Annotated in this window: 60 protein-coding genes (2 of these 60 running past the window's edge); 53 read left to right on the top strand and 7 right to left on the bottom strand. The window is 41.5% G+C overall.

The genetic code is table 11. The features are described from left to right. From MKZ26_RS05275 to mtnN, 14 genes are all read left to right on the top strand, one after another. Positions 1-725: the 3' portion of a cysteine desulfurase family protein gene (locus MKZ26_RS05275; protein ID WP_340764898.1), read on the top strand. 418 nt of this gene lie to the left of the window's left edge; only the last 725 of its 1,143 coding nucleotides appear in the window; its start codon lies off the left edge, out of view; its stop codon occupies positions 723-725. 23 nt (positions 726-748) lie between these two features. Then, positions 749-1,870, top strand: coding sequence for a tRNA 2-thiouridine(34) synthase MnmA (mnmA, locus tag MKZ26_RS05270; RefSeq protein WP_067208253.1), 1,122 nt, complete (start codon positions 749-751; stop codon positions 1,868-1,870). 13 nt (positions 1,871-1,883) lie between these two features. Beyond that, a complete protein-coding gene (locus MKZ26_RS05265) occupies positions 1,884-2,549 on the top strand; it encodes a tetratricopeptide repeat protein (RefSeq protein WP_067208256.1) in 666 nt (221 codons plus the stop codon). A gap of 15 nt (positions 2,550-2,564) precedes the next feature. Then, the gene (gene recD2 / locus MKZ26_RS05260) at positions 2,565-5,015 is read left to right on the top strand and encodes an SF1B family DNA helicase RecD2 (RefSeq protein ID WP_340764896.1); all 2,451 of its coding nucleotides are present in this window, start codon (positions 2,565-2,567) and stop codon (positions 5,013-5,015) included. 548 nt (positions 5,016-5,563) lie between these two features. Beyond that, positions 5,564-8,197: an alanine--tRNA ligase gene (gene alaS, locus MKZ26_RS05255; protein WP_340764894.1), complete on the top strand. Its 2,634-nt coding sequence runs from the start codon at positions 5,564-5,566 to the stop codon at positions 8,195-8,197. An 82-nt stretch (positions 8,198-8,279) separates the two neighbouring features. Beyond that, positions 8,280-8,552 (top strand): IreB family regulatory phosphoprotein, encoded by a 273-nt coding sequence (locus MKZ26_RS05250; protein ID WP_067208264.1) that lies wholly within the window; start codon positions 8,280-8,282, stop codon positions 8,550-8,552. Then, positions 8,549-8,968 carry a Holliday junction resolvase RuvX gene (gene ruvX / locus MKZ26_RS05245; RefSeq protein WP_340764892.1) on the top strand — a complete coding sequence of 140 codons (420 nt, stop codon included), beginning with the start codon at positions 8,549-8,551 and terminating at the stop codon, positions 8,966-8,968. Before MKZ26_RS05250 ends, ruvX begins: the two co-directional genes overlap by 4 nt. Before the next feature lie 10 nt (positions 8,969-8,978). Further along, the gene (locus MKZ26_RS05240; protein WP_340764890.1) at positions 8,979-9,281 is read left to right on the top strand and encodes a DUF1292 domain-containing protein; all 303 of its coding nucleotides are present in this window, start codon (positions 8,979-8,981) and stop codon (positions 9,279-9,281) included. A gap of 495 nt (positions 9,282-9,776) precedes the next feature. Next, complete coding sequence (gene mltG, locus MKZ26_RS05235; protein WP_340741937.1) at positions 9,777-10,901, top strand: endolytic transglycosylase MltG; 1,125 nt, start codon at positions 9,777-9,779, stop codon at positions 10,899-10,901. 25 nt (positions 10,902-10,926) lie between these two features. Further along, a complete protein-coding gene (locus tag MKZ26_RS05230) occupies positions 10,927-11,562 on the top strand; it encodes an O-methyltransferase (RefSeq protein ID WP_082786540.1) in 636 nt (211 codons plus the stop codon). 62 nt (positions 11,563-11,624) lie between these two features. Continuing rightward, positions 11,625-12,263, top strand: a complete 639-nt coding sequence (gene udk, locus MKZ26_RS05225) for a uridine kinase (protein ID WP_067208274.1) — start codon at positions 11,625-11,627, stop codon at positions 12,261-12,263. A gap of 106 nt (positions 12,264-12,369) precedes the next feature. Further along, positions 12,370-12,846: a transcription elongation factor GreA gene (gene greA, locus MKZ26_RS05220; protein WP_067208276.1), complete on the top strand. Its 477-nt coding sequence runs from the start codon at positions 12,370-12,372 to the stop codon at positions 12,844-12,846. Positions 12,847-13,108: 262 nt separating this feature from the next. Further along, positions 13,109-13,804: a YrrS family protein gene (locus MKZ26_RS05215; protein WP_340764888.1), complete on the top strand. Its 696-nt coding sequence runs from the start codon at positions 13,109-13,111 to the stop codon at positions 13,802-13,804. A 24-nt stretch (positions 13,805-13,828) separates the two neighbouring features. Beyond that, positions 13,829-14,521: a 5'-methylthioadenosine/S-adenosylhomocysteine nucleosidase gene (gene mtnN, locus MKZ26_RS05210; RefSeq protein WP_340764884.1), complete on the top strand. Its 693-nt coding sequence runs from the start codon at positions 13,829-13,831 to the stop codon at positions 14,519-14,521. A gap of 316 nt (positions 14,522-14,837) precedes the next feature. Here mtnN and sigK read toward each other — a convergent pair whose 3' ends face one another. After that, positions 14,838-15,545, bottom strand: coding sequence for an RNA polymerase sporulation sigma factor SigK (sigK, locus tag MKZ26_RS05205; RefSeq protein ID WP_067208284.1), 708 nt, complete (start codon positions 15,543-15,545; stop codon positions 14,838-14,840). A gap of 481 nt (positions 15,546-16,026) precedes the next feature. On the opposite strand from sigK, the gene MKZ26_RS05200 reads away from it, so the two are divergent. From MKZ26_RS05200 to MKZ26_RS05150, 11 genes are all read left to right on the top strand, one after another. Further along, positions 16,027-16,545 (top strand): YqeG family HAD IIIA-type phosphatase, encoded by a 519-nt coding sequence (locus MKZ26_RS05200; RefSeq protein WP_340767608.1) that lies wholly within the window; start codon positions 16,027-16,029, stop codon positions 16,543-16,545. 2 nt (positions 16,546-16,547) lie between these two features. Next, positions 16,548-17,648, top strand: coding sequence for a ribosome biogenesis GTPase YqeH (gene yqeH / locus MKZ26_RS05195; RefSeq protein ID WP_340764882.1), 1,101 nt, complete (start codon positions 16,548-16,550; stop codon positions 17,646-17,648). Between the two features lie 13 nt (positions 17,649-17,661). Continuing rightward, a complete protein-coding gene (aroE, locus tag MKZ26_RS05190) occupies positions 17,662-18,489 on the top strand; it encodes a shikimate dehydrogenase (protein WP_340764880.1) in 828 nt (275 codons plus the stop codon). Between the two features lie 6 nt (positions 18,490-18,495). Then, positions 18,496-18,786, top strand: coding sequence for a ribosome assembly RNA-binding protein YhbY (gene yhbY / locus MKZ26_RS05185; RefSeq protein ID WP_067208293.1), 291 nt, complete (start codon positions 18,496-18,498; stop codon positions 18,784-18,786). Between the two features lie 15 nt (positions 18,787-18,801). After that, positions 18,802-19,395, top strand: a complete 594-nt coding sequence (locus tag MKZ26_RS05180) for a nicotinate-nucleotide adenylyltransferase (RefSeq protein WP_340764878.1) — start codon at positions 18,802-18,804, stop codon at positions 19,393-19,395. Further along, the gene (gene yqeK, locus MKZ26_RS05175; protein ID WP_340764876.1) at positions 19,361-19,924 is read left to right on the top strand and encodes a bis(5'-nucleosyl)-tetraphosphatase (symmetrical) YqeK; all 564 of its coding nucleotides are present in this window, start codon (positions 19,361-19,363) and stop codon (positions 19,922-19,924) included. The genes MKZ26_RS05180 and yqeK overlap by 35 nt, the downstream gene beginning before the upstream one ends. 4 nt (positions 19,925-19,928) lie before the next feature. Continuing rightward, the gene (gene rsfS / locus MKZ26_RS05170; protein WP_186668673.1) at positions 19,929-20,276 is read left to right on the top strand and encodes a ribosome silencing factor; all 348 of its coding nucleotides are present in this window, start codon (positions 19,929-19,931) and stop codon (positions 20,274-20,276) included. Continuing rightward, positions 20,273-21,013 (top strand): class I SAM-dependent DNA methyltransferase, encoded by a 741-nt coding sequence (locus MKZ26_RS05165; RefSeq protein WP_340764872.1) that lies wholly within the window; start codon positions 20,273-20,275, stop codon positions 21,011-21,013. Before rsfS ends, MKZ26_RS05165 begins: the two co-directional genes overlap by 4 nt. Before the next feature lie 238 nt (positions 21,014-21,251). Next, complete coding sequence (locus tag MKZ26_RS05160; protein ID WP_340764871.1) at positions 21,252-21,923, top strand: helix-hairpin-helix domain-containing protein; 672 nt, start codon at positions 21,252-21,254, stop codon at positions 21,921-21,923. A gap of 150 nt (positions 21,924-22,073) precedes the next feature. Continuing rightward, positions 22,074-22,637: a ComE operon protein 2 gene (locus MKZ26_RS05155; protein WP_340764869.1), complete on the top strand. Its 564-nt coding sequence runs from the start codon at positions 22,074-22,076 to the stop codon at positions 22,635-22,637. Continuing rightward, positions 22,634-24,925, top strand: a complete 2,292-nt coding sequence (locus MKZ26_RS05150) for a DNA internalization-related competence protein ComEC/Rec2 (RefSeq protein WP_340764866.1) — start codon at positions 22,634-22,636, stop codon at positions 24,923-24,925. Before MKZ26_RS05155 ends, MKZ26_RS05150 begins: the two co-directional genes overlap by 4 nt. 54 nt (positions 24,926-24,979) lie before the next feature. Here the strand turns inward: MKZ26_RS05150 and MKZ26_RS05145 are convergent, their stop codons facing one another. After that, positions 24,980-25,114: a YqzM family protein gene (locus MKZ26_RS05145; protein WP_082786541.1), complete on the bottom strand. Its 135-nt coding sequence runs from the start codon at positions 25,112-25,114 to the stop codon at positions 24,980-24,982. Positions 25,115-25,487: 373 nt separating this feature from the next. Here MKZ26_RS05145 and holA point away from each other — a divergent pair, with 373 nt between their 5' ends. After that, complete coding sequence (gene holA, locus MKZ26_RS05140) at positions 25,488-26,504, top strand: DNA polymerase III subunit delta (protein WP_067208314.1); 1,017 nt, start codon at positions 25,488-25,490, stop codon at positions 26,502-26,504. A gap of 61 nt (positions 26,505-26,565) precedes the next feature. On the opposite strand, the gene rpsT is transcribed toward holA, so the two are convergent. Beyond that, positions 26,566-26,817 (bottom strand): 30S ribosomal protein S20, encoded by a 252-nt coding sequence (gene rpsT / locus MKZ26_RS05135; RefSeq protein ID WP_067208317.1) that lies wholly within the window; start codon positions 26,815-26,817, stop codon positions 26,566-26,568. 348 nt (positions 26,818-27,165) lie between these two features. Here rpsT and gpr point away from each other — a divergent pair, with 348 nt between their 5' ends. From gpr to lepA, 3 genes are read left to right on the top strand one after another with little or no spacing between them, the layout of a single operon-like run. Next, positions 27,166-28,209 carry a GPR endopeptidase gene (gpr, locus tag MKZ26_RS05130; RefSeq protein ID WP_067208319.1) on the top strand — a complete coding sequence of 348 codons (1,044 nt, stop codon included), beginning with the start codon at positions 27,166-27,168 and terminating at the stop codon, positions 28,207-28,209. A 43-nt stretch (positions 28,210-28,252) separates the two neighbouring features. Then, a complete protein-coding gene (gene spoIIP / locus MKZ26_RS05125) occupies positions 28,253-29,095 on the top strand; it encodes a stage II sporulation protein P (RefSeq protein WP_187047496.1) in 843 nt (280 codons plus the stop codon). Positions 29,096-29,150: 55 nt separating this feature from the next. Next, the gene (gene lepA / locus MKZ26_RS05120; protein ID WP_067208324.1) at positions 29,151-30,974 is read left to right on the top strand and encodes a translation elongation factor 4; all 1,824 of its coding nucleotides are present in this window, start codon (positions 29,151-29,153) and stop codon (positions 30,972-30,974) included. Between the two features lie 82 nt (positions 30,975-31,056). Here the strand turns inward: lepA and MKZ26_RS05115 are convergent, their stop codons facing one another. Beyond that, positions 31,057-31,338: a hypothetical protein gene (locus MKZ26_RS05115; protein ID WP_340764862.1), complete on the bottom strand. Its 282-nt coding sequence runs from the start codon at positions 31,336-31,338 to the stop codon at positions 31,057-31,059. 465 nt (positions 31,339-31,803) lie between these two features. Next, positions 31,804-31,947 carry a YjcZ family sporulation protein gene (locus MKZ26_RS05110; protein ID WP_340764860.1) on the bottom strand — a complete coding sequence of 48 codons (144 nt, stop codon included), beginning with the start codon at positions 31,945-31,947 and terminating at the stop codon, positions 31,804-31,806. Between the two features lie 448 nt (positions 31,948-32,395). Here MKZ26_RS05110 and MKZ26_RS05105 point away from each other — a divergent pair, with 448 nt between their 5' ends. The 6 genes from MKZ26_RS05105 to MKZ26_RS05085 all read left to right on the top strand — a co-directional run bounded on the left by MKZ26_RS05105 (position 32,396) and on the right by MKZ26_RS05085 (position 38,804). Beyond that, entirely contained in the window at positions 32,396-32,524 is a 129-nt protein-coding gene (locus MKZ26_RS05105; RefSeq protein ID WP_340764859.1) for a hypothetical protein, read from the top strand. A 281-nt stretch (positions 32,525-32,805) separates the two neighbouring features. Then, a complete protein-coding gene (locus MKZ26_RS22315) occupies positions 32,806-33,117 on the top strand; it encodes a peptidoglycan recognition protein family protein (RefSeq protein WP_445683453.1) in 312 nt (103 codons plus the stop codon). A 456-nt stretch (positions 33,118-33,573) separates the two neighbouring features. After that, positions 33,574-34,023, top strand: a complete 450-nt coding sequence (locus MKZ26_RS05100) for a DinB family protein (RefSeq protein WP_340764857.1) — start codon at positions 33,574-33,576, stop codon at positions 34,021-34,023. Positions 34,024-34,312: 289 nt separating this feature from the next. Next, positions 34,313-34,822 carry a GNAT family N-acetyltransferase gene (locus MKZ26_RS05095; protein WP_340764855.1) on the top strand — a complete coding sequence of 170 codons (510 nt, stop codon included), beginning with the start codon at positions 34,313-34,315 and terminating at the stop codon, positions 34,820-34,822. 254 nt (positions 34,823-35,076) lie between these two features. Continuing rightward, complete coding sequence (locus MKZ26_RS05090; protein ID WP_340764853.1) at positions 35,077-35,616, top strand: DJ-1/PfpI family protein; 540 nt, start codon at positions 35,077-35,079, stop codon at positions 35,614-35,616. A gap of 1,415 nt (positions 35,617-37,031) precedes the next feature. Continuing rightward, positions 37,032-38,804: a hypothetical protein gene (locus tag MKZ26_RS05085; RefSeq protein WP_340764851.1), complete on the top strand. Its 1,773-nt coding sequence runs from the start codon at positions 37,032-37,034 to the stop codon at positions 38,802-38,804. Positions 38,805-39,446: 642 nt separating this feature from the next. Here MKZ26_RS05085 and MKZ26_RS05080 read toward each other — a convergent pair. Then, on the bottom strand, positions 39,447-39,674 hold the full coding sequence (locus MKZ26_RS05080; RefSeq protein ID WP_340764849.1) for a hypothetical protein: 228 nt from the start codon (positions 39,672-39,674) through the stop codon (positions 39,447-39,449). Positions 39,675-39,841: 167 nt separating this feature from the next. Here MKZ26_RS05080 and MKZ26_RS05075 point away from each other — a divergent pair, with 167 nt between their 5' ends. After that, positions 39,842-40,306: a GNAT family N-acetyltransferase gene (locus MKZ26_RS05075; RefSeq protein WP_340764847.1), complete on the top strand. Its 465-nt coding sequence runs from the start codon at positions 39,842-39,844 to the stop codon at positions 40,304-40,306. Between the two features lie 594 nt (positions 40,307-40,900). On the opposite strand, the gene norA is transcribed toward MKZ26_RS05075, so the two are convergent. Continuing rightward, the gene (gene norA / locus MKZ26_RS05070; protein WP_338652656.1) at positions 40,901-42,064 is read right to left on the bottom strand and encodes a multidrug efflux MFS transporter NorA; all 1,164 of its coding nucleotides are present in this window, start codon (positions 42,062-42,064) and stop codon (positions 40,901-40,903) included. A 327-nt stretch (positions 42,065-42,391) separates the two neighbouring features. Between norA and hemW the strand changes: the two genes are divergently transcribed. From hemW to MKZ26_RS04985, 17 genes are all read left to right on the top strand, one after another. Further along, the gene (gene hemW, locus MKZ26_RS05065; protein WP_340764844.1) at positions 42,392-43,525 is read left to right on the top strand and encodes a radical SAM family heme chaperone HemW; all 1,134 of its coding nucleotides are present in this window, start codon (positions 42,392-42,394) and stop codon (positions 43,523-43,525) included. Between the two features lie 95 nt (positions 43,526-43,620). Beyond that, the gene (gene hrcA / locus MKZ26_RS05060) at positions 43,621-44,670 is read left to right on the top strand and encodes a heat-inducible transcriptional repressor HrcA (protein ID WP_067208344.1); all 1,050 of its coding nucleotides are present in this window, start codon (positions 43,621-43,623) and stop codon (positions 44,668-44,670) included. Further along, positions 44,670-45,245, top strand: coding sequence for a nucleotide exchange factor GrpE (gene grpE, locus MKZ26_RS05055; RefSeq protein ID WP_340764842.1), 576 nt, complete (start codon positions 44,670-44,672; stop codon positions 45,243-45,245). The genes hrcA and grpE overlap by 1 nt, the downstream gene beginning before the upstream one ends. 33 nt (positions 45,246-45,278) lie before the next feature. Beyond that, complete coding sequence (gene dnaK, locus MKZ26_RS05050; protein ID WP_067208349.1) at positions 45,279-47,105, top strand: molecular chaperone DnaK; 1,827 nt, start codon at positions 45,279-45,281, stop codon at positions 47,103-47,105. A 232-nt stretch (positions 47,106-47,337) separates the two neighbouring features. Next, on the top strand, positions 47,338-48,465 hold the full coding sequence (dnaJ, locus tag MKZ26_RS05045) for a molecular chaperone DnaJ (protein ID WP_187047503.1): 1,128 nt from the start codon (positions 47,338-47,340) through the stop codon (positions 48,463-48,465). 15 nt (positions 48,466-48,480) lie between these two features. After that, positions 48,481-49,425 carry a 50S ribosomal protein L11 methyltransferase gene (prmA, locus tag MKZ26_RS05040; RefSeq protein ID WP_187047504.1) on the top strand — a complete coding sequence of 315 codons (945 nt, stop codon included), beginning with the start codon at positions 48,481-48,483 and terminating at the stop codon, positions 49,423-49,425. Between the two features lie 4 nt (positions 49,426-49,429). Continuing rightward, a complete protein-coding gene (locus tag MKZ26_RS05035) occupies positions 49,430-50,170 on the top strand; it encodes a 16S rRNA (uracil(1498)-N(3))-methyltransferase (protein ID WP_340764840.1) in 741 nt (246 codons plus the stop codon). A 15-nt stretch (positions 50,171-50,185) separates the two neighbouring features. Next, a complete protein-coding gene (gene mtaB, locus MKZ26_RS05030; RefSeq protein ID WP_340764838.1) occupies positions 50,186-51,526 on the top strand; it encodes a tRNA (N(6)-L-threonylcarbamoyladenosine(37)-C(2))-methylthiotransferase MtaB in 1,341 nt (446 codons plus the stop codon). 115 nt (positions 51,527-51,641) lie between these two features. Next, on the top strand, positions 51,642-52,313 hold the full coding sequence (gene deoC, locus MKZ26_RS05025; protein WP_067208365.1) for a deoxyribose-phosphate aldolase: 672 nt from the start codon (positions 51,642-51,644) through the stop codon (positions 52,311-52,313). A gap of 105 nt (positions 52,314-52,418) precedes the next feature. Then, positions 52,419-52,592, top strand: a complete 174-nt coding sequence (gene rpsU / locus MKZ26_RS05020) for a 30S ribosomal protein S21 (protein ID WP_067208368.1) — start codon at positions 52,419-52,421, stop codon at positions 52,590-52,592. A gap of 187 nt (positions 52,593-52,779) precedes the next feature. Next, positions 52,780-54,111, top strand: coding sequence for an NfeD family protein (locus MKZ26_RS05015; protein WP_340764835.1), 1,332 nt, complete (start codon positions 52,780-52,782; stop codon positions 54,109-54,111). Positions 54,112-54,143: 32 nt separating this feature from the next. Further along, complete coding sequence (gene floA / locus MKZ26_RS05010; protein ID WP_156476156.1) at positions 54,144-55,124, top strand: flotillin-like protein FloA; 981 nt, start codon at positions 54,144-54,146, stop codon at positions 55,122-55,124. 37 nt (positions 55,125-55,161) lie between these two features. Then, positions 55,162-55,659 carry a hypothetical protein gene (locus tag MKZ26_RS05005; protein WP_340764833.1) on the top strand — a complete coding sequence of 166 codons (498 nt, stop codon included), beginning with the start codon at positions 55,162-55,164 and terminating at the stop codon, positions 55,657-55,659. 50 nt (positions 55,660-55,709) lie between these two features. Next, positions 55,710-55,967, top strand: a complete 258-nt coding sequence (locus tag MKZ26_RS05000) for a hypothetical protein (RefSeq protein WP_067208378.1) — start codon at positions 55,710-55,712, stop codon at positions 55,965-55,967. Continuing rightward, complete coding sequence (locus MKZ26_RS04995; RefSeq protein ID WP_340764831.1) at positions 55,960-56,712, top strand: sporulation protein YqfD; 753 nt, start codon at positions 55,960-55,962, stop codon at positions 56,710-56,712. The genes MKZ26_RS05000 and MKZ26_RS04995 overlap by 8 nt, the downstream gene beginning before the upstream one ends. Positions 56,713-56,737: 25 nt before the next feature. Next, positions 56,738-57,058 carry a hypothetical protein gene (locus MKZ26_RS04990; RefSeq protein WP_340764829.1) on the top strand — a complete coding sequence of 107 codons (321 nt, stop codon included), beginning with the start codon at positions 56,738-56,740 and terminating at the stop codon, positions 57,056-57,058. A gap of 4 nt (positions 57,059-57,062) precedes the next feature. Then, positions 57,063-57,671, top strand: the 5' portion of a protein-coding gene (locus MKZ26_RS04985; RefSeq protein ID WP_370569999.1) for a PhoH family protein. It continues 336 nt past the right edge of the window; 609 of the gene's 945 nt are visible here — the first part of the coding sequence; the start codon lies at positions 57,063-57,065; its stop codon lies off the right edge, out of view.

Genomic DNA, 57,671 nt, shown 5'->3' with positions numbered 1-57,671 from the left:
AAACGGTTCTTATCTCGATTATGTATGGCAATAATGAAGTGGGTACCATTCAGCCGATTCGTGAAATAGGGGCATTGCTGAAGGAACACCAAGCCGTTTTCCATACGGACGCTGTTCAAGCTTATGGAATCGTTCCACTTCATATGGATGAACTCGGCGTTGATTTGTTATCAGTTTCAGCTCATAAATTGAACGGTCCAAAAGGAATCGGTTTCCTTTATCAGCGTAAAGGACTTGATACAACACCAGTTCTTTTCGGGGGCGAACAGGAACGCAAACGACGCGCAGGAACCGAAAATATTCCAGCGATTGTTGCTTTTTCTGAAGCAGTATTAATTGCACAACAGGCGATGGAACAAAATACTGTGAATTATTCTAACTACGCAACCATTATGACTGACGTATTTAACCAACAAGATGTCACTTACGAAATGAATGTAAAAAGTGCGGAAAAACTGCCGCATATAATGAATGTCAGCTTCCCTGGGACAGATATTGAATCACTCCTAGTGAATCTCGATATGGCGGGTATTGCCGTGTCTAGCGGATCTGCATGCACTGCGGGTTCACTTGATCCGTCGCATGTCTTGACTGCTATGTTTGGTAAAGGGTCTTCCAAATTACGAAATTCGGTCCGATTTAGTTTTGGTCTCGGTCTAACTGAGGAAACGATTAAGGAAGCAGCGCAACTAACGGCTGAAATCGTCAAACGGTCTGTGAAATGAAAATATAAAGGATGAAAAATAGAATGAAAACAACTAAATCACCAGCAGAAACACGCGTTGTTGTCGGTATGTCGGGCGGCGTAGATTCGTCTGTTGCAGCACTATTGCTGAAAGAGCAAGGCTATGAAGTTATTGGTATTTTCATGAAAAACTGGGACGACACAGACGAATTCGGTGTCTGTACTGCAACGGAAGACTATGAAGATGTTATCAGTGTTTGTAATGATATCGGAATACCCTATTACGCGGTCAATTTCGAAAAACAATATTGGGATAAAGTATTTACGTATTTCCTTGAGGAATATAAAGCGGGTCGTACACCGAACCCCGATGTCATGTGTAATAAAGAAATCAAGTTCAAAGCGTTTCTTGAGCATGCAATGAGTCTAGGTGCAGACTATTTAGCAACGGGTCATTATGCACAAGTCGTAGAAGTAGAAGGCGGCGTATCAATGTTGCGCGGGAAAGATGCAAATAAAGATCAAACGTATTTCTTGAATCAATTGACACAAGATCAACTACAAAAAGTGATGTTCCCAATTGGCAATATGGAAAAAAGCGCTGTGCGCGAAAAAGCGGTTGAAGCTGGGCTTTCGACAGCGGCGAAAAAGGATTCTACGGGCATTTGTTTCATCGGAGAGCGAAATTTCAAGGAATTCCTTGGTCAATATCTTCCTGCTCAACCAGGAGATATGACGACGATGGAAGGCGAAACTGTAGGCCGTCATGATGGGCTTATGTACTATACGATTGGTCAACGTCACGGTCTTGGTATTGGCGGAGCTGGAGAACCATGGTTCGTTATTGGCAAAGACTTGAAGAAAAATATCCTTCTCGTTGGTCAAAACTTTGATAACGATGCACTTTATTCCGATAGTTTGACAGCAATTGACGTCAGTTTTTCGACTGTACGTGAACTTCCGAAAAAATTCAGTTGTACAGCGAAATTCCGCTACCGTCAACCGGATACAAACGTCACAGTTGAACTAACTGAAGACGGAAGTGCAATCGTCCACTTTGCACAACCAGTGCGTGCAATTACACCTGGACAGGCCGTCGTTTTCTATGATGGAGACGAATGTCTCGGCGGGGGAACAATCGATACAGTTATCAAAAACGGTAAACAACTTGATTATGTTGGATAAGGGGAAGTTAACTATGGAATACAATGAAATTGGAATCGCCGCACTACAAAATGGCGAATATGAAAAAGCAGTCGAATCATTTATGCAAGGGGTCGAAAAGGACCCGGAAAATGCAGTCGGTTATATCAATTTAGGGAATGTTTTCGCTTCACTTGGAGATGCTGAAAGAGCAGAACCATTTTTCCAAAAAGCGATTACACTTGATGCTGAAGCAGGCACAGCGTTTTATGGTCTTGCCAATCTTTATTACAATAAAGATCGTTTTGAAGAAGCAGCAAAATTATATGAAAAAGCAGTCCGCAAAGGTGTCGAAGAGGCGGACGCTTATTTCATGCTCGGGAAAAGTCTCGAACGTTCGAGTAATGAGAAATTAGCGTTGCCTTATTTACAGCGAGCGACAGAACTGGCACCGGAGGATCTTGAAATTCGGTTATCTTATGGGATTGTTCTTGCCAATTTGGAGCTATTTAAAGAAGCCGGGAATGAATTCCGTTTTATCATCGAACAGGACGAAGCAAGTGCCGATGCTCATTATAACCTCGGTTTCTTATATGCAGTGTCAACAGAAGAGAAACAAGATGCGCTTAATCATCTTGAAAAAGCATTCACAATCGATCCAGAACATGTTCAAGCACGCTATATATATGACATGATCAAGTTGGGTGAAGAAGGAAAATAAGAAGGGGTGGCGGTGATGGAAGGGAACAACATGGCGGGAAATACGGATGAAGTTTTTTTGATTGGACGACCAGTCGTGACAATCTTCCATAACCCCGACAGCCTTTTTACGATCGCGAAATTAAAAGTTCGTGAAACGAATAGTGGGAATGAAGATAAAGAAATCATCGTTAAAGGCAGTTTTCCACAACTGAATCCAGAAGATGACTATAAATTTACAGGTAAACTAGTTAATCATCCGACATACGGTGCGCAGTTTGATGTGCATACCTTTGCGAAAGAGATGCCGGCAACAGAAACGGGACTGGTCCATTATCTGTCAGGTGATTTGTTTCCGGGCATCGGGATGAAGACAGCTCAAACAATTGTTAAAAAGTTAGGCAAAGATGCTATTAAAAAAATCCTTGACGATCCGTCTGTTCTTGGTACTATTCCGAAACTAGCGGATGACAAGAAAGAGACATTGATTTCCGTTTTGGAGCAGAATATGGGGCTTGAGCGGACAATTATCCAATTGAACGAATGGGGATTCGGACCGCAAATCGCTATGCGCATTTATCAGAAGTATCGTGAAGAATCGGTTTCATTGCTGTCTGAAAATCCCTATCGGCTTATTGAAGAAATTGAAGGGATAGGTTTCCAACGTGCGGATGAACTCGGCAAAAACCTAGGCATTACAGGAAACCACCCTTCAAGAATCAAGGCAGCCATCCTTCATTCGATGAACCAAGCAGTGCAATCAGCGGGACATGTATACGTTGAAGCGGAAGCCATTTTGCCAGACGTCAAACGCCTGCTTGAAATGAGTCAGCGCATTGATATTCCATTTTCAGATATTTCCCAGGCAATTATTGTGCTTGTTGAGGAAGGCAAGCTATCTGCTGAAGAACGTAGATTATACATACCGTCCCTCTACTTTTCAGAAATCGGTATCGCTGCGAAGCTTGAGCGCATTATGGAAAATGACACAGCGGATCAATTTCCTGTGTCTGAAATAAGAAAAGCGGTCGGGGAAGTCGAAGAGCGGCTAGGTGTTAATTATGCAGAAACACAAGTTGCAGCGATTGAAACAGCCCTTCATTCGCCATTAATGATATTAACGGGCGGTCCTGGAACCGGGAAAACGACTGTTATTCGTGGTTTTGTCGAAGTGTATGCAGAACTTCACGGATTGTCGCTCGACCCGAAAGAGTATGCCAAAAAGAAAGAACCATTTCCGATTGTATTAGCGGCGCCTACTGGGCGTGCAGCTAAGCGAATGTCGGAATCGACTGGATTACCTGCGATGACAATTCACCGTTTGCTTGGATTCAACGGGCAGGAAAAGGATGAAGAGACTGAGCGGGAAGTTGAAGGGCGTCTCATTATCATTGATGAAATGTCGATGGTCGATACATGGCTTGCCCATCAGTTATTAAAGGCACTTGCCAATGATGTACAACTATTATTCGTTGGTGACCAAGACCAGCTGCCGCCTGTAGGACCCGGTCAAGTACTTCGGGATATGCTAGACTCTGGGAAAGTTCCTATCATTGAGTTGACTGAAGTATTTCGGCAAAGTGAAGGTTCGTCGATTATCGAAATGGCTCATATGATTAAACGGTCAGAATGGACAGATGACATTACAAAGAAAACATCGGATCGTTCATTTATCAAAGCGGGTAGCGATCGAATTCTCGAAGTCGTCGAACAAGTCGTAAAAAATGCCATTACCAAAGGTCACCCCATTAAAGATATCCAAGTTCTTGCGCCGATGTATAGAGGACCGGCGGGTATTGATGGTTTAAACAAAATGATTCAGGAAATGGTCAATCCACCAGGACCCAAACGCAAAGAAGTGGTTTTTGGCGAAGCGATTTACCGAATTGGTGATAAAGTGCTTCAGCTTGTCAACCAACCCGAGAGTAATGTTTTTAACGGAGATATGGGTGAAGTCATTTCGATTATCAAAGCCAAAGAAACAATCGATAAAAAAGAACTACTCGTTGTTTCGTATGATGGAATTGAAGTTACCTATGAACGCAATGATCTTAACCAGCTGACACTTGCTTATTGCTGTTCAATCCATAAATCCCAGGGCAGCGAATTCCCAATCGTCATTATGCCAATCGTCCGCGGTCATCGTAAAATGTTGCGACGTAATTTACTGTATACCGGCATCACTCGTGCGAAAAACTTCCTTATCCTCTGTGGTGAGCCTGAAGAGTTCAGGGCAGGTATAGCACGAACTGACGAATTGGAAAGGCAGACGACATTAAAAGAACGGTTAAACGGCGATGTCATTGAACTGGTAGCTATGGAGTCTCCTGATCCTGAGCGTGGAAAGGTTTCTAATGAGGCGCATGTGATTTCAGAGGATTCCCAACCTGTCATTTTCTCACTTACGATGGAAACTTTCCTATCAATCGATCCGCTGATTGGCATGAAAGGGGTAACGCCTTATGAATTTCTTGAAGTTTCAGATTGACAACAAGGCGGAACTTTTCTATAATCCAATTACAAATGTTATTCATATGTAATACGTTGACGGAGAAAGTAGACAAGTTTACTCGTCCAGAAAGGAGCCCCTTGGCTGAAAGGGTTCTCGAGCGAAAATGTTGAAAAGCTACTCCCGAGTGCAGCTCATCCCTGCCGTCCGCCGCGTTAAGGCAACCAGAGATGCCGGATTCAATTCTTCCGGTAATTAGGGTGGTACCGCGAGACTAACATCTTCGTCCCTTGCATTAGGGGCGGGGATTTTTTTGTGCCCGCAGGACGCGGGTATGCAGCCTTTACGACAGGACGTCGCGCACTTAGGCTGCATTCCTTCGGCGGTTTGCAATTATATCCCAACGTCGCGCTTGGAAATTAGGAGTTGCCGTTACGTTTCGAAAGTTGCCATTAGAAATCAAAAGTTGTGATTAGAACTTCGGAGTTGACATTAGAACCTCCAAGTTGACATTACGATTCGAAAGTTGCAATAAGAGGCCCACACCCGATATCCACATGTTTTCAATTTAAAAGGAGGATTCATTCATGAAAAAACTAACAACGTCACAAATACGTAACATGTTTTTGGACTACTTCAAGGAACAGGGGCACAGTGTTGAACCATCTGCACCGCTTGTACCAATCGATGATGCATCACTTCTTTGGATTAACAGCGGCGTTGCAACAATGAAAAAGTATTTCGATGGTCGTGTTGTTCCAACTAATCCGCGTATCGTCAATGCACAAAAGTCAATCCGTACAAACGATATTGAAAACGTCGGGAAAACAGCTCGCCATCATACATTTTTTGAAATGCTTGGGAACTTCTCAATAGGTGATTATTTCAAGGAAGGAGCAATTGTTCAGGCATGGGAATTTTTAACGGATGAAAAATGGATCGGTTTTGACCCTGAGCTGCTATCCATCACAATCCATCCAGAAGACGAAGAGGCATATGGAATCTGGCGTGACAAAGTAGGGATTGCAGAAGATCGTATCATCCGTCTTGAAGGAAACTTCTGGGACATCGGGGAAGGCCCGAGTGGTCCGAACTCAGAAATCTTCTACGACCGCGGACCGGCATACGGCGACGATTTCTCTGATCCTGAATTATATCCAGGCGGAGAAAATGAACGGTATCTAGAAATTTGGAACCTTGTATTCTCGGAATTTAACCATAATCCGGATAATACATACACTCCACTTCCGAAAAAGAACATTGATACAGGAATGGGACTCGAACGGATGGCATCAGTTATCCAAAACGTTCCGACAAACTTTGATACAGATCTATTCATGCCTATCATGAATGCTATTGAAAACTTTACCGAAGAGAGATACGGTACAGATGAACAAAAAGATACTGCATTTAAAGTGATTGCAGACCATATCCGTACAGTGGCTTTTGCAATCGGTGATGGAGCACTTCCGTCCAATGAAGGTCGCGGTTATGTGCTTAGAAGATTGCTACGCAGAGCTGTTCGTTTTGCGAAACAGCTGGGCATCAACAAGCCGTTTATGTTTGAACTTGTACCAGTTGTAGGAGAAATCATGCAAGACTTCTATCCTGAAGTGACTGACAAGAAAGAGTTCATCATGAAAGTTATCAAAAATGAAGAGGAACGATTCCATGAAACATTAACGGATGGAATGACAATCCTTTCTGGCGTGATCGAAACTGCAAAATCATCGGGAACTTCTATCGTTCCAGGAGCTATCGCATTCCGTCTCTATGACACATATGGCTTCCCATTCGAGTTGACAGAAGAATTTGCTGAAGAAGCAGGGGTTACGGTTGACCGGGCTGGGTTCGATTCGGAAATGGACAGCCAACGTAAGCGTGCGCGTGCAGCTCGTCAAGACGTCGATTCAATGCATGTTCAGTCGGGTGTACTTGGTGAAATTCATGATTCAAGCGAATTCATTGGGTACAATCAACTGCATTGTGATGCAACAGTTGTCGCGCTCTTACTCGAAGGAACATTAGTTGACACTGCATCAGAAGGTGATGAAATTCAATTCATCTTGGATCGTACTCCGTTCTACGCGGAAAGTGGCGGACAAGTAGCGGACAAAGGAATAATTAGCAGCGCAACATTTGTTGCGGATATTAAAGATGTACAAAAAGCTCCAAACGGTCAAAACTTGCATACGGCAATCATTCGTTCGGGTGAAATGCATAAAGGTGCCGCCGTTCAAGCAGAAGTAAATCAAGCAGCTAGAAAACTAACGGTTCGAAATCACACGGCAACGCATCTTCTTCACAAAGCATTGAAAGAAGTACTTGGAGAACACGTTAACCAGGCAGGTTCCTACGTCGGTCCTGACCGTTTGCGTTTTGACTTCTCGCATTTTGGTCAAGTGACGAAAGAAGAACTTGAGAAAATTGAGCAGATTGTCAATCAAAAAATCTGGGAAGACATCGCTGTCGATATTGCAGAAAGACCGATTGACGAAGCCAAAAAACTTGGTGCAATGGCACTCTTCGGTGAAAAGTATGGCAAAGTGGTTCGCGTTGTTTCAGTTGGGAATTACTCATTGGAACTTTGCGGTGGATGTCACGTCGCTTCAACGTCTGTCATCGGTTTGTTCAAACTTGTATCTGAAAGTGGAATCGGCGCAGGCACACGACGCATTGAAGCACTTACGGGGCAGCAAGCCTACCGTTCATTCAAAGATGAAGAGGAAGTGCTCGTTAACGCTGCAAGCCTTTTAAAATCGAATCCAAAAGACGTTGTGACGAAGATCGCATCAGTGTTAGCTGACATGAAAGAACTTCAACGTGAAAATGAATCACTATCTGCTAAACTCGGAAACAGTCAATTGGCGGACATTATGGCATCTGCTCAGCAAATCAATGACGTGACAGTGATCTCTGCACGTGTTGATGTGAAAGATAATAATGGACTTCGTCAGATGATGGACGAAATGAAACAGAAGTTATCAAAAGGAGTCATTGTCCTAGGTGCAGCGGCAGACGGTAAAGTGATGCTGGTTTCAGGCGTGACAGAAGATTTGAAATCAGGGAACTATCATGCTGGGAAAATCGTCAATCATGTAGCTACACAGTGCGATGGAAAAGGTGGCGGTCGCCCGGATATGGCAATGGCAGGTGCGAAAGATGTGTCTAAACTTGATGATGCCCTTCAATCCGTGTATGATTATGTCAAATCTGTTTAACTGGTGAATCAAATCGGGTATAATTAGAAATGTAATTATATCCGATTCATAAAACGGATGATCTGAAAGCGGGGTGTCGATTATGGAGTCATACGATAAGACGATGAAATTTAACTTTCCTGAAGAGTCAATGGAGCAAGAAGTGAAGCAGGTTATGCTTCATGTGCACAAGGCACTTGACGAAAAGGGCTACAGTCCAATTAATCAGATTGTAGGTTATCTTCTTTCGGGCGATCCAGCTTATATACCACGTCATGACGATGCACGTAACTTAATCCGAAAGTTGGAACGGGATGAGATCCTAGAAGAACTTGTGAAGTTTTACGTTCGTGAAAACGGAGGGAAAACAGAGTGAGGACAATGGGGTTGGATGTTGGAACCAAAACGGTTGGCATCGCGATCAGTGATGCGCTTGGGTGGACTGCCCAAGGCATTGAAACAGTTAAGGTCGATGAAGGTGCTGGCCAGTTTGGCATGGAAAGAATCCGGGAACTCGTGAAAGAATACGAAGTGAGCGGATTTGTGGTAGGATTCCCTAAGAACATGAATAATACAGTCGGACCAAGAGCGGTAGCATCTCAAGATTATGCTGAGCTTTTGAAACAAACATTCGGCTTTCCTGTTGCATTATGGGACGAGCGATTGACGACGATGGCAGCGGAACGCGTGCTAATCGATGCAGATGTTAGTCGTAAGAAAAGAAAGACTGTTATCGATAAGATGGCAGCAATCATGATACTCCAAGGGTATCTTGATTCAAAAAATAGATGAGGTGATCGTAATGGAACACGGACAAGAAACAATGACGATTGTAGATGAAAACGGCGAGGAACACGTATGTGAAGTAATCTTTACATTTGATTCAGAGGAATTCGGTAAATCATACGTTCTTTATCATGTACTTGGTGAAGAAGATACGGATGACGACGAAGAAGTCGAAATCCATGCATCTGCATTTGTACCTTCTGAAGACAATGAAGATGGCGAATTGATGCCTATCGAAGACGACGCAGAGTGGGAAATGATTGAAGAAATGTTGAACACGTTCCTTGCAGAAGAGGACGAAGAAGACGAAGAAGAGTAAACTATATGTGCACGGACGGGACGGTGCGGTACAGGCCGTTCCGTTTTTTCATTGAGAGATGAGAAAGAGTAGGTCAGAACCTTGAGCAATGTCTTGACTCGAGCGCCTAGCCCCTCGAGTCGCTTCAGTCCTTAAGGCCCTCCGACATACAGGACGTACTAGTGTCGACGTTGCCACAGAACATCGCGAATTTAGTCGGTCTGCGCTTTTTCTTAGTGTCTAGGCTTCAGGCGCCAGCCGCTCGGGTCATAAGCAATCCAGCTATGTGGCAAAGAGCGCCACGTCGTGCCTGCAGGAAGCAGGTATGCAGTCGTTGCGACAGGACGTCGCGATCTTAGACTGCCTTCCCTGGATCGACTTATGCCCGTCGCGGGCCTACAGGATGTAGGTCATGCAGCTGTTGCCATAGGAAGTGGCGCATTTAAGCTGTGTTCCCTATAGGTAGGCGCCTTACGCTTTTCTTATTATGCTTCGAGCGAAAGAGGTGGATTACGCATGGATGATGGTTCGAAAAAAGATATCATGTTCGAGCGAATGCGTGAAAAGAAGAAAGAAGTGAAAATCGTTAGAAGGATTGTGCTAGTAATCGTACTTGTTCTAGTTCTTATTGGCTTAATTGGTGGCCGTTACGTCTATAAATACATAACAGGGGCCCTTCAACCCATGGACCCAGATTCCGAAAAAGTCATTGAAGTAGAAATTCCTATCGGGTCTGGTGTAGACACTATTGCAGCGAAACTTGAAGAAAATGGGATTGTTAAAGATGCTCGTCTGTTCAAATATTACGTGAAGTTCAATAACAATTCTCAGTTTCAAGCAGGGACGTATGGCTTAACGAAATCGATGACGCTTGACGAAATCATCGAAAGTTTAAAAACAGGAAAAGTTTATAGAGAACCAGTCTTTACAATGACTGTTCCAGAAGGATTGACATTGAAACAAATTGCTAAAATTGTCGAAAAAAGTACAGGGATTTCAGAGAAAGAATTCCTTGCTTATGTAAATGACGAAGCAACCGTCAATATGTTGATGGGGAAATATTCGAAAATCTTGACAGAAGATATTAAAGCAGAAAACGTTAAATATCCGTTGGAAGGTTATTTATTCCCAGCAACTTATCCGTTTTTTGAAGAAAAACCATCTCTTGAAACAATAGTCAATTCGATGATTCAGGGGACTGCGCTAAATGTAACGCCTTATCTCGATTATCTGCAAAGCAATGATAAATCAGTTCATTGGTTGTTGACATTCGCATCACTGCTTGAAGAAGAGGCGACGGCGCAATCAGATAGAGAAACGATTGCCAGTGTATTTTACAATCGCTTGGAGATAGATATGCCGCTTCAAACGGATCCAACAGTCCTTTACGCACTAGGTGAGCACAAAGATAGAGTACTTTATTCAGATCTTGAAATAGAAGATCCCTATAATACGTATGTCGTCAAAGGATTGCCGCCTGGACCGATTGCGGGAGCAGGAAGGTCTTCAATCGAAGCAGTTATAGACCCTTCTAAAACGAACTATCTATTTTTCTTAGCCGATAAGAAAGGTGTCAATCATTTTACGGATTCTTATGATCAGCATTTGAAAAACCGGACACTTTATTTATCAGGGGATTGACGGTCTTGAACTGGAGATGAACGCAATGGATAACTATAAGACATATCTTGCAAGTTTTGTGAAAGAAAGAGATACACTCATTGTTGAGATAGAACAATATGCGAAAGAACATCATGTTCCAATCATGGATAATGAGGGTATCGACTTATTTATTAGCCTATTAAGAATTCAAAATCCGGAACGTATCCTTGAAATTGGTAGTGCAATCGGTTATTCGGCGATACGGATTGCTGGGGCACTACCTAAGGCTTCTATTGTTACTATTGAAAGAGATACTGATCGGTATTTGAAAGCGGTTGACTACATCACGCGGAGTGGTTTTGAACAAAGGATTGCTATTATTGAAGCGGACGCGCTGTTAACTGACAGTGCTGAGATTTTCGATAAGACTTACGATGCGCTTTTCATTGATGCTGCTAAAGGGCAATATAAACGATTCTTTGAAAAATATGCGTCTAGCCTCAAAGCCGGGGGCGTTATTTATTGCGATAATATGTTCATGCATGGTATAGTGCTGCTCGAAGATAAGGATATCCCGAGGCGAAATCGCACAATGATACGCAACTTGAAAGAGTTCACTGAATGGGTTATGAACAATCCTGAGTACGAAACGTCTTTGCTTCCGGTTGGAGACGGGCTTTTAATTGCTGTAAAAAAATAAAAAGACATTAATGTGGATATCCTAGAATAACGGGATATTCTGATGCGTAAAGGGAGTTTGAAATGAAATCTAGAAAACCTCTCGTCATCGGTATTGCAGGTGGCTCAGGATCGGGTAAAACAAGTGTTACCAATTCAATCTACGATGTGTTTAAAGAGCATTCTGTGGTTGTTATCGAACAGGATTATTATTATAAAGACCAGTCTCACTTGGAATTTGAGGAACGGTTAAAAACGAATTATGATCATCCGCTGGCGTTCGATACAGATCTACTAATTCATCATGTTGAAACCCTTATTGACCGAAAGCTCGTAGAAAAACCCGTGTATAATTATACATTACACACGCGGTCTGAAGAGACGATTATTATCGAACCGAAAGATGTCATTATCCTGGAAGGGATTTTGGTTCTTGAGGACGCGAGGTTACGTGATCTAATGGATATCAAATTATTTGTCGATACAGACGGGGATTTGCGTATCATTCGTCGTATTATGCGTGACATTAATGAGCGGGGTAGAACAATTGATTCGGTCATCGAGCAATATTTGTCTGTTGTACGCCCAATGCACAATCAATTCATCGAACCAACGAAAAGGTATGCCGATATTATTATTCCAGAAGGCGGTCATAATGAAGTCGCAATCGACCTAATGGTTACGAAAATAAAAACAATTCTTGAATCTGGAACAGAATTGTAATATGATAATGACAGAATTCTATACAGATTTAGCACTATGTCGCATACCTGTCGTAGGAGTGGCATAGTATTTTTATGAACAGGAATATTAGGGAGTGGTGTGTGTAATGATTACAGAAAAGAAATTTCCAATGACTGCATCAGGTAAACAAAAGCTTGAAGAAGAGCTAGACTTTCTAAAATCAGTTAAACGAAAAGAAGTTGTTGAGCGCATAAAAATCGCGCGTAGTCACGGGGATCTTTCGGAAAACTCGGAATACGATTCCGCGAAAGAAGATCAAGGTTTCCTTGAAGGTAAAATTGCTTCTATTGAGTCGATGATCCGCAATGCGGTAATCATCACAGCAGACGAACTAAATACTGACGAAGTACGCCTTGGGAAAACCGTCACATTTAAAGAACTGCCAGACGGTGATGAAGAGACGTATACGATTGTTGGTTCTGCAGAGGCGAATCCAATCGAAGGTCTAATTTCAAATGATTCACCGATTGCAAAAGGACTTATCGGTCGTTCTAAAGGTGATCAAGTGAAAATTATTACACCGGGTGGAGAAATGTCAGTTACAATTCTTGATATAAAATGATTTACTGATAGCCGCCCTCTATTGTGAGGGCGGTTTTCGTACTTTATGATTTACTATAAAAGTTGAATAAATGAATGCCTAAATATAAACTGAGAGAATGCACCTTAACAGGAGTAACCGAGGCCCTTAGGCTGACGCCATCCCCGAGCAGTGCAGCGAATTCAATGAAATACCTTTTTAGAACTTTATGAAACAAATTACGTTGCTACTCGTCTATTACATACTGGCAATCGTCAAAATCTTAACAGGAGTTGATATGTGAATGACAGAACGAGAACCTGATCTTTCGAGAGTTGAACGAAAAAAAGGTCGTAACCGAAATAAAATTTTGAACAGTATGATTGCAGTTGTTGTAGTTCTTATTGTTATCGCTACAGTGGCCATTTTCTCTGGCAACAAGAGTGATAATGAACCGAACGATATTGAAGAAACTGCAAATGATAGCACTGTCAATGATGATAAGGCAGAAGACGTTGAAGATGACGATAAGGATAATGCGACAGAAGATAGTAATCCAACAAAGGACGAAGAGAGATCTGCACCAGAAAACACGACAGAAACCGAACAAGTCGACGAAACAACTAATGAAGACGATAGTGAGGAGTCTGACTCGGTTACATCCGTTCCTTCAGACGACGCAATCATTGCCGAGACGATTGTCAATAATGCATGGAAGCCTGTAGGTACGACACAAACAGGCGAGCACGTATCCCAGTATGATGGCAGTTCAGTGGATTGGAATGAGAAAAAACAAGCACTTGCCTATGCAACTGGTCTACCACAAGACTCAATGATCTTTTTGAAGATTAAAAACGGCGGCGGACCACAGAAGTCTATTGGAATCGTTTCGTCAAGAGATAGTACACAGAAATACCGTGTCTATCTTGAATGGGTGGATGGCGAAGGCTGGAAACCTGTAAAAATGGATAAATTAACAACATTGGACTTTGATTATTAAATGCAATTTAGTGGAGGGAATACTATGAAGATAGCAGTAATTGGCGCAATGGAAGAAGAAGTAATACTCTTACGTGAAGAAATAGATTCAGGTCTTGCGATAACAATTGCAGGGTGTGAATTCATCGAAGGGAAAATCGGTGAGCATGATGTTGTACTTGTGAAAAGTGGGATTGGTAAAGTAAACGCCGCGATTGCAACGACGTTATTACTAAGCAATTATAAGCCGGATGTTGTTCTTAATACAGGTTCAGCAGGGGGATTCCATGATTCACTTGAAGTCGGCACGGTCGTTATTTCCAATGAAGTGCGTCATCATGATGTCGATGTAACTGCTTTTGGCTACGAGCATGGTCAAGTTCCAGGACAACCAGCAGCGTATCCAGCAGATTTAGGGCTTGTGGATGCAGCTCGTGCTGCTGTCGATGAAGTAGGAGCACATGCACATGCTACAGGACTTATCGCTTCGGGTGACACGTTTATGAGCAATACTGAACATGTTAAAAAGGTGAAAGAGACATTCCCGCTGATGATTGCTGCGGATATGGAAGCATCGGCTGTCGCTCAAGTATGCCATCAGTTTGGTACGCCGTTTGTTGTCATTCGGGCATTATCAGATATTGCAGGAAAAGAGTCATCAATTAGTTTTGATGAGTTCCTTCCAGTTGCGGCACGTCATTCCACAGATATTGTTTTAAAAGTCATCTCGAAACTTTAAGCATTTCGTGGTAAGATAGGTATATGAATAGATCTTGCAGATATTCTTTTTCGAGGAGGGATTTAACTATGTTATTTTTAATGGCAGGCGTGTTTATCGCAACAACAATCATTGCAGTTGTCATCTCTCGTGAGGTTAGCGCGGACTGAGCTGTAAAAGAAGAGGCGTTTCCTATGCTGGGATCACTCCCGCGTGGAAACGCCTTTTCTTTATTACTTATGGAATTATAAAATCTTGCACTGTGGATAACCTACAAATGAAGGTAATTCACGTCAAGACTTTAGTGCTAATGAACAGGTGCTTGCGCTTTTGGTCCTTAATTTGAATCATTGTATTCATGTTTGAATAGCTGGTACAGTTTAACGATTGCGCGTTTTTCGATACGAGAGACATAGCTTCTCGAAATGTCGAGCTGCTCAGCAATTTCTTTTTGCGTCATAGGCAGGTCATCTAACAGACCATATCGTCTTTGAATGATTTCAAGTTCCCGGCCGTCAAGTTTTCCAAGATGTCTGTACAGCCTTTCTTTTCTTTCTTTTTGTTCGACTGCATCGACCGGCGATTCATCATCTGTTTGAAGCAAATCAGCAATTTGCAAGGATTGGCCATCTTTATCCATACCGATCGGATCAAAGAGGGAGACGTCTTTTTGTACCTTTTTCTGTGTTCGTAAATACATGAGTATTTCATTTTCAATACAGCGGGCGGCGTATGTGGCCAGTTTCGTTTTGCGATCCGGAGTGAAACTGTTTACCGCCTTCATGAGTCCAATTGTTCCAATTGAGATATAATCATCAAGTAGTTCGTGTTTTGGGTGGAATTTTTTTACGATGTGGGCGACGAGCCGCATATTACGTTCAATCAATTCATCTCGAGCATCTTCGTCGCCTTCTGCAAGACGTTGCAGGCAAGCTGCTTCTTCCTCTTTGGATAGAGGGCGCTGGAAAGCCTGCCCTCTAATATAGCCAATCACTGCAGGAATTTCGAGCCATAGCTGGACAATCGCCATGACAAACCCGCTCATCGGGCCACCTCCTGTGTCGTTGTATGACAGCATATGCGGTCGGCTCTTGCCGTATCACCGTTTTTTTAGTCGGACAGGCGATAAAGGATGTCCTAATTTAAGCCAGCTTGATGTGAGATGAACGTAACTTGCGTTTCTCTAATCGAGTCGGTGCCTTGCGCTTTTCTTAGTGTCTAGACTCCGGGCGCCAGCCCCTCGAGTCGCTTCGGTCTTGCCGAAAAGGCAAAGAGCGCCTTTCTCGTCAAGCCTTCCAGCGCTTTTCGGGGCTAAACGGCGCCTTGCGCTTTTCTTAGTGTCTAGGCTCCAGGCGCCAGCCCCTCGAGTCGCTTCGGACTTGCCGAAAAGGCAAAGAGCGCCTTTCTCGTCAAGCCTTCCAGCGCTTTTCGGGGCTAAACGGCGCCTTGCGCTTTTCTTATCAATGCGTGTAAGTTGCATTGTTATGTTATAATCGTTTCAGATTAAGTACTATATCGGAGTGGATATCGTGTATAAGTATTTTTTACCAGATGAGTATGTGAAAGACATTTTTCATATTCAACCTGAAGTATTAAAAGATAAAGGAATCAAAGGGGTAATCACGGACCTGGACAATACGCTTGTCGCGTGGGACAGGCCGGATGCAACACCTGAAATCATCGAATGGATAACATCAATGCAAGATTCGGGCATACAGGTTACCATCGTTTCAAATAACAATGAAATGCGTGTTAAAGCCTTTTGCGAACCTCTTGGCATTCCATTCATAAATGATGCACGTAAGCCAATGCGGAAATCATTCCAAAAGGCACTCATTTCTATGAACGTCAAAAAAGAGGAAGTCGTCGTCATCGGTGACCAGTTGCTAACCGATATACTCGGCGGTAACAGAAAAGGGCTACATACGATACTCGTAGTGCCTGTCGCGACGTCAGACGCCGCTATTACGAAGTTCAACAGGAAGATTGAAAGAAGGATCATGGCGGGATTGAAACGCCGTGGCTTGATTAAGTGGGAGGAATAAGCTTGGAAGAAATTAAATGTATCGGTTGTGGAATAACAATCCAGACTGAAGACCCGAAATTGGAAGGCTTTACGCCACCAGCTTCTTTAGAAAAAGAAGACGTTATTTGCAAGCGTTGTTTCCGACTGCGCAATTATAATGAATTACAACCCGTATCATTATCGGGCGATGATTTCCTTGCTATTTTAAATGGTATTGGTCAAAAAGACGGTTTGGTCGTTAAAATCGTCGATATTTTCGACTTCAATGGTAGCTGGATAAACGGTCTGCACCGCTTTGTTGGCAATAAAGATATTTTATTAATCGGTAATAAGGCAGATATTTTACCAAAATCAATTAACCCGAACCGTCTTATCAACTGGATGAAAGCTGAAGCGGCTAAACTTGGCTTAAAACCTGTTGATGTTTTACTTGTTTCTGCTCATAAAGGCAAAGGAATGGAAGAAGCACTTACAGCGATTGATAAACATCGCCGTGGGAAAGACGTCTATGTAGTCGGCTGCACGAACGTCGGGAAATCAACGTTCATCAATCGCATCATTAAAGGGGCGACTGGTATTGGAGAAGTAATTACGACTTCTCATTTCCCAGGAACAACTTTAGATCTTGTTGAAATTCCATTTGAAGATGGCAAAGCAATTTATGATACACCTGGTATTATTAATCATCATCAGATTGCACATCATTTGGATGCAAATGATTTGAAGGCAATCACACCTAAAAAAGAATTGAAACCGTCTGTATTCCAGCTGAATGCTGAACAGACACTATATATCGCTGGTCTTGCACGTTTTGACTTTATTTCTGGTGACCGTTCGTCGTTTACAATTCATGTTTCGAATGAATTATCAATTCACCGGACAAAGCTTTCCAATGCGGATCATTTGTACAAAGAACACCTTGGTGGGATGCTAGCGCCGCCGTCTGGTGAATCACTTGAAACGTTACCACCATTTGTCCGTCATGAATTTTCGATTAAAAAAGCGAAAACAGACATTGTAATTTCAGGGCTAGGTTGGATCACGATTCAGCATCCTAATGTAGTAGTCGCAATTCATGCACCTCGTGGGGTAGACGTTGTACTACGCCCTTCATTAATCTAAGGAGGGACTCATTATGAAAAAGTGGTATGCGGTTATCGGAGATCCAATCAAACAGTCAATGTCTCCGAGCATGCACGAAGCTTGGTTTGATGAAGAAAGTATAGACGCAGCCTATATCCCAATACATGTAACTGAAGACAGACTCCGGGAAGCAGTAGAGGGCTTAAAGAACTTAGGCTGTTCAGGATTTAATGTCACTGTTCCGCATAAAAGTGCTATTATCCCGTTTCTTAATCAGTTGGATTCTTCCGCGCGACAAATGAACGCAGTGAATACTGTCCACGTACTCGAGGATGGCACACTTGTGGGCTCCAATACGGACGGCAAGGGATTTGTCCGATCTTTGGAAGAAGCCTGTGGTGAGCAGTGTAAGGATAAAAAAGTTCTCGTTATTGGCGCTGGCGGTGCTGCACGCGGTATCGCTTATGCACTTCATTCCGCGGGATACGGCCCTATCTTTTTAACGAACCGTACTCTGGAAAAAGCCGTACAATTAGCAACTGAACTATCCGATTCGGCGGTTCTATCAGTAGCGGAGGCAGAATTATCTTTAGCCGAATTTGGTTTAATCGTCCAGACGACATCCGTTGGCATGAACTTTTCACAACAAGGAATGCCTTTAAACCCGGAAAATATGTCTGAAGGAACTGTTGTTGCCGATATTATCTATAACCCACTTGAAACGGCATTCCTTGCAGAAGCCCGTAAAAGGGGAGCAAGCACAATGAATGGGGTCGGCATGTTCGTCCATCAAGGAGCGCTTGCGTTCGAGACATGGACAGAAGTCCGCCCTGAAACAGGATTTATGATTGACAAAATAACGACAACTCTTGGAGGATAAATAACTATGTTAACTAATAAACAAAAAAGCTTTCTTCGCGGCGAATCGAATCGTCTGCAACCACTTGTCCATATTGGTAAAAGTGGTTTAACAGAATCGGTCATCACGCAGATTGAAGAAGCGCTTGAAGCAAAAGAATTAATCAAAGTAACAATTCTACAAAACTGTGACCAAGATAAAAATGAAATTGCAGCGAAACTTGAAGAACAAGTAGGCATTGAAGTCGTTCAAGTTATCGGTAAGATCATTGTTTTATATAAAGAATCAGTTGAGAAAAAACGGATCGAACTTCCATAAGTGAGGTAAGCCCATATGAAAAAGATTGGCATTCTTGGCGGTACATTTAACCCGCCTCATATCGGTCATCTGATTGTTGCGAATGAAGTAAAGCAATCTCTATGTCTTGATGAAGTTCGATTAATGCCGACGGCGGTTCCACCGCATAAAACTGCACCTGGTGATGCGACTGCTGAACAGCGTTTGCAGATGGTGGAACTTGCTGTGATGGCTATTGATGGCTTGACTGTGTCTGCTTTTGAAGTAGGACGTGGCGGTGTTTCTTATACGTTTGATACAATGAGACAATTGACACAGATTGAACCGGAGATTGAATTTTACTTTATAATCGGCGGTGATATGATTGATTTGTTGCCTAAATGGCACCGGATTGAAGAACTTGTCACGCTTGTCAATTTCGTAGGTGTTGGACGTCCAGGGACTAACGGAACAACGGATTATCCAATCATTATGGTGGATATCCCACAAATTGAGTTGTCTTCAACATTGATTCGACAACGCTTTTCTGAGAATGGTGCCGTCCAATTGCTTATCCCGCCTGCAGTGGAAGCTTTTATTCGCGAGGAGGGTTTGTATGGAAGTTGCACAGTTGAAAATAGAAATCGCTAAACGTATGCCGAAACAACGTTATGAACACGTTTTACGGGTAACGGAAACGGCAAAAAGATTGGCTGAGAAGTATCGACTTCCAGTGATTAAAGCTGAGCAAGCGGCGCTATTTCATGATATTGCAAAATTCATGGACAAGGCTGACCTGCATCATGTTTTAAACACAGCAAACGAAGATTCACGGCTCTTGTTATTTCATCATGAGTTGTGGCATGCTCCAGTTGGGGCGATTATCGCACGAGATGAATTTGGGATTAGTGATGCGGATATCCTAAACGCAATCCGCTATCATACAACCGGTCGGGCGACTATGTCCCCGCTCGAAAAGTTGATCTATGTTTCTGATATGATTGAACCTGGACGCAGCTTTCCAGGAGTGGATGAGTTAAGAGTAAAAGCTGAAGAAAACCTTGATACAGCAATGGAAGCTTGCATTTATCAGTCAGTGCAGTTTCTTGTGAATAAAAGAGTACCGGTTTTTCCGGACTCAATAGACTGTTACAATCAGTTAATAAGAAGGGAACAGTGAAATTATGACTACTACATTACTAGAAACAGCTTATAAAGCAATCGACGATAAAAAAGGCGAGGACATCGTTGTACTGAATATGGAAGGGGTATCACTTATCGCGGACCAATTCATTATCTGTCATGCAAATTCAGGACGCCAAGTCCAAGCAATTGCAAAAGAAGTAGCTGACAAAGCTTCTGAAGCTGGATTTAATACAAAAAGAATCGAAGGAATGGACATGGCAAGATGGGTACTCGTTGATTTAGGCGATGTTGTCGTTCACGTATTCCATAAAGACGAACGCGGTTACTACAACCTTGAAAAGCTTTGGGGAGACGCACCAATGTTGGACATGGCTGAAGAAAGATGAATCAGGCTTATTCCGAATTCGCTTCTGTCTACGATGAACTAATGACCGACATTCCCTATGACGCCTACATTGATATTATTGATGTAGCGGCAGGGGGGATTGATGGTAAACGTGTGCTAGATATCGGATGTGGAACAGGCCTTTTATCCATGAAACTTGCTAAGCAAGGAGCACAAGTGACTGGGATCGATCTTTCTGCCGACATGTTAGTGGTGGCAGAAGAGCGTGCACAGTCGCTTTCTTTGCCTGTGCAATTTATCGAACAACCTATGCAACAGCTAGAGGGGTTTGCGGACTATGATATTGCGGTTATCGCCATTGATTCGTTAAACTATTTATCGAATCGTGAAGATGTGCTGTCGACATTTCGGCAAATCTATTCGGCCCTTGCGGTTGGTGGAAAATTGATCTTTGATGTTCACTCAACTTTTAAAACGGATGTCATCTTCATGGAAGGTCCTTTTACGTTTGATAATGGTCGAATAACATACATATGGATAACGGAAGAAGGCGAAGAACTTCACTCCGTTTATTCTGAACTGGCCTTTTTCGTTAAGAGCGAAAGTGGGTTGTATAGGCGTTTTGATGAGGTTCACACGCAACGAACGTTTCCAGTAAGTGACTATGCAGATATGCTTATGGACACAGGTTTTTCGATTGAACGGATTTTTGCAGATTGGGAAGATGAAGCGCCACACGAAGAAAGCGAACGAATATTTTTCCAAGTCAGAAAATAAACCTTTTCATTTTATTCAGTGAGGGTTTAAATCCCCACTGAATAAAATTAAGCCTCGGGCGGATGCCACAGGTTTTCAGATGAATTATCGAGCAAGGTCAGGCCTGCGTGATGCAGGTCAGTTAGCCATTCTCGCAAGGATGCGACAATGGCTAACTTCTTTACTTGATCTGGACGCAAATACGCCAAGGCGGATTTGATTTTTGGTCGGCATTCATTTATAGTTGAATGTACTCCATATGGATGCCGCCGAAGAAAGGGTGACTGTACTGTTTCTTTCGTTTGTATCCGGTAAATGGCGTAAGATTATAACCCCAATTGCAGCAATCGCTGTCATATCCGCTTTTCTGTTCTTCCCCAAAGGACAGGCTGACGATAATACGTTTGTCATGAGCGAACAAAACCCATTCCCTGAATTGATTGAAGAAAAGATTGAAGAAGAAATTGTAAGTAGTATTCAAATTGCTCCAGCTCCCATCGTTGTCGATGTGAAAGGCGCTGTTAGGCACCCCGGTGTCTATTCGATGCAAGATGGAGACCGCCTGATAGATGCTATAAACGCAGCAGGCGGCTATTTACCAAACGCTGACTCCAGAATGTTGAACCATGCTATGAAACTGGCGGATGAATTCGTCGTCTATGTACCGATCATTGGAGAAGAAGTACTAGATATTTCTTTCACTCCATTAAGCGGTGCAAGTGCGCCCCAAGATGACGGAAAAGTCAATATTAATACCGCGGATGAAAAAGAATTGATGACGATCCCAGGTGTGGGCCCCGCAAAAGCGGCAGCAATTGTTCAATACCGGACGGATCATGGCGAATTTAAATCACCGGAATCATTGATGGAAGTGTCTGGAATCGGTCAGAAAACATTTGAAAAACTAGAATCTCAGATTACTGTGAATTAAATGGAGTACATTCTATATTAATTGAACTATTGAATTTCATATGCGAGCTCAGCGTAGGCGCCTTACAGGGGTAGCCGAAGTGGAATCTTTCATATAGCCTATTATAGTAGGGAAACATACTAAACGAAATAAATATTGGAGGCATTCACAATGGAGCGAATAACGTGGGACCAGTTTTTTATGGCCCAGTGCCATCTATTAGCAGTAAGAAGTACATGTACAAGACTTTCTGTCGGAGCATCAATTGTCAGAGATAACCGGATCATTGCAGGCGGCTACAACGGTTCCATATCAGGGGGAGACCACTGTATTGACCATGGTTGCTATGTCATTGAGAGCCACTGTGTGAGGACAATCCATGCAGAGATGAATGCATTGCTGCAATGTTCGAAGTATGGCATACCCGTTGCAGGATCAACGCTGTATGTGACGCACTTCCCATGCCTACAATGTTCGAAAGCAATTATTCAAGCAGGCATTAAGCATGTCATCTATGCAACAGATTATAAAAACGACGAATATGCATTAAAGTTATTTGCACAGTCGGATGTTTCCGTTCAGCATATTCCATTCGACGAAAAGAAAGTCGACTTTTCCAGCGAAAGTAAGTTAGAACTTATCAATGAAATGCTTCTAAAAATGCAGGCACTAGGCGCTGGGAATGAAGAACTTGCCCCCTATAAAAAAAGGGTGGATAGCTTATTCGACAAATGATTTCACGTGTACGTTTCATGTATTTAGCAATCCCGGTCGCCGTATCAGCATTTGCTGTATACGGTCCGGTTTATCTATTACTCTGTAATTTATTTCTTCTTCCCATCTTCTTGAGTAGAAAAGAAGATTTCCTCACACCTATCCTCGCGGTTGCGACCGCTACCTTCTCTTTTTTCTATATTTCAGCGACGATTCCTATAATCAAAGAATCCGGCGATGCAACCCTTAGCATCTCTTGGACCGATAATGTGAAAATTGATGGTGGTAAGATGAAGGGATTTGCTAAAACATCTACCGGTGAAACAGTTTACGCCATCTATACAATTAGCAGTGAACAACAAAAAACTCGTTTTCTTGAGATGAATATCCCGTCCGTGACATTCACGATGTCAGGTTCATTTCGCAAACCGGATATTCCTTCACATGATTATTCTTTCGACATGACGAAGTATATGAGAATGTATGGAGCATCAGGGATATTTGAATCGGAGACGATTATTCAGGTAGAAAAAAATTCTGGTATCAGGACACGATTATCTGGACAGAGGCGGAAAGTGAAAAATCATATCGGGGCTACATTCCCAGAGACGCTGAAAGTGGAAGCTGAAGCTTTGCTTATTGGTGATCGAAGCGGGATGGATGAAGAACTGGCTTCAAATTATCGGACGCTTGGCATTACACATCTTTTTGCGATTTCAGGGTTGCACGTCGGACTGCTGACATTCATGTTGCGGGAATTGCTACTAAGAGCAACTATAAGGAAAGAAACAATTGATACACTTGTTATGGCACTGTTGCCTCTGTATGCTGTTATGGCTGGAGGGGCACCTTCTGTCTGGCGTGCGGTATCGGTGACTATACTCGTCCTTCTCGCGTCGTCAGGGAGGGTGAAGGTGAGACTGGATGATGCACTGGCGATAAGTGCAACTTGTTTTATCCTTTATCAACCATTTGTTCTATTTCAGCCAGGTTTTCAGTTGTCTTACTTGGCAGCTTGTTCACTCGTCTATTCTTCCGGTATTTTAGCCAAGGCAAAGACTGCTTTTAGTGTATCGTTTCTCGTCACGTCAATCAGCCAACTTTCTTTGTATCCAGTATTACTATTTCATTTTCATGAGCTGTCGATTTCATCATTTGTTGTTAATCTTGTTTATGTTCCGTTGTATTCGCTCATCATTTTACCAGCAAACATTGTTTTACTAATCATGACATCGATATTGCCGAAGGTTGCTGGACTATTATTCATGGTATATGAGCCTTTCAGGGAAATCGTAGGAGGAGTAACAAGTTGGATATCTTCTTTACCCTATCAACTATGGACTCCAGGAAAACCGGATGCGCTTTGGATATCTATAGCTGTAGCAGGAGTCTTGCTGTTCTTTATGCGCAGTGAAGAAGGGGCCAATGTTTTTAAGTCGTTGCCAATTGTGCTCATGCCTGCACTCGTCATTCATTTCATACCGTACATGGACAGCTCGTTAAAGGTTACATTTTTAGATGTCGGACAAGGGGACAGTATCGTTATCGAATTGCCTTATCGGCAAGCGGTATATGTGATTGACGCGGGCGGAACCATTACATTTGGCGACCCGAATTGGAAAACGCCTACAAAGCAGTTTGAAGTAGGTCGAAAAATCGTCGTACCTTATTTGAAAGGCCGAGGTATTGCAAAAATTGATAAACTAATTATTTCTCACGCCGATGCGGATCATATGGAAGGGGCAGATGAAGTTTTAGAAGAGCTGACAGTTGGTGAAATTCATATTGCACCAGGAAGTGAATTTGAAGTAGCGATGAAAGAAATCATACAGATTGTAGGGGACAAACGCATTCCGATGATGTCGATGAAAGAAGGAGTCTCTTGGACAAAAGGAAGCTCGGATTTTCATTATGTGGCACCTAAAGAAGGGAAATATGATGGGAATGCAAGTTCACTTGTCCTTTTCATGAAAACATCGGGACCTTCGTTTTTATTGACAGGAGATATGGAAAAAGAGGGAGAAGCTCAATTTCTTCGCGACTACGGGCATTCTGATTTCGGTCCCGTCATTTTGAAAGCAGGGCATCATGGTAGCAGGACATCGAGTACCGAGCCATTCGTCGACGTGCTTCGTCCAGAACTAACCATCTTTTCGGCAGGGCGAAACAGCAGATACGGACATCCTCATCCTGAGGTCGTCGCAACGTTTGAAAAGAAAGGGTTACCGACAATGTCAACCGCTGAATTTGGGTCGGTTACTGTAACTGTAAAAAAAGATCATTTCGAAGTTTCGAGTATGAAAAAATAAAAAAACGAACACAACACCCTGGATAGGATGTGTTGTCCGTTTTCTTCAAACATATTAGCCAGCGACTACGTCGATTATAGTAGCAATAACAAAAATAGCTGAGAATGCTACGAAAGCGACTACAAAGCCGATTCCTGAATCGATTAAATCATTACGTTTGGACTGTACATCATGTTCAAACTCATTCATTGCTACACCTCCTGATTCCATTATAGTATAGATGATTCCATAGTAAAAATCCATAGCAATCAACTTTTTAAACATGTCCGGCTGGAACTGACACAATTTGTCCATACAGTCGTTTTGCTATACTGTATAATTGGAATGTATTTAATTTGATTCAGCAATTTTTTTGTACTGAAAGCGAAGCGTCAGATATAGAAGTTCCCCCTATTATAAGCAGTGGGATGAATGGTAAAACGCTTATACATCGATGGTGGGCAAGTTTCTTGCTGATTAGGGGAACCCAGACTAAAATCGTCGGGTCCTGCGGGCACAAGTGCAATTAAAAATTTGGACGAAATTGCGCTGAGGCGTAATCGATTTGGAAGAGGTGAATAATGTGGCAAATGCAATATGGAAAAAAATAGCTGCTGGGGAAATCGATCCGGTCTACTTATTGACTGGTCTCGAACAACATTTATTCGACTCCACAATTACACGGCTGAAAAAAGCATTACCTGACATTGATGCTGCATCAGTCATTCGGTTTGATTTGGATGAGACACCTGTAGAAGCAGTCATTGAAGAGGCGGATACACTACCATTCCTTGAAGACCGAAAATTAATTATAGCTGGAAACGCATCATTTTTAAAAGCATCAGATAAAACCAGAGAAAAAGTGACACATAATTTGGAGCTGTTGGAAGCTTGGCTGGCAAATCCTTCACCAACGGCAACGGTTGTATTTATAGCGCCATATGAAAAACTGGATGCACGAAAACGGATTACCAAAATAATAAAAGAACATGCGACTGTCATAGAATCAAAACGACTGCAAGGGAAGGATCTGTTCACGTGGATTCAGCAGGAAGCGGGGGCGAATGGATCACGAATTGGACCAACTGAAGCAGAATTTCTCGTGAAAATGGCGGGGGATGACCTGCTTGCTTTGTCATCTGAAATTGGTAAAATGGCTACCTATTTGAATGGTAATGGGGATATTACGGCAGATGTAATTGAGTCGCTCGTACCACGGACTCCAGAAATGGATGTCTTCCGATTAACAGATGCCTACGTTTCTGGAAAAGTGTCGAATACCGTCGCCATCTACCATGACTTATTACGTAACGGTGAAGAGCCAATCATGTTGACTTCACTTATTGCAAGTCAAGTTAGGCTCATGGTCCATGTGGGTTTACTTCAGAAAAAAGGATACCAGCAACATCAAATTGCAAAAACGTTAAGTGTTCATCCGTACCGTGTGAAATTAATGATGGAGAATAGAAGTCTGCCAAGTTCTGAGCGTTTGCTATTGATCTTAAGTAAGCTCGCGGCAATTGACTATAAATTGAAATCATCAAGTGGGAAAAGAGAACGAATTCTGGAGTTGTTCTTTATGGAGCCGTTGAGAAAATAGAAAATGACAATAAAAAAAGAAAGGTCGTCCGATAATCGGGCGGCCTTTCTTAGGTTGAAAATTAAAGTGCTTTTTTAGTAAGACGTGCTTTTTGACGTGATGCAGTATTTTTATGGATAAGGCCTTTACGTGCAGCAGTATCCATTTTTTTGATCGCATCTCTTAGTAGGCCAGTAGCGTTTTCGTCTTTAGCGTCAAGAGCAGTTTCAGCTTTACGTACAGCAGTACGCATCGCGTGCTTTGTATTCGAGTTTTGCTCGTTCGCAGCATTGCTTTGTTTTACGCGTTTGATTGCAGATTTAATGTTTGGCATTTCATTCACCTCCAATTTCAGGTAAGGCAAGAGTGTTTCCACGAAGTTTCGGATATCTCTTTCACAACAAGCATTATTTTATCAAATCAAGCGCCAGATTGCAAGAACAAATGCGCAAGCATCTGTTCAGCCCCATCAAGTACTGGACGTGAAATCCTTATGTTAGAAAATAACTACAAGTCCAGATTTTTATTAATTCCCCAGCAACTAGAAATTTAAAGAAGTGGCGGCGTAGTTCGTAGCGTTCTGTCGGCCCTGAGCATAGAGCTGCTGGAGACAGGATAATTAATCAAAGAACAAAGAATATTTCTGAGTCACATCGCACAAACTTAAAGGTGAGGTGATTGTATGGAGAAGTATGATTTTTATCGAACGGATCTTCTAGATGAGAGTGAAGAAGTAGTCCGTCACCGAACGGCGGATGACAAAAATAAGTTGAAAGAATCAGATGGGGTTTTGTTTGGCGAAAAAAGATTAGGTCGGGTCATTGTGACTTCTGTAAAAGTCGATGCGCAAGGTGAGGAAAAGATCGGGAAGAAGCAGGGAACTTATATTACGCTGACAGTTCCGGCACTTACAGCGGATGATCGAGAAGGGCTTGCTGATATGTCGCGTGTGTTAATCGAAAAACTGGATGAAATCCTTGTGGATATTACCACGCTCAAAACGGGAAAGATTCTTTTAATAGGTCTTGGTAATCGTGACATCACGCCCGATGCTGTGGGCCCACTGACGATGGACAGGTTGCGAGATATTGTGCCTGGCTATTATTCCGAAGAGGGCAGCGAAGTATTCGTCTATGCGCCTGGTGTGACGATTCAAACGGGTTTGGAAACATCGGACTTTGTAAAAGCTCTGGTTACTGAAATAAAACCCGACTTACTTATCGTCATCGACGCACTTGCGGCAAGAGATAGTTCAAGGCTTTGCCGAACGATTCAATTGACGGATACGGGTATCCATCCAGGATCTGGTGTTGGCAATAGCCGTAAAGAGATTTCAAAAGAAGTACTTGGAATACCTGTAATCGCAATCGGAATTCCGACTGTCGTTGACGGTCCTGTTCTAATAGCGGATGCCATCAATTCCATGTTTGGTTATATTGCTTCAAAAATAGAGGAGAAGGACAGTCCTTCATCAAGACTTTCCGTTACGCCGTGGCTGCACACTGAAAATAAGGATGCTGACCGAGCTAATCTGCTACCAATCTTTGGTGATTGGGCGACGTGGCCGCACGAAGACCGTATCCAGTTGTTTGAAGAAGTGTTGACGAACCATGAATTACGGACATTTGTCTCTCCGAAAGAGATTGATTCATGGGTTTCACTTTATGCGGAATCACTTGCCGATTCATTGACGAACTGGATTTCGACTATAAAAAACAGTCATTAACTCGTGTTCCAACGCATATAGTTGGAACACGGAGGGATGCCATTTGAAAAAAACACTGCAAATATGGGGCACACTTATCTTATTTCTCTTCCTGTTTCCAATGATTATCACAACATTTCCGAAGGGACAGTCGGCGAAATCTTCTAATCTCGTGAAAGAGTCTACTTACATGGTATACGCCGCAAATATTTTGGAAGAGGAAACAGAAACAGAAAAAGAGCCAGAACCAGAACCAGAGTCGGAGCTAATGCCAATACAAGCATCAGAGGCAGAAGGGAAAGCGTTACTCTATTTCACCCATTACCACGAAGCCTTTAAACCTGTGACACAGGCGAAAGAAGGAAAAATCACTGTATCCCACCAAACTGAAAACATTACAAAATTTGGTGAGAAATTAAAAACGCAACTACAATTCAACGGAATTGAAACGGATATGATAGCTGTAGAGGTGCCCCATACCGGTGCCTATAATGCAATCCGACCACATGTCAAGAAGAAAATACAGGAAAAAAAGTATGATTTGATAATCGATCTTCACAGGGATTCGGCTGGTCCGGATATAACAACAATTGCGTTCAATGATGAACAATATGCGAAAGTGGCATTTGTTATAGGCATGGAACATTCGAACTTTGAGCGTAATCGAGCAAATGCTGTGCTACTGAAGAATGAAATGGAACTGCTTGTACCGGGGATAACACGAAACCTAGTCATGAAGCACGGGCCAGGTGTTGATGGAAAGTATAATCAGGACCTTGATCCGTCTCTTCTTGTCGTGGAACTAGGAGGAATCGGCAACACTGAAGATCAACTAAATCGAACAATTGCTGTCTTAGCGAAGGCGGCTACAACTGTCATTGAAAATTCTAATCGTGCCGAATATTGAAGTATGCGCGGTTCACTGCTATAATTCATATAGCTAAAATAGGAGTGAACTGACTATGAATCATGAACAGAGAGCAGCACGTCAAAAGAATATCCGGAACTTTTCCATCATCGCTCATATCGATCACGGGAAATCAACATTGGCGGATCGTATTCTAGAACAAACCCAAACGTTAACAGCAAGAGAAATGAAGACACAAACGTTGGATTCGATGGATCTTGAAAGAGAACGCGGAATCACAATCAAATTGAATGCGGTGCAGTTGACGTATGCAGCTAAAGACGGGCAGGAATACACATTCCACCTGATCGATACGCCAGGACACGTCGACTTTACATACGAAGTGTCTCGAAGCCTTGCAGCTTGTGAAGGTGCAATCCTTGTTGTCGATGCGGCGCAAGGAATTGAAGCACAAACACTGGCAAACGTTTACTTGGCAATTGATAATGAGCTTGAAATTTTACCGGTTATCAATAAAATTGATTTACCCGCAGCAGATCCGGAACGTGTGAGAAAAGAAATTGAAGATGTTATTGGGCTGGACGCTTCAGAAGCAGTCCTTGCATCGGCAAAAGCAGGTATCGGAATCGTAGATATTTTGGAACAGATTGTAGAAAAGGTTCCAGCTCCACTGGGGGATCCGGATGCTCCGCTCCAAGCGCTTATTTTTGACTCGCATTATGACCCATACAAAGGGGTTATTGTTAATATTCGAATTATGCAAGGTACGGTTAAGCCAGGCGATAAGATTCACATGATGGCGACTGGTAAAGATTTCGAGGTACTTGAAACAGGTGTCTTCACACCAAAAATATCACCTCGAGATGAATTGACTGTCGGAGACGTTGGCTATTTATCAGCTTCGATTAAGAATGTTGGAGATACACGAGTTGGGGATACGATTACAAGCGTGAAAAACCCTGCAAGCGAACCGCTAGCTGGTTATCGCCGGATGAATCCGATGGTGTTCTGTGGACTATATCCAATTGATACATCAAAATATAATGAACTGCGTGATGCACTTGAGAAATTAGAATTGAATGACTCAGCACTTGAATTCGAAGCAGAAACATCACAAGCACTTGGTTTCGGTTACCGTTGTGGATTCCTTGGTCTCTTGCATATGGAGATTATTCAGGAACGGATTGAACGAGAATTCAATGTAGACTTGATCACAACAGCACCGAGTGTTATTTATAATGTCGTACTTACAGATGGTTCTGAAATGAAAGTGGACAACCCTGCAATGATGCCGGATGCACAAAAAGTCGATTATGTTGAAGAACCATATGTAAAAGCATCTATTATGGTGCCTAACGAATATGTCGGTTCTGTTATGGAACTGTGCCAGCATAAACGGGGGAACTTCATGACAATGGACTACCTGGATTCAACACGTGTCAATATCATTTATGAACTGCCACTTGCAGAAATCGTCTATGACTTCTTTGACCAATTGAAATCTGGTACGAAAGGGTATGCATCACTTGACTATGAACTGATTGGCTACAAACAATCGAAACTCGTCAAAATGGACATTCTCCTAAACGGCGAGCACGTCGATGCATTCAGTTTCATCGTCCACAAAGACTTCTCATATGATCGTGGAAAAGCGATTGTTGAAAAGTTACGTAAACTAATCCCAAGACAACAGTTTGAAGTGCCTGTACAGGCAGCTATCGGACAAAAGATTGTCGCACGTTCAACAATCAAGTCAATGGGTAAAAACGTTCTTGCTAAATGTTACGGCGGAGATATCTCCCGTAAACGTAAACTTCTTGATAAACAAAAAGAAGGTAAAAAACGTATGAAACAAGTAGGTTCGGTTGAAGTGCCTCAAGAAGCATTTATGGCTGTCTTGAAGATGGACGAGGATTAAACGTTGTAGGTATGAGGTTTGTTTTTTAGATAAATGAATGAAATAGAGTGTTTGCCACCATTTGAAAAAGTGTAGTGGCAAATTATTTAATGTCACACATAGCTTGTTCGAAAATATCTACTGACTCATTTTGCATTTTTCGTGTATTGTAGTTAATAACAGATGGCGTGACGATGCTTCCACATTCTTTCACGCATACATGATCTGATTCAGTATAGTGAGCACCGTATTTCAGCTTATTCTTTATAAGCCAAATGCGGTGTTTTTTTAATATATTCACTAAGGTTTGACCAATATGAATGTCTCTTTCCGAGGAAGCGGTCTTTGTTGAATCTAAAACCCAAACACCTTCTTTGTTAATCATTGCCTGTTCAATCCTTGGCTTACCTCTATCAGAATTTTTTGGGGATTTCACAATTGGAAAATTAGTTTCTTCGCGATTGAAGTCATGGATGAAGTTCCTTGAAGAGAAAGACATCACTACTTAAACGATGACTGAGGACGACAAAGGTAAGTAGATCCTCGTGAACAATGACACTGATGAAGTACAAAAAGCAAGGAAACCACTGCCGAAATACTTAAAAGTCGTGAAATAAAAAACTCACTTTCTAAGTTGTAACTTAGAGAGTGAGCAAAAAGTGGGGGTAACCCAATACTATATGTCACCACTATATCCTAAATGACTGGATTTTGTAGTGGGTGCTGTTTCCAGAGAAAAGTAGTACCCCGTACCAAATGGTATTCCCTCCTGGACTGTTGACTTATAAAGGGAAGGTACTGCTAATTCCTAACAGGGAGTGGAAACGAAATTTGGTAATCAACTCCAAACTCAACAGTCGTCTCCTCCGGTGTTTAAGAAACATGCGCCAACAATAATTAAAAGAATAAACAGAACGATTAGTAAGGCGAATCCTGAACCGAACCCTGATCGATTTTCAGGTCCGCAACCGTAGCCGTAACCTGCATAACCCATAAAGTACACCTCCTAAAACGAATTAATTCATTCTATGCCGGTAATTATCGATTGTCTGGTTCATTTGTTTAGTAAAAAAATATTCTTTATTCGCTGTAGGCACGATGAGCGAGTGTGAGAGAGAGCGCGCATGTGTACCTACAGCTCTTAAATAGTATATTCAAATATATAAAGAATGCTGGGGATTCAACTCAGAAAGAAATAAAAAATAGTAGGACCAAAATAACTGCCATTCACTGCAGGATAACGAGATTCATGTACCAACGGAAGAGTGAATCCATATGCCATCCATTCCAGAAAGAAAACAGCGCAGACAATAATTAGCTTCATTGCGATAAGCTCTTCTGAACTTACTAGCTGAACTTGAATCATTGAAAAAAGAGTTATGTGACAAGTGTAAGGGTGTCGGAAGTAATAATAAAAGCACGCTCATATATGTGGCTACCGGGTGGCTGATCACACACGTGAAATCGGTCAGGAGTTATTGGTTTCAATAATTGAATGTTATGAAGCAGAAGTGCAAGTGAAAAAAGTGGCGAGGAAAGAACCTGCTGAAATTACCGAAGAAGCGGTATGACGTATGTAGCGGTTACGAAGGAGATAGGTGTGATTTTGCAACAACTCACTAATCGTCGTCAAGACTGGGATTTGCAAAAGTAAGGGAGCAGCACCAGGAGTGGAATCATCATTCCAAAATCTCGTTTTTATCCGGTCTTGTATCCCATTTGTGGTTTAGCAATCTCCACAAATTACGAAAAAGGAATGTCAGGTAAGGTAACTAGAGAAGGTGCTTAAAAGATCATTTATACGACGTAGCGCCATCTATGACTCGCAACAACACAATTTTAGGCTTTTCGCATATCCATTGATGACAAGCAAGCTGTACAAGCCATTCCTTTTACACATAGTACTTATCATGCAAGGGATGGTAAGGGTAAAGGCAATAGAGGAACCATCGGAATTGAAATATATTACAGCGAAAGTGGTGGACAGAAGTATGTAGCTGCAGAAGAAAATACTGTTGAATACGTCGCTCACGTCTTGAAGCTATACGGATGGGGAATTGATCGTGTGAAATGGCATCGTGATCGGAGTGGCAAGAAATGTCCACATAGGATCAACGGTGAGGAACATACTCAGACTGTTAAAGTTGTATTGCTAAGCTCTTGACCGAACTTAATAATCCGAAACCGCTGAGTTTATTGAAAATAGCAACGGTAAGTTTGAAGTAATAGAAATAGAGGGGGTATTAACTTCTATAAATATTCCTAATAAAAAATTCGGATTAACTTCCGATGAACATAGGAAAATACAGGTCAGTATGTCTAAAAGTTTAAGGGACGCTTTAAAAGACTCTTTTGTGCAACAATTTAAGGTGCCGGGTAAAATCGACACACAAATTGAAAGGAAAATAATTAATAATTACTTGGAAGAAGAACATTCGACAAAAAATAAGTTGATATCTTTTACTCAGGAAAAAGCATCTCTCGCGAGGGGCTTTTTTGTTTGTCGAATTAAAGAGGTATTCGTATGGATAAGGACGAATATAGAACGATGTTCTGTTCTTGTTCAACAAGTACAATTGGATTCTGGGAGTTAAATAATATTTTCTTACGGAGGAAAAAAATGAATAAAACACTAATCCAATTCGAAAAAACCATTGATGACATTTCGAAATTAAAAGAAATACAAGAATCTCAGCTACTTGAACCTATTAGTAAGGAAAAATGGTCGATTAGAGAAATTATAGGGCATTTATATTATTGGGATAAGTATAATTTGGAAATAATGGTTCCGAAAATGAAAAATGGAGCAACCTTGCCAGAGTATCCAAACCATGATCAACATAATGCGGAAGCAATATCATTTCTAAGAGGCCAATCAGTAAAATCTATTATAAGTGCTTTCGTTGTAACACGAAAAGAACTTATCGAAAGTATCTCAAAAGAAGAGGATAATGTTAGATTTACAATTGGAAAAGGCAAACGACAGTTCACAGTAGAATGTTTTATAAAAATTTTTTTAAAACATGATATTCACCACTTACAACAAATAAATGAAAAATTAAATAATTAGACTGTTTCCTAATCTAAACCTTGTTGCACCAAAGGGTGATTTAGTTGGACAACGGGGACCGTCTATTGACGGTCCCCGTTGTCCAGTTGTCTGTGGAAGAGTTAAATAAGAACTGCCAGAGATTTGATTCTGGGTAGGTCGCTTTTTTGTATGTCGAAATAGAGAGGTATTCATATTTATAAGATCGAATAGGGAACAAAGCTCAGTTCTTCTTTAATTGACGGGGCAGTTTAGTCAATAAATGTTATATTTAATAGTGGTGGTTAATTATTCGAAAGGAGAATTAATTATGATACATATTATAAAAGCCAAACCTAATCATGTTGAGGGAATATCAAAAGTATGTAGTGATGGTTATTGGGCGACATACAGCGAAACACATTCTGAAATGTACATTAAAGGAATAATTAAAGAGTTTTATAATCATGAAAGAATACTAAAAGAGGTTTTAGAAATCAGTAAGGAATGGGGAGGATATTTTGTTGCAATAGAAGGGAACGAAGTGATTGGGGCTGGTGGAGGTGGTATGATTGAGGATACCTCTGGAGAAGTTTTTGTATTGTATCTAAATCCTGCTAGACGTAACGAAGGTATTGGTACAATGATATTAGATGCTATTACCAAACAACAAAAAGAAGAGCTTAATGCAACGGAACAATGGGTTTCCGTTGCGAAGGAAAATCAAAAAGGAATTCCTTTCTATGAGGCAAAAGGATTTATTTTTAATCATGAACTTGTTGGACATGGAATTGTTGTTGGAGAAAGATATACTTCATTGAGATATTGCCGAAAGATTTAATGTTTTTTAAAACAAACTTCTTTTTCTTACTTTAATTAAAGGGAGAATTGGGGGATGACGACTTTCGTGAACCGGAGTTGTATTCACCTGTTGTGTATTGCGTATACGAACCCGTTCAACGATCAAATAGATGGTTTTATGGTTTGATCTCATGTAGCCAAACCTTCTCCTCCTTCACCAAACTTGCCCGTTGGTTGAAGGAGGAAAGTGGACTTTTTATGGTTAAGTAGAGATATTAAGTAGGAGGAATCTTAGTGAAAAAAACAGCTGTTTTATTGTATCCACAGTTCAGTGAGTATGAACTAACTGTAGCCTTATCTATATTAATGCAAGGAAAAAAACAAGTTGTTACCGTTGGATTAAACAAACAACCGATAAAGGGGGAGTCAGGGTTATCTTGTGTAGCTGACGCTACTGTTGATGAAATTAATTTCGAAGAAATAGATAGCCTCTTATTACCAGGTTGTATGGATATTATGTCGCTACATGAAGAAGAAAGAATAGTTGATTTCATTAAACAAATAGTTACTAAAGAAACGGTGATTGCAAGTATATCTAGCTCTCCATTCTTATTAGCAAAAGCAGGTGTTTTAGGAGATAAAAAATATACTGTAGGGATTACAAAAGAAAACATAGAAAGATCCGGTGTATTTAACCTGGGGAATTATTCAGAACAGATTGTAGTACAGGATGGAAACATAATTACAGCTAGAGGAAGAGGATTTGTTAGATTTGGAGAATATTTAGGGAAAGCATTAAACCTGGAATTTGATGAAAGATGGTATCAAGAATAATGTAATTGGGTTTTTAACTAACGGTTGCTTTAGTTCAATTATCAAAAAAAGATGGGGAAATCCCGCCGCATTATGCGATTTCATTCTGGTAACGCCAAAAAGAACGACTATTATTTTTTTATCCTTTTATAATTTTAGTCTAAACCTTGTTCAATTAAAGGAGGGAAGTAATTGAAACGTATTCTTCTTATCATATTGGCTGTAATGGCTGTATTGATTATAATGTATTTTTTAACTACTACAACACCTTAATTTTAGGTATAGGAACATTATTGAAATTGGAGATTATGCAACTGACGCGTGCTCCTGTTGTCTATGGAAAGGTTAAATAAGACCAAAGCAAAAGTGGTTCCTCCTTAGATTAGATTGTGGAAGGCCGCTTCATTTGTCATTAGAAATAAAATTACTCAAAGAAGAGTCGCATATTCCAAGATTCCCTCTATTGTAATTTGACATACATTACAGTTTCCAAGATCTCCGGGTTTGTATACAGTAAAACATTCAAGTCAGATGGTATTACGTTTTTCTTCGTACATGGGATAGCCTAGCGCAGCTTCGTGTGTATCTAAAATAGCCCCGTTCCGATAGAAACCCGCTCAATCGGATTATATTACTTTGATAAGGTGGATAGTAGCCTACAATGACTTCCACGTTTTAGGTACCTAAAACGCGATGTTCCTTTAAGAATTTGCGTTAGTCGGCTACTATTTTCAGGTCCACTATCCGCAATGATGATAAATGTGTCGTAGGATTGATCCTTATATTTAAGACAGTAGGCTTATATAATTTACCATGAATTCCTTCGTGGCCCTCGACTTACTGGTGACAATCAATCACAAAATGGTGGTGTTAGGAAGTGGTAATCAATGAATAGATTCATTGATGGAGAGGAAAGGGCATTGAAATTAACGGGAAAATTATTACTATAGAACTACTTTGCTTGTAAAATTGTTCGATTTTACAAGCAAAGTAGTTTGGAGTTTAATGCTTTATGGAATTATATTGCCATCGTTTAAATAAATTTATCTAAAAAAGCAGCTCTCACGAGGTGTTTTTTATTTACTTGCAATACGAACGTATATTCTGTATTGTGGGTAAAAAGGAGATGAAGGTTGCATGCCGATTGCGAAGGACAGAGTAGAAGTTGACTAGGATCTGATTAGAGAGTACTTTAATGGAAAAATGGACGAGGCTAAACGCGAGGTTTTGGGATATCAATGAAATGTCAAAACGGTTGTGTATGGGCAGAGCATTCCAAGAAGAATTTCTACACGATCCACGAATGAAATTACTACAACGTCAAAAGGAAAGTGATTTTAGTTCTACGAGCCATCGTTGAAAGTAATTAAGTTCAATATAAACAAGCAATGGACTTTATCTTCTGAAAATATATATAGAATTGGAGAGATTTTATTTTGACATATTTTGAAACAGCTGCAGAGTCACGTAAAGTATTCGATGAACAATTTGAAAAAGGCTTTTCACCGTTGCAGGCTCGTCATGAACAAGCTGGTATTTTTAAATCACGTTTAAACGAAACTGGATTTTTTGCTTTGACCCTACAACGTATCGGTCATCAATTAATTTTCCTAACAGCTTTATACGAAAAAACTACTGATAAGGGAACAAAATCCGGGGTCCTTCAAGAGATTGAAGCCATTATTAATGGTGAAACTGTCTCTGGTGTAGGATCACATGTTGGGACTAAGTCTTATACTTTCATTACTCTAGCGCCTACTATCACTGGCTATACTAAAAACACAAGCGGTGTTACGGGTTCGAAAGAAATAGTCAATGGAGTATCTACAAGCAATAAGTACTCTTCAACTCCGACGGTTTCAGATGGTGTTATTGAACCGACGTTAGATAACTACTCAAAAGATCTTGGTTATATTGATGGTGGATTTGAAACAGATCCGGGATTTGGTCTTATTTTAGTGGGATATACGAACATCTTAGCTAATTTAACTTTACTATCATCCCTAGACCCTACAGCCCGAACTCATGTAGAAGAAGGGGCAAAAATCATGTTCCAAAAGCTCGCAATTTATTATGCTCAAAACCCTAAATTTACCGAGAAAAATCAAGCTACTTCTGACTTTGATTTTACACATACTACTATTGCTCGTTTAGCAGAGAACTACGGATCTTCTGACTTACAAATCTTCGATATTGGTATTGCTACAGATCTTTCTACAACTGAAGGTTTCAAAGCAGCAACTGGTGTACTAAACACGATCTACACGCACATTGCTTCATTGGCTTATTATTTAGCAGTTGGACTAGGAAAATCAAAGTCACAACTCAAGACTATTGAAACATCTGAACTGTTAAGTGGAATTTCTACAAACTCACCATTGCGTACTGGTCAATTAAATCAATACTTCGAACAATTCCCTGACTACCTTAACAAAATCGGAAATCCAACAACTTTCAGCTCGATCACCGGTCTTGCTCTTGGGGTTGGTGGTGTAAGTCAAACGTTCGCTCTTATTTCTTCTCAAATATCTGAGGCTCGTCTTACTGAACTTGGTGTATCTTCTGTTTCTCAGTTGAACGCTTCAAGTACTACCGATGGGAATACTTATTACTCTCAAGATCATATGAGAGGCTACTTAGGCTCAAATGGTTACGATTCATACGTGTCTATGGCATTAGTATGGTTGTCACATGCATCTGGAACCGAAACTGTAACTGATCGATATGCTACTGCACCTCAATTAAGTGGGACTGCTTTCACAGTTGCCAAACAGCTTGGTCATGAGTACCGTCGAAAGCTAAGTAACACAACACTTAACAATCCTATCGCAATGCATCATGCATCTAAGTCTGATGATGGTTTAGCATTAACAGCTTATCTTGGTCAGTTCCAAAACTACATTAAGAATGCAAGTGCAACAGAAACTAATGGACTTTATCCAACATTCGTTGATTTTGTCGATAGAGTTAATTTAGATAATCCAGAGCCAACTGGTTTCTTATACTCATTTGCATCTAATGGTGATGCTGATTTATTCAAAGAAATCAATGATCGTGTAATTGCAACTGGTGAATTCAACAACTTACATAACACACCTGCTAATATTTCTGCAGTTCGAGGTTATATCCGGATTTCTCCTAAAACTTCTCATCGAGGTATTCATGGTTTAGCCGGATTACTAGAAAGAGGACTCACATCAAATTGCTAAGAGTGTTTATAGCGGATACCTTATTTGACACAGGCTATTGAATGGAAAGGTGGTCCGCTAAGCTGAGAGATATTAATGAGGTAGGGAAATCCTTGAAAGATACAAAACCTAGTTGGTTTGATATTGATTAATAAATGGAACCTCTTTAAGAGAATGAAAGAATTGCAGATTAATTTCCAAGGGGTACTGAATATTGATACAACGGAACTATCGGAATTGTAATCAGTGGCTGTAAGGCCCAGGTGCAGAGAATCCTCCACATGCTAATAAGACGCATAAAGAGAAAGGTGACTCCGTGTTAATTGGGATGAGGGGGGATTTTGAAAGATGATGTATACTAATCTGCAATTTAGTACAGATTCTTGCAACTGAGGAGGAGAAGACTGTAGAAATTAATCAAAAGAGATGATTGAAAAGGTCTTCCTGATGCTTATGCATGCTAGTTAGTCAAGAAGAGTACCAGGGCAAGAGGTAAGTCAAAAGAACAGCTGGTTGGTAAGGAAGGGGCTGAATTGATAGGGACTAATCAACAGACGTACAAGCTTGGTAATTCGTAGACGATAATTAGGGGAGGATTTATGACTGAAAAGCAGATTGAGCAGTTGTAGTTCCATACATTCCATTTAGCTGATTCCGCTGCTATTAATTTACTAAAGTAGTTTTTTCTCTCTCTTCTATATCTGCGGGCTTAGTCGGAGTATCGGATAGGTTGACTACTACGAACATTACTACAAATGCGATACCTAAAAAATTCAACTGCTGTTTGCGCAGCACCTTGTTCTTTTTTACTATGGCAATAATAGTTTGTATGAAAAAGTGGAAAAATGCAAACGCCGATAATAAAGTGATGAGTGAAAGTATACTATCCAAATAGACTACTCCTCCTATTTGATAGTAGATGTTAATTTTCTCATTTTTAAAGAATGTTGCGATGTATCTGTACTAATAAAAATTGTATAATGAAAGTAAAGATGGCGATATGTGTACCCCATAATCATTATATTTAACTATAGGTCGCCGGAGTGGGAGGAAAACAAGTGGTTATTTTAAAATCAATGAATAAACAGGAATTTCAGCAGTATATTAGTAGTGCAATTGATGACTATGCAAAAGACAAGGTCGCTTCTGGAAATTGGAAGGAAGATGAGGCGATTGATTTATCTAAGCAGTCATTTGATGATCTGTTGCCAAAAGATGAGAAATCCGAACTTAATTATTTATTCTCTATCTTTAACGCCGAACAGATTGTCGGAATGATTTGGATCGCACAAAAATCACCTACAAATAACGATGAAGGTTTTATCTATGATTTTAATATTTTTGAGCAATATCAAGGATTGGGATACGGTAAGGAAGCAATGCGAGAACTTGAATGTATTGCAAGGGATTTAGGAATGAAAAAGATTGGACTTCATGTTTTTGGTCATAACAAAACTGCGCGAGGATTATACGAAAAGTTGGGCTACGAAATTACAAATATAACGATGGAAAAGTTAATTTAAAGTAGTTAGTATATAGCGTATAAAGGGACCTCCATAGTCATTAACAAAAGAGATCCATCCACAGATTTTATAGTGGATGGGTCTCTTTTTCTTGAGTCAAGACACAGTCACCTTTTTAGTGGTATTCACATGGTTCACTTTTCTCTAACAAAATAAACAAGAGTTGGAAATAAAAAAACTCGCTTGCACCAGATGGTTCGTCCAATCATTGCGCGAACTCGTCCATATAATACGTAGAAGGCTGGCCAGCTTTAAAGAACAACAAAGGGGGGATAGAATATGTGTTTTGAAAATCAAAATCGAAATCGAAATCGGCGGGTAGAGTTGATTTGTGAATGTCGTGAAGTAAGGTCTGATCGTGATAATAAACATCATTGTGACCGTAATCGTGACCGCGACGATAAGTTGAAATGTAACTGTAAAGAATCTCGTCGCAAACGTTGTAATTTTGGCTGGTAAACGTAGTAGAGATTAAAAGATGAAATAAAGAAAATCCTGATGCGAACAAGAATTTTTATGCAAAAGGTGACCATTCCATACGGAACGGTCACCTTTTGCGTTTGTTTTGTACTAAAGAAATACACTTCATGCAATTTATAACGTTATATGCTTCGGCTTCTTCCAAAATAGTGCAATAATCGTACCGATTGCTAATACGATTGCGGCAAAATAGTATGGGTAGTTTAAGTCGATGTCAAATAACACACCTCCGATGATCGGGCCAAAGATATTGCCAATACTGGTGAAGGTTGAGTTCATACCGCCAATAAAGCCTTGTTCATTGCCCGCAATTTTAGATAAATAGGATGTAATAGCTGGGCGTATTAAATCGAATCCAACAAAGAGGAAGAATGTTGTCAGTAATATTGTGAAGTACGAGCTCACGAAGGTCATCAATAGGACTAGAATCGCTGATACAGCTAAGCTGTAGCGAATAAGATTAATTTCGCCTATGCTTTTTGATAAGCGATCGAAGAGCAATAGTTGCGCAAGAGCACCGACAATTCCGCTACCCGTGATGACGATGGCGATATCTTTTGGCGTGAAGCCGAATTTATGGTCGACGAATAAGCTGAAAAATGATTCAAACGCTGCAAGGCCAAACGACAAAACGAAAATTAAAATGAAAGCAATAGCGTACATTGGGATGAAGAGCCGACGAAACCCTGTCTTTTGTCCTGGGATAGGCGCATCTTCAGCCACGCGTTCGGGTTCTGTTAATAAAATAAGTGAAAGAATCGCAGCAACCGCTCCGAGTACACCGGCCGAATAGAATGGTACACGTGTACCAATTTCAGCTAAAAATCCACCAATCCCAGGTCCGATAATAAAGCCAGTGCTAATAGCAGCGGACATATAGCCAATTGCCTTTGGTCTTGTGGCGTTCGTTGTAATATCTGCGATAAAGGCTGTTACAGCGGGCATAATGAATGCCGCACTGACCCCGCCGAGCATGCGCGAGATAAATAATACCTCAACCGATTTACCAAACCCGAATAAAAACTCCGAGAAACCAAATACAAACAGGCCGAGCACAATCATAATTTTGCGACCGTATTTGTCAGCCCATCGCCCGGCAAACGGTGAGACGATAAGTTGTGTAATCGCAAATGCCGCCATCATGTAGCCAACGACCGTACCGTTAATGTTTAGCTCATTCATGATCGTAGGAAGAACGGGAATAACGAGCCCGATACCAAGAAAGGCGATAAATAAATTCAGTAATAAGATAGCTAATGTGACTTTTTGATTTTTCATAAACAAAACTCCTCTACATTTAAGTTGCTATAAACCACTTCTTTCGATTGATTTTATAACGATTACAATTGGTATCTATATATGTTGAAGTGATGGGTAGTCGTGTACGGGATTTAAGCTTTGTGTGACACATCATAATGCTGTATGATACAAGTTAGTACATCCAATTAGCAAGAAGTATTTATTGCTATCTTGGAGATGGACGAGGATTAATAAATGAAGAAGGGGGCGTCGAGCCCTCTTCTTTTCCATGTATGGACTCTAAGGCCTAGGGTTCGGGATCATAAGCCCTGAACAAGGCGTTAACTAAAGGAAGGAAGTGACGGTATGAGGGGTATGTATATCCACATTCCGTTTTGCCACCAAATTTGTCATTACTGTGATTTTAATAAAGTGTTTTTCAAAAATCAGCCTGTCGATGAATATATCGAATCAATGGGTCAGGAACTGGCGATCATGCGGCAGGAAGGTATTTCATTTAAAGAAGTGGAAACGGTATTCTTAGGAGGCGGCACACCAACTTCGCTGTCTGAAAAACAGCTTGAACGGTTGCTTGAAATCATCCATGAATATGTAGATGTCAGTTCATTGAAAGAGTTTTCGACGGAAGCAAATCCGGACGAGCTAACATTCGGCAAATTGATTGTCCTGAAAAATGGCGGCGTGGATCGATTGAGCATCGGTGTTCAGTCATTCGACGCAGAATTATTGACAAAAATCGGTAGGACGCACGGTCCAGACGACGCTGCACGTGTTGTAGGAGAAGCGAGAAAAGCCGGATTTGATAATATAAGTATCGACCTAATTTACGGGTTGCCGGGGCAAACAATCGCGCAATGGCAGGATACTCTTAATAAAGCACTTGCCCTCGATCTACCCCATTATTCAGGGTACTCGTTGATTGTCGAGCCAAAAACAGTCTTTTATAATTTGATGAATAAAGGCAAATTGCCACTCCCAGGCGAAGACATGGAAACGGAAATGTTCACGATGTTAATCGAACAGATGGAGCGCAAAGGACGCAAACGTTACGAAATTAGTAATTTTGCAACTCCAGGTCACGAATCAATCCATAATCTCATCTATTGGGAAAATGCTACGTACGCTGGTGTTGGTGCAGGCGCACATGGTTATGTAGATGGCACCCGATATTCCAATATCGGACCAATTGCGAAATATATGGAGAAAACAGCATTGGGCGAACGACCCGTCCAACAGACACATGTAGTTACTGCAATCGAAGCAATGGAAGAGGAGATGTTTCTTGGCCTACGCAAATCAAATGGTGTATCCATCTCTTTATTCCAAGAGAAGTTCGGACAGTCACTTGAAGAGGTTTACGGGGAAACGTTACACTCGCTTATTAAAGATGGACTTGTCGAGCGATTGGATGATGCGGTTAAGTTAACGCACCGTGGTGTTTATAGAGGAAACGATGTATTTCAGCAATTTCTTAAATAATCCAGAGTCAATTCGTTGACACTTCGATCTGCATTTGTTAAATTATCAGTAGTATTAGCACTCGCAGTTATAGAGTGCTAACAGGAGTGATGACTATGTTGACGAACAGACAATTGCTTATATTGCAACTGACGGTTGACGATTTCATCGAATCCGCACAACCTGTCGGATCGAGGCAGCTATCCAAAAAGCCGGAAGCACCATTTAGTCCTGCGACAATACGGAACGAAATGGCTGACCTAGAAGAAATGGGTTATCTTGAAAAGACCCACACTTCATCCGGCAGAATACCATCTGAAAAAGGGTACAGGTTTTATGTAGATAATCTATTAACAAAAGAAAAGTTGAACACAGAAGACAGTATTCACCTGCGTTCGGTTTTTCGGGAAAAAATTGTGGAGACTGAAGAGTTAATACGAAAGTCAGCGACAATTTTGTCTGATTTGACGAATTACACGTCGATTCTCCTCGGCCCCGATACATCGCTACATGCAGTGAAGCGTTTTTCAATCGTTCCACTAGATGAGAAGACAGCTGTCGCTATTATTGTCACGGACAATGGACGTGTTGAGAATAGACTCTTCAATGTACCGGAAGGCTTCACCGCGTCAGATATTGAGAAAATGGTAAACATTCTGAACGAGCGGCTCATTGGTACTCCGCTTGTCCATATTCAGAAGATACTTGCTCAGGAGACACAAATGGTGCTGGAACGTCATATCCACCATGCAGGCGACTTGTTCGCTTCATTCCAACGGGCGATTTCAATCGAACCGGAAGAACGGCTGTTTTTTGGCGGCAAAATGAATATGATGAAGCAACCCGAATTCAATGATATTCACAAGATGAAAACATTTTTTGAATTAATGGACAAGGGCGCACCAGCAATGACGTTTTTTCAGGAAGGTATGACAGGAATTCATGTCCGCATCGGTTCTGAAAATAATCACAATGCGATGGAAGATTGTAGTGTGATTACAGCGACATATTCGGCCGGCGACAATATGACGGGTTCCATCGCTATCATCGGACCTAAACGGATGGATTATGCAAGAGTTATCACGATGCTTGATTTAATGAGCAGTGATTTGTCCAGAGAATTGGCGAGACTGACAATCGGCGGAACAGCAGGGAGGAACGACTAATGACAAATGTAAACGACGAATTTAAAGAGAACGAAGAAGTAGTGATGGAAACGCCCGATAATACAGACGACATCATCGAATCAGTTGAAGATACTGAGGAGATTGAAATCGTTGAAAATGGGGAAGAGACTATTGTGCAAGAACTTACTGAAAAGCTACAAGAAGAAGAGAATAAACGACTTCGACTTCTAGCAGATTATGAAAACTTCAAGAGACGGGCTTCGCTTGATAAAGAAGCGCTACAGAAGTATCGTGCACAGAACGTCGTGACGAATCTAATACCAGTTCTTGATAACTTTGCACGGGCACTTACTGTGGAAGCGACAACTGAAGAGGCTCAAACGATGATGACGGGATTAGATATGATTTATCGTACATTCCTTCAAGCCCTTGAAGATGAAGGTCTTGTTGAAATCCAAGCGCTGGATCAGGAGTTTGATCCGAATTTCCATCAAGCAATTATGACGGGTTCAGATGAAGACAAACCAGCAGGCATCGTACTTGAACAAATGCAAGCTGGTTATATGTTGAAAGATCGTGTATTAAGACCAGCAATGGTTAAAGTAAACGAATAAAAAATGTAGCATATATATAGGAGGAATTTGATTATGAGCAAAATTATCGGTATTGACTTAGGGACAACAAACTCAGTAGTAGCAATTTATGAAGGCGGAGAGCCTAAAGTTATTCCAAATCCGGAAGGTAACCGTACAACTCCATCAGTCGTTGCTTTCAAAAACGGCGAACGTCAAGTCGGAGAAGTAGCAAAACGTCAATCAATCACAAACCCAAACACAATCATGTCTGTAAAACGACATATGGGAACAGATTTCAAAGTGAAAGCAGAAGACACTGAATATACACCTCAAGAAGTTTCAGCAATGATTCTTCAGTATTTGAAGGGTTATGCAGAAGAGTATCTCGGAGAAAAAGTAACGAAAGCAGTTATTACAGTTCCTGCTTACTTCAGCGATGCACAGCGCCAAGCAACACAAGATGCTGGTAGAATTGCAGGCCTTGAAGTTGAACGTATCATCAACGAGCCGACAGCAGCTGCACTGGCATACGGCCTTGATAAAACGGACGAAGACGAAACTATTCTTGTTTATGACCTTGGTGGCGGTACGTTCGACGTATCAATCCTAGAACTTGGCGACGGTGTATTCCAAGTTAAATCGACGGCGGGCGATAACAAGCTTGGCGGAGACGACTTTGACGATGTTATCATCGACTTCCTTGTTCAAGAATTCAAAAAAGACAATGGCGTTGACTTATCGAAAGATAAAATGGCGATGCAACGTTTGAAAGATGCTGCTGAAAAAGCGAAAAAAGACCTTTCAGGCGTAACAACTTCACAAATCTCATTGCCTTTCATTACAGCAGGAGATGCAGGTCCACTTCACCTTGAAGTTTCACTTTCACGTGCGAAATTCGATGAATTGACTGCTCACCTTGTTGAACGTTCAATGGTACCAACTCGTCAGGCCATGAAAGATGCTGGTCTTACTGCATCTGAGATTGACAAAGTAATTCTTGTTGGTGGATCGACTCGTATTCCTTCAGTTCAAGAAGCAATCAAGAAAGAAACGGGTAAAGAGCCATATAAAGGTGTTAACCCGGATGAAGTAGTTGCACTTGGTGCAGCTGTTCAAGGTTCAATCTTAAGTGGAGACGTTACAGACGTTGTACTTCTAGACGTAACACCTCTATCACTTGGTATTGAAACAATGGGTAACGTGTTCACTAAACTAATCGAACGTAATACGACAATCCCGACTAGCAAATCACAAGTATTCTCAACAGCGGCTGATAGCCAGCCAGCGGTTGATATTCACGTATTGCAAGGGGAGCGTCCAATGTCCGCGGACAACAAAACGCTTGGTCGTTTCCAATTGACGGACATTCCGCCAGCACCACGTGGTGTTCCACAAATCGAAGTAACATTCGATATTGATAAAAACGGTATTGTTACTGTTAAAGCGAAAGATCTTGGAACACAAAAAGAACATAATATTACAATTCAAGCAAGCTCAGGTCTAACTGACGAAGAAATCGAACGTATGGTGAAAGATGCTGAAGCAAATGCTGAAGCGGACCAAAAGCGTAAAGAAGAAGCGGACTTGAAAAATGAAGCGGACCAACTTGTATTCATGGCTGAAAAGACATTGAAAGATCTTGAAGGAAAAGTTTCAGAAGAAGAAGTGAAAAGTGTCGAAGAAGCAAAAGAAGAGTTGAAAACTGCGCTCGAAGCTGCTGACTTTGACGAAATTCGTACTAAAAAAGAAAAATTGGATGAAATTGTCCAACAGATGACTATGAAGTTGTATGAACAAGCTGCAGCTGAATCTGCTGAAGGCGCTGAAAACGCAGGCGAACCTAAAGACGACGATATAGTCGACGCAGATTTTGAAGATGTAATCGACGAGAAAAAGTAAATAAGAATGATCGTTGACGGAAAAGTCAAAGTCCGATATTCCGGCTTTGGCTTTTCCGATTTTTATTGTGCGTTCTATACTTCAGTACCTAGCTTCAGTCTAGTCTTTAATGGCAAAGAATGCCTTTAAATTCAAGCCTTCTAGCGCTTTTTCAGGCTGAACAGGCGCTTACGCTTTTCAGTTTTTAATGATACAATAGATGATATTCAAAGTATTTCGGGAGAGTGAAGTAATGAGTAAAAGAGATTATTATGACGTGCTTGGAATAACAAAATCGGCATCAAAAGATGAGATTAGGAAAGCGTATCGTTCGCTTTCAAAAAAATATCATCCAGACTTGAACAAAGCAGATGATGCAGTTGATAAGTTTAAAGAAGTGACCGAAGCATATGAAGTGCTGAGCGACGATTCGAAAAAAGCGAATTATGATCAATTCGGACATACGGATCCGAATCAAGGATTTGGTGGTTTTGGTGGCGGAGGCGGCGGAGCTGATGGATTCGGCTTCGATGATATATTCAGTTCGTTTTTCGGTGGAAATACACGACGACGTGATCCAAATGCACCTAGAAAAGGCGACGATCTACAGTATTCGATGAACATTGATTTCATGGAAGCTGTTTTCGGTAAGGAAACGGAAGTTGAAATACCGAAAGAAGAAGACTGTGATACTTGTGATGGGTCAGGCGCTAAAAAAGGGACTAAACCTAAGACGTGTACACATTGTGGCGGCTCGGGTCAAATCAGCGTTACGCAAAACACGCCACTTGGCCAAATGGTTAATCGTCGAGCGTGTCAGCATTGTCAAGGAACTGGGAAAATAATACCTGAGAAATGTTCGACTTGTCACGGAGCAGGTAAAGTGACGAAAAGGAAGAAAATTAAAGTAACGATTCCTGAGGGGGTCGATGATGGACAACAGCTTCGGGTATCTGGACAGGGAGAACCTGGTCATAAAGGTGGACCTGCGGGCGACTTATATATCGTATTCCGCGTCAGGGCTCATGAGAAATTTATCCGTGAAGACGACGACATTTATTTGGAACTCAACCTTTCCTTCCCGCAAGCTTCACTCGGTGATGAGATTGAAGTGCCAACTGTACAAGGCAATGTGAATTTGAAAATCCCTGCAGGCACACAAACAGGAACACGGTTCCGCTTAAAAGGTAAAGGTGTTAAAAACGTTCATGGCCGCGGTATTGGAGATCAGCATGTTGTTGTGAAAGTGTTGACGCCTAAAAAGATGACAGAAAAACAGAAAGAACTGATGCGTGAATTTGCGGCAATTAGCGGCGATTCGCTTGACGAGTATTCAAGTTCACTGTTCGATAAAATCAAACGTTCAATTAAAGGCGACTGAAAGGGATGAATTCATTTGAAGTGGTCGGAAATTTCTATTCATACGACGCATGAAGCAACTGAAGCAGTAGCGAATATTTTACACGAAGCAGGTGCAAGTGGAGTCGTTATCGAAGATTCAGCAGATCCAAGTCGAATCCACGAAGACCGGTTCGGTGAAATATGGGCACTCGACAAGAACGATTTCCCAGTAGATGGCGTTATCTTAAAAGCCTATTTACCAGTCACTACTTTTCTTATTGAAACGGTGAAAGATATCGACCAATCTATCAAAGGTTTATCGGAATTCGGAATAGACGCAGGGGAAAATGCCATTCAGACAAATGAAGTCGATGAGGAAGATTGGGCAACTGCCTGGAAAAAATACTATCATCCTGTCAAAATTTCTGGACGCTTTACAATTGTACCGACATGGGAAGAATATGAACCTGTTGAATCAGATGAATTGATTATTGAACTTGATCCTGGCATGGCGTTTGGAACGGGCACACATCCTACAACGGTAATGTGTTTACAAGCGCTTGAGAAATACGTCAAGCCGGGAGACACAGTTGTTGACGTGGGAACAGGTTCAGGCGTGTTATCTATCGGGGCAGCACTTCTAGGTGCTTCACGTGTCCACGCACTTGATTTGGACCAGGTTGCAGTTGTAGCTGCAAAAGAAAACATTGAGCTGAATCATGTTGAAGAAACAGTGGAAGTGAAGCACGGCAATCTTCTGGATTCTGTAAAAGAGCCGGCTGAAATCATCATCGCGAATATCCTTGCAGAAGTTATCATTTCCTTTTCGCAAGATGCGTATTCAATTTTACCGGAAAATGGCTTGTTTATTGTTTCGGGAATCATTGGACAAAAACGTGATCTAGTAAAAGACGACCTAATCAGCAAAGGATTTGAGATTGTCGAATCTGTACTTATGGAAGACTGGGTTGCTATCATCGCTCAAAAAAGGAGCGTGTAACGATTTGCAACGCTATTTTCTGCAATCTCCTTTTGATGAAGATGGAAATGCAATAATTACTGGTGATGACGCTAAACATATCGCGCGTGTTATGCGAATGACCGTTGATGATGACGTCATCGCTGTTACTAATGGCGAAGCCTTCGTCTCCCAAATTACAGAGCTTTTACCTGATGGCATCGTAATTCAGCGTAAAGGAGAACCTCTTCAGTCAAATGAAATGCCTGTTAAAGTAACGGTAGCTTGTGGTCTCCCGAAAGGTGACAAACTCGATTTAATCGTTCAAAAAGGAACGGAACTCGGCATGACAGGGATTTTTCCGTTTCAAGCCGAGAGATCTATTGTTAAATGGGATGACAAAAAAGGTGACAAAAAAGGTGAACGGCTTCGCAAAATTGCCAAAGAAGCTGCTGAGCAATGTCATCGCACAGTTATCCCGGAAGTGCGAAATCCATTTTCTGTTAAGCAGTTAATCGCTGAATCAGAGAACTTTGATGTCCTCTTGGTTGCTGATGAAGAAGACGCGAAAAGTGGAGACCCAAATAAAATTTCGGATCGTCTAAAAAGTGTATTACCTGGTCAAACAGTACTTGCTGTATTTGGTCCTGAAGGCGGATTGTCTAGGACAGAAGCCGAAACACTACGTTCAGCAGGATTTCTACCGATAGCGTTAGGTCCGCGCATACTGCGGACGGAAACGGCTCCATTGTATTTATTGTCCGCAATGTCATACGAATTTGAATGAAAGTGGTGAGCAGTTGTGTCTTCGGTCGCATTCCATACGTTGGGCTGCAAAGTGAATCATTACGAAACCGAGGCAATCTGGCAACTTTTTAAAGAAGCCGGTTATGTCCGCGGGGATTTCGAAAAAAATTCTGATGTTTATGTCATTAATACATGTACAGTGACGAATACCGGTGATAAAAAAAGCCGGCAAGTCATCCGTCGTGCTGTTCGGAAAAATCCGGACGCTGTAATTTGCGTAACAGGTTGTTATGCACAAACGTCTCCTGCGGAAATTATGGCGATTCCGGGAGTAGATATCGTTGTTGGAACACAAGATCGGACAAAGCTCCTCGGACTCATTGATGAATTCCGTACGGAGCGTCAGCCAATCAATGCAGTCCGCAATATCATGAAAAACAGGATTTATGAAGAACTCGACGTACCTACATTTTCGGATCGTACACGTGCATCGCTCAAAATCCAAGAAGGGTGCAATAACTTCTGCACGTTCTGTATCATTCCTTGGGCGCGTGGACTAATGCGTTCACGTGATCCGCAAGAAGTCATTCGACAAGCGCAACAGCTTGTTGATGCGGGTTATCTTGAAATTGTATTAACCGGTATACATACGGGAGGTTACGGTGAAGATTTGAAGGATTACAATCTTGCCCGTCTTCTTCGTGACCTTGAAACGCAAGTCAAAGGACTGAAACGCCTTCGCATTAGTTCGATTGAAGCGAGTCAGCTGACGGATGAAGTAATTGATGTTCTACGCGATTCAACAACTATCGTCCGCCACCTGCACATTCCAATTCAGTCCGGTTCAGACACGGTGCTGAAGCGTATGCGACGGAAATATACAATGGCGTTTTTCGCAGAACGTCTAGACAGACTTCGTGAAGCGTTGCCGCACCTAGCGATCACTTCGGACGTCATCGTCGGTTTTCCAGGTGAGACAGAAGAAGAGTTCTTGGAAACATATAATTTCATTCGTGATCACAGATTCTCCGAACTTCACGTTTTTCCTTATTCAAAACGAACTGGTACTCCTGCCGCCAAAATGGAAGATCAGGTTCCGGAAGAAGTGAAAAACGAGCGTGTTCACCGTTTAATTGAATTGAATGATCAGCTAGCGAAACAATATGCATCTACTTTTGAAGATGAAGTACTTGAAGTCATCCCAGAAGAGAAGTATAAACTTGAACCGGAAAGTGGTCTGTATGAAGGCTATTCAGATAACTATTTGAAAGTTGTTTTCGCTGCCGATGAATCAATGGTAGGGAAAATTGTTCGTGTGAAAATTGCACAAGCAGGTTATCCATATAACGAAGGGCAGTTTGTCCGCATTATGGAGGAAGAAATACAACTTGTTTAAGGTTTCCATAAAAGCTGTTCCTACTTTATTTTGAGTAGAAACAGCTTTTTTCGTGCAGAAATGAATTGTTCTTGATATGATGTGAGAAGTACGGACAACTCGAGGAGGTATTCATTTGAATACAAATTTTGCAACTTACATTGATCATACATTATTGAAAGCTGACGCAAAGAACAATGAAATCGTAACATTATGTGAAGAAGCTCGAAAATACACGTTTGCATCAGTTTGTGTAAACCCTACATGGGTGAAAACAGCAGCTGCTGCGCTAGAAGGATCACCTGTTAAAGTGTGTACAGTTATTGGTTTCCCTCTAGGAGCTTCAACTTCCGAAGTAAAAGCGTTTGAAACTAGGGACGCAATTACAAACGGTGCTAATGAAATTGATATGGTTATCAATATTGGCGCACTTCGTGGCGGTGATGATGAAACTGTGAAAAAGGAAATCGAAGCGGTAGTTAATGCTGCAAAAGGAAAAGCAATTGTTAAAGTCATTATTGAAACGTCCCTTTTAACGGATAAGGAAAAAAGGAAAGCATGTGAACTTTCTGTCCTTGCGGGTGCTGATTTCGTGAAAACATCGACAGGCTTTTCAACAGGCGGTGCGACTGAAGATGATGTGAAGTTAATGAGAGCTGTTGTCGGACCTGAAATGGGTGTTAAAGCTTCAGGTGGTGTCCGGAATTTAGAGGATATGAAGAAAATGATTGACGCAGGAGCTACAAGAATTGGTGCCAGTTCAGGCGTTCAGATTATGCAGGGTCTTGAATCACAATCTGATTATTAATTTAAAAGTTTTATATTGACCTATAGTTAAATCCGCGGTATAATTTATGAGTACATGGCACTTGGTCATGTTCTAGAAGTGTGTTTGGAGGGAGGGACAAGAGATATGTCGAAAACTGTTGTTCGTAAAAACGAATCGCTTGAAGATGCTCTTCGCCGCTTCAAACGTACTGTATCCAAAAGTGGAACAATACAAGAGGTAAGAAAGCGTGAGTTTTATGATAAGCCGAGTGAAAAACGTAAAAAGAAATCTGAAGCTGCAAGGAAACGTAAATTCTGATTTCCTGTGGTGATGAGTTCGACCTTGTTTTGAAATTAAAATTTGGTAAACCGGAAAATCCTTTATGGGTTTTCCGGTTTATTTGTATATGAGATAAAACAAAAAAATTAAGGGAAAGTGAAACTTCTGAGCATTTGGAACGTATATAGAGATATAATAGAATCTATAGAGAGAGGTGAAAAATACTATGCATAAAATGATAGGAAGGGTTCTCCTGTTCATTTTATTCGTATCTGTGTTAGCATTCCCACTCTTAGAAACGGGAGCTGCAGCTTCGAAAGTCTATAAAGTGCCAGTTGAGAACGTAGTTGAGAAAGGATTGTACGCATTTTTACAGCGGTCATTTACAGAAGCGGAGGCGGCGGGAGCAGAGGCGATCATCTTGGAGATTAATACACCGGGTGGATTTACTGATGCAGCCGACCAAATTGCCAGGCTGATGGATGACAGTGACTTGAAAATAATCGCTTACGTTAATAATAAAGCGATGTCTGCTGGCGCTTTCATAGCTCTTCATGCTGATGAAATTTATATGTCCTCAACAGCCACGATAGGAGCGGCTCAAGTAATCGACTCGGAAGGAAACGCGGCTACTGTCAAAGCTCAGAGTGCGTGGGTTGCAGATATGATAACTGCCGCTGAGTTAAACGGGCGAAAACCGATTTACGCACAGGCTATGGCGGACCCTAAAGTTGACCTTCCTAAATACCGTGCTGGTGTGGGCGATTTGCTGACTTTGAAAGCGGATGAAGCAAAAGAAGTGGAATACAGTGAAGGAACCGTAGCATCATTCAAAGAACTATTAAAAGTAACAGGGCTTGAAAATGCAGAAATCATTTCAACAAATGAAACATTTACGGAAAGTATTGCTCGTTTCATCACCCATCCGGTTGTTGTACCGATTCTTTTATCAATTGCGGGACTTGGATTTGTGTTGGAAATGTACTCGCCAGGATTTGGTGTAGCCGGAACGATGGCTGCTAGTTCATTAGCTCTATTCTTTTACGGACATCTTGTTGCCGGGCTTGCGGGTTATGAAACGATTATCCTGTTTCTAATAGGGGTCGTTCTCATCGTAGCGGAATTCTTCTTGCCCCATGGTATAGCAGGTGTCATTGGAACGCTCGCAATTATAGGTAGTATCATTATGGCGGGCGGCAATCCGATGTATATGGCGATTTCTGTCCTTATCGCGGTTGCTATCGCTGTTATAGGGATGGTGATTATTATGAAATTTTTCGGTAAAAAACTGCACTTGCTCAACAAGGTTGTGCTAATGGATACAACTGATACGGAAAGTGGTTATGTTTCGAATGTGAACAGGGTTGAATTGCTTGGACGCATTGCAACAACATCGACTGCACTTAGACCATCTGGTGCAATTGAGTTAGATGGAGAACGAATCGATGTTGTTTCTGAAGGAAGCTACATCGCTAAAGGAATACATGTTATCATTGTAAAGGTTGAAGGTTCCCGGATTGTAGTCAGGGAATCAGTAGAAAAGGGGGAAATTAAATAATGGCAGGACTCTTAGGTTCAGGAAGTTTAGTAATGGTCGTTGTAATAGCAGTTGTAGCAATCATCGTATTGTCAGCATTTTTCACACTCGTTCCTGTGGCGCTGTGGATTTCAGCAATGGCAGCAGGCGTTAGAGTAAGTATATTCACATTGATCGGTATGCGTCTTCGCCGGGTTATTCCGAGTCGAATTGTTAATCCGCTTATTAAAGCACATAAAGCTGGACTCGATGTTTCAATTAATCAGCTTGAAAGTCATTATCTTGCGGGAGGGAACGTTGACCGTGTTGTCAATGCTCTGATCGCTGCACACCGTGCGAACATCGAACTTACATTTGAACGTGCTGCTGCAATCGATCTTGCAGGACGTGACGTTCTAGAAGCGGTTCAAATGTCCGTTAACCCGAAAGTTATTGAAACACCATTCATCGCCGGTGTGGCAATGAACGGGATTGAAGTAAAAGCAAAAGCGCGTATTACAGTACGTGCAAACATCGACCGTCTTGTCGGTGGTGCAGGTGAAGAAACAATCGTTGCCCGTGTTGGTGAGGGTATTATCTCGACAATCGGTTCATCTATCGACCATGCAAAAGTATTGGAAAATCCTGATATGATTTCTCAAACTGTTCTAGCAAAAGGTCTTGACTCAGGTACTGCATTCGAAATTCTATCGATTGATATCGCAGACGTTGATATTGGTAAAAACATCGGTGCAGAACTTCAAACTGAACAAGCAATGGCTGATAAAAACATTGCACAGGCAAAAGCAGAAGAACGCCGTGCAATGGCAGTTGCAAACGAACAGGAAATGAAAGCGAAAGTTGAAGAAATGCGTGCGAAAGTTGTCAGTGCTGAAGCGGAAGTTCCGCTTGCTATGGCAGAAGCGCTACGTAAGGGCAATATTGGTGTCATGGATTATGTGAATTATAAAAATATCCAGGCAGATACAGGAATGCGTGACTCCATCAGTAACTTTGGCGGAGATAAGGAATCTACAGAAATTAAGAAGAACTAATACTTGAGGAGCCATTTCCTGGAAAGGGGATGCACGAATGGAACAGCTAATCATTTTTATCATTTTGGCAATTGTCGGATCTTTTTTTAGGGGCAAGAAAAAAGATCCAGCTGAGGGGCCAAAGCCTAAGCCGTCCACGGCAACGGGGAACGCTCCAGAGGGTCCTACAACTAAATTAAAAGAGATGTACCGTGAATTGCAAAGGGAAATGGCAGGAGCAGATGCGGAACCACCTGTCCGCCAGCTGCCAAAGCAGCAGCAGGCAACAGTAACGGTTCCTTCAGCTCCTGTAGTAGTACCACCTGCAAGACCAACTGCTGACAGAAAAGAACGTACTAATTCATCAGCGAATCGTCACATCGAACGCCCCGATTCATCCGTGAATCGACATAGCGGAAGATTGTCTGCACATGGTAGTCAACGTCCAACTGTGTCTGCTATACAATCGCACGATTTAATGCCGAAAAGTCAAGGGGACTTGCTGAAAGGCATTGTGTTCTCTGAAATTTATGGTCCACCGAAATCAAAAAGATAAGCATTGACCCTCTATCCGAATCATACGATGTGGATAGGGGGTTTTATATTTTGAAAAGACTATTTCAGACCGGTTCATCAGTTACAATTGAAGATTTCGCTTCATTACGAATTAATGGCCCTTATTCTTTGTTGAAACTTGGCCCCGATTTCGCGATCATTAGCAGTGGAGAATACAGGATTGAGGCGATAGGCACTGATTTAACAGTTGAAACTTTATCAGAAGAAGTTGCTGTTTTCACATTCACTTCAATTACCACAATGAATGTGACTACAGGTGCAGACAAGGAAGCGGAGCGCAATGCGTAAAAGGTATGCTATCAAAATATCAGGCGACGGCAACCTTTCCGGATTCCTCACTAAACTTGTCACAATTGGAACAAAAATTACATCGCTATCAGTTGTCGATGGGGTGGCATATTTTCAAACAGATCGTAGCGGTCTTCGTGCTATCCGGCGTAACAGAAGGCATTATCGATTAAAAGTAGCCATTTCAATTGCGAATCTTGAATCAGGCTCAATTGGACTTTTCACATCTAGCCGCTTCCTAATCGCATGTCTCATTCCTTTTGTTGCCTCATTTTTCCTTTGGACAGTAGATGTTGAATCGGATATGCCGGAAGTAGTGGACAGAATCGAGCAGAAACTTGAAAAAAGCTCTATCGTTTTGTTAAGACCCTTAGCTTTAATTCCTGATGAAGGTGAAATTCGACGAGAGCTCATGCTCGATGATCCTGCTTTATCGTGGGTTAGATTTAGACGAGTTGGAACGTCTCTGACAATTATTCCGATGTTATCACCACCCACAACTAACATTATTGAAGAGAATGAATCGCCGTCACACCTTGTAGCGCGTACAGGAGGCGTTATAACGCGTTTTGCGTTAGAAAAAGGGGAAAGGGTCGGCCATGTTCATCAGACTGTAAAGAAAGGGGACGTGCTAGCCACAGGTATATTGGAACAAGGTGATAAAACGACAGTTGTTGGAGCGGATGGTGCCGTGTATGCGGATTATTGGGTCGAATACACCTTTACTCTTCCGAAAAAAAATTAAATTCCAGTTACAGGGTGAGGAAATTGTGAACTATTCTTTTAACCTCCCATGGAAGCAGCAAGGTAAAGAAGGATGGTCTCTAGGGTCTTTCATCGAAACAGAAAGATATATGGAGGAAACCGCAGGGCACTTTGAATTGATTGAGGGAATGGAAGAAACAGTTATAATTCCCTTATTAAAAAACAAATTAATGTCGGAATCTTTTTCGAAAGCAATTATTAAAGATGAAAAAGTTTTACACGTGACATTCGATAATGATAAAGTTAGAGGGACTATATTGTTTCTTATCAATGACAATATTGCTGAAAAAAGACTGATTCCCAAGGAGACTGAGCCTATTGGATGAGCAAATGATTCAACTACATGTTGAAGACCCGAATGAAACAGTAATGCTTCTCGGAATTTCTGATCAGAATATGAAACTGATTGAAGAGCAGTTAAATGTTTCAGTATTAACTAGAGGCGACACGATATCAATCAGTGGTGCTGAAGATAGTAGGAATTCGGCTAAAGAGCTTTTGGAACAGTTGTTGAAAGTAATACGTAAAGGCATTAATATCAATCAACGAGATGTCTCGACTGCGCTCGAGATGGTGAAAAGTGGCACAATTGAATACTTTGCAGAGTTGTACGATGAAGAAATTTCAAGGAATATGAAAGGTAAAGCGATTCGTGCGAAGACAATCGGTCAGCGTGAATATGTCAGCGCAATTCGATCGAGAGATCTTGTATTCTGTATCGGGCCGGCTGGGACGGGGAAAACGTACTTAGCGGTCGTACTAGCTGTTTTAGCTATGAAAACGGGCTCTGCGAAGCGAATTGTCTTAACCCGTCCCGCTGTTGAAGCAGGAGAGAGTCTAGGCTTCCTTCCAGGTGACTTAAAAGAGAAAGTTGACCCATACCTTCGTCCGCTGTACGACGCGCTACACGATGTTCTGGGAGCGGAACAAACGGATCGA

Source organism: Sporosarcina sp. FSL K6-6792 (assembly GCF_038004885.1).
Lineage (GTDB): Bacteria > Bacillota > Bacilli > Bacillales_A > Planococcaceae > Sporosarcina > Sporosarcina psychrophila.
Note: the sequence above shows the minus strand (reverse complement) of the source record. Positions and strands in the feature narration are given on the sequence as shown.

What these genes read in the sequence shown, in the direction of transcription:
- mnmA (WP_067208253.1), top strand. Translation starts at nt 749, where the DNA reads ATGAAAACAACTAAATCACCAGCAGAAACACGCGTTGTTGTCGGTATG.
- MKZ26_RS05265 (WP_067208256.1), top strand. Translation starts at nt 1,884, where the DNA reads ATGGAATACAATGAAATTGGAATCGCCGCACTACAAAATGGCGAATAT.
- recD2 (WP_340764896.1), top strand. Translation starts at nt 2,565, where the DNA reads ATGGAAGGGAACAACATGGCGGGAAATACGGATGAAGTTTTTTTGATT.
- alaS (WP_340764894.1), top strand. Translation starts at nt 5,564, where the DNA reads ATGAAAAAACTAACAACGTCACAAATACGTAACATGTTTTTGGACTAC.
- MKZ26_RS05250 (WP_067208264.1), top strand. Translation starts at nt 8,280, where the DNA reads ATGGAGTCATACGATAAGACGATGAAATTTAACTTTCCTGAAGAGTCA.
- MKZ26_RS05240 (WP_340764890.1), top strand. Translation starts at nt 8,979, where the DNA reads ATGGAACACGGACAAGAAACAATGACGATTGTAGATGAAAACGGCGAG.
- mltG (WP_340741937.1), top strand. Translation starts at nt 9,777, where the DNA reads ATGGATGATGGTTCGAAAAAAGATATCATGTTCGAGCGAATGCGTGAA.
- MKZ26_RS05230 (WP_082786540.1), top strand. Translation starts at nt 10,927, where the DNA reads ATGGATAACTATAAGACATATCTTGCAAGTTTTGTGAAAGAAAGAGAT.
- udk (WP_067208274.1), top strand. Translation starts at nt 11,625, where the DNA reads ATGAAATCTAGAAAACCTCTCGTCATCGGTATTGCAGGTGGCTCAGGA.
- greA (WP_067208276.1), top strand. Translation starts at nt 12,370, where the DNA reads ATGATTACAGAAAAGAAATTTCCAATGACTGCATCAGGTAAACAAAAG.
- MKZ26_RS05215 (WP_340764888.1), top strand. Translation starts at nt 13,109, where the DNA reads ATGACAGAACGAGAACCTGATCTTTCGAGAGTTGAACGAAAAAAAGGT.
- mtnN (WP_340764884.1), top strand. Translation starts at nt 13,829, where the DNA reads ATGAAGATAGCAGTAATTGGCGCAATGGAAGAAGAAGTAATACTCTTA.
- sigK (WP_067208284.1), bottom strand. Translation starts at nt 15,545, where the DNA reads ATGAGCGGGTTTGTCATGGCGATTGTCCAGCTATGGCTCGAAATTCCT.
- aroE (WP_340764880.1), top strand. Translation starts at nt 17,662, where the DNA reads ATGAAAAAGTGGTATGCGGTTATCGGAGATCCAATCAAACAGTCAATG.
- yhbY (WP_067208293.1), top strand. Translation starts at nt 18,496, where the DNA reads ATGTTAACTAATAAACAAAAAAGCTTTCTTCGCGGCGAATCGAATCGT.
- MKZ26_RS05180 (WP_340764878.1), top strand. Translation starts at nt 18,802, where the DNA reads ATGAAAAAGATTGGCATTCTTGGCGGTACATTTAACCCGCCTCATATC.
- yqeK (WP_340764876.1), top strand. Translation starts at nt 19,361, where the DNA reads ATGGAAGTTGCACAGTTGAAAATAGAAATCGCTAAACGTATGCCGAAA.
- rsfS (WP_186668673.1), top strand. Translation starts at nt 19,929, where the DNA reads ATGACTACTACATTACTAGAAACAGCTTATAAAGCAATCGACGATAAA.
- MKZ26_RS05165 (WP_340764872.1), top strand. Translation starts at nt 20,273, where the DNA reads ATGAATCAGGCTTATTCCGAATTCGCTTCTGTCTACGATGAACTAATG.
- MKZ26_RS05160 (WP_340764871.1), top strand. Translation starts at nt 21,252, where the DNA reads ATGGATGCCGCCGAAGAAAGGGTGACTGTACTGTTTCTTTCGTTTGTA.
- MKZ26_RS05155 (WP_340764869.1), top strand. Translation starts at nt 22,074, where the DNA reads ATGGAGCGAATAACGTGGGACCAGTTTTTTATGGCCCAGTGCCATCTA.
- MKZ26_RS05150 (WP_340764866.1), top strand. Translation starts at nt 22,634, where the DNA reads ATGATTTCACGTGTACGTTTCATGTATTTAGCAATCCCGGTCGCCGTA.
- MKZ26_RS05145 (WP_082786541.1), bottom strand. Translation starts at nt 25,114, where the DNA reads ATGAATGAGTTTGAACATGATGTACAGTCCAAACGTAATGATTTAATC.
- rpsT (WP_067208317.1), bottom strand. Translation starts at nt 26,817, where the DNA reads ATGCCAAACATTAAATCTGCAATCAAACGCGTAAAACAAAGCAATGCT.
- gpr (WP_067208319.1), top strand. Translation starts at nt 27,166, where the DNA reads ATGGAGAAGTATGATTTTTATCGAACGGATCTTCTAGATGAGAGTGAA.
- lepA (WP_067208324.1), top strand. Translation starts at nt 29,151, where the DNA reads ATGAATCATGAACAGAGAGCAGCACGTCAAAAGAATATCCGGAACTTT.
- MKZ26_RS05115 (WP_340764862.1), bottom strand. Translation starts at nt 31,338, where the DNA reads ATGATTAACAAAGAAGGTGTTTGGGTTTTAGATTCAACAAAGACCGCT.
- MKZ26_RS05110 (WP_340764860.1), bottom strand. Translation starts at nt 31,947, where the DNA reads ATGGGTTATGCAGGTTACGGCTACGGTTGCGGACCTGAAAATCGATCA.
- MKZ26_RS05100 (WP_340764857.1), top strand. Translation starts at nt 33,574, where the DNA reads ATGAATAAAACACTAATCCAATTCGAAAAAACCATTGATGACATTTCG.
- MKZ26_RS05095 (WP_340764855.1), top strand. Translation starts at nt 34,313, where the DNA reads ATGATACATATTATAAAAGCCAAACCTAATCATGTTGAGGGAATATCA.
- norA (WP_338652656.1), bottom strand. Translation starts at nt 42,064, where the DNA reads ATGAAAAATCAAAAAGTCACATTAGCTATCTTATTACTGAATTTATTT.
- hemW (WP_340764844.1), top strand. Translation starts at nt 42,392, where the DNA reads ATGAGGGGTATGTATATCCACATTCCGTTTTGCCACCAAATTTGTCAT.
- hrcA (WP_067208344.1), top strand. Translation starts at nt 43,621, where the DNA reads ATGTTGACGAACAGACAATTGCTTATATTGCAACTGACGGTTGACGAT.
- grpE (WP_340764842.1), top strand. Translation starts at nt 44,670, where the DNA reads ATGACAAATGTAAACGACGAATTTAAAGAGAACGAAGAAGTAGTGATG.
- dnaK (WP_067208349.1), top strand. Translation starts at nt 45,279, where the DNA reads ATGAGCAAAATTATCGGTATTGACTTAGGGACAACAAACTCAGTAGTA.
- dnaJ (WP_187047503.1), top strand. Translation starts at nt 47,338, where the DNA reads ATGAGTAAAAGAGATTATTATGACGTGCTTGGAATAACAAAATCGGCA.
- rpsU (WP_067208368.1), top strand. Translation starts at nt 52,419, where the DNA reads ATGTCGAAAACTGTTGTTCGTAAAAACGAATCGCTTGAAGATGCTCTT.
- MKZ26_RS05015 (WP_340764835.1), top strand. Translation starts at nt 52,780, where the DNA reads ATGCATAAAATGATAGGAAGGGTTCTCCTGTTCATTTTATTCGTATCT.
- floA (WP_156476156.1), top strand. Translation starts at nt 54,144, where the DNA reads ATGGTCGTTGTAATAGCAGTTGTAGCAATCATCGTATTGTCAGCATTT.
- MKZ26_RS05005 (WP_340764833.1), top strand. Translation starts at nt 55,162, where the DNA reads ATGGAACAGCTAATCATTTTTATCATTTTGGCAATTGTCGGATCTTTT.
- MKZ26_RS04995 (WP_340764831.1), top strand. Translation starts at nt 55,960, where the DNA reads ATGCGTAAAAGGTATGCTATCAAAATATCAGGCGACGGCAACCTTTCC.